Origin of the sequence: Parvibaculum sp. (genome assembly GCF_046297875.1) — a bacterium.
Classification (GTDB): Bacteria; Pseudomonadota; Alphaproteobacteria; order Parvibaculales; family Parvibaculaceae; genus Parvibaculum.
The window spans coordinates 1683946-1739107 of record NZ_JBKBHD010000001.1; the positions used below are offsets into that span (position 1 = coordinate 1683946).

Sequence of the window (55162 nt, forward strand, 5' to 3'; positions counted from 1 at the left end):
CTGCCGGGTATGGCGACCTCATGCTGCTCGGTCAGGTCTTCGAGCCGGAGGTGCTGGTCTGCACCCAATCGAAGGAACTGCGCGCCTATTGATCAGCGTTCCGTCAGCTTGAACTCGATGCGGCGGTTGCGGCGGTTATCGGCGGGGCTTGTGCCCTCCGTCAGCGGATGGAATTCGCCGAAGCCTGCCGCAACGAGCCTCTGTTCGGGAACGCCCTTGCTGGTCAGATAATTCACCACGGCAATGGCGCGGGCACTCGATAGATACCAGTTCGAGGGAAATTGCGGCGTTGCGATCGGGTAGCGGTCGGTGTGGCCGTCGACGCGCAGCACCCAGGGAATTTCGTCCGGGATTTCGGCTGAGATCTCGCGAACCGCGGTCGCGATCTTGTCGAGCTGCTGGCGGCCTTCCGGGTTCAGGTCCGCGGACCCGGATTCGAAGAAGACTTCCGACTGCATCACGAAACGGTCGCCGACGATTTCAATGTCCTGCCGGTCGCCGAGGATCGAGCGCAAGCGTCCGAAGAACTCGGAGCGATAGCGGGTCAGCTCCTGAACGCGCTGGGCGAGGGCGGCATTGAGTCTGCGGCCGAGATCGGCAATCTGCACCTGCTGTTCGCGATCGCGCTGTTCGGCGGCCTCAAGAGCCGCCTCCAGCGTCGCAAGCTGGCGTCGCAGGGCGGAAATCTGCTGGTTCAGGAGTTCGACCTGCGCCAGCGCCTCGCTCGATACCTGTTTCTCGTCTGCCAGCGCGCTTTCCAGCGCGGTGATGCGCGAGCCTGCGCCCGCGCTTTCATCGGCAAGCGCGGCAAGGCGGCTCTGTTCGGCGGAGGCTGCCGCAAGCGAATCCTGCAACGAAAGGATCGTCGACTGAAGATCCGCCTTCTCGCGGCGCTCCAGCGCGAGCTGGTTCACGAGTTCGGCAATCTGGCTTCTGAGACTGTCGAGAGCCGAATCCTTGTTGCTGACAAGCTGATTGAGGAAGAACTGGGTGATGACGAAAATCGTAAGCAGGAAGATCAGCACCAGCAGCAGGCTCGACATGGCGTCGACAAAGCCCGGCCAGTAGTCGCCGGTCGGCGCGCGTCCCCTTATGCGTCGTCCTCCATGCGCCATTGCGTCAGTCCCGTTCGCCGAGGCGGCGTGCGATTTCCTCAAGCACCGGCTTCAGGCTCTGCTGGTTTTCGGCAAGCTGACGGATGAGGCGCTGCTCGTTCTGCATCTGCTCGGTGAGTGCAGTGATCTGACCTGCGAGCGCCATCATTGAGGCGTTGGAGGGTTCGCCGCCGGAGGTCAGCGCCTGCTCGATATTGCGCAGGCGCCGCGCCGTTTCGCCCAGCATGCCGGGCGCCGCGGGATCGGTCTCGCCGGCAAGGCTCGTCACGGTCGAAAGCCACTCTTCCAGTTCGTTATAGAAGCGGTTCTGTGCCTGTCCTGCCTGGAGATCGAGAAAGCCGAGTACCAGCGATCCGGCAAGGCCGAACAGCGAGGAGGAGAAGGCCGTGCCCATGCCACGCAGAGGGCCGTCCAGGCCGGCCTTCAGGCTTGCCAGCACGGCGGCCGAATCGCTCGCCTGCATGTCAAGACTCTGAACGGTGCCTGCAACGGAGGCGATGGTGGTGAGAAGACCCCAGAAGGTGCCGAGGAGACCCAGAAAGATCAGCAGGCCGATGATGTAGCGCGAGATTTCGCGCTGCTCGTCAAGCCGGGAGCCGAGCGAGTCGAGGATCGAGCGCATGGAAAGGGCATTGAGCTGCATCCGGCCCTTGCGCTCACCGAGCATCGTCGCCATGGGTGCGAGCAAGCGTGGCGGCGGCGGCAGTGCAAGGCCTGGGTCGGCGCGGCGGAAATCATTGACCCAGCGCACTTCCGGGCCGAGCCAGAGCACCTGGCGCAGCGCATAGAGGATGCCGACGAACAGGACGAAGAGAATCAGCCCGTTCAGTCCCGGATTGGTGAGGAAGGCCGTTTCGATCTGGGGATAGAGAATGGTTGCGACAAAACAGACGATGATGATGAAAAGCATCATCCGCGTGAGGTAGGGGCGGGGCTGCGAGACGCCGATACCGTCCTTGTCAGTTTTTGCCATATGTCTCTCTCGCTTCTTTCGATGTCGTCCGGCGCTTAGCCGCCGGGAAGGGATATGTCGACCCGGTCCTGCGGGCCGCTGTCGGAGACGCCGCCCATGGCCCGCACGTGAATGCGCTCAGCAACGATACCGCGCTCGACCAGTTCATGGCGGACGGTGAGTGCGCGGCGCAGCGAGAGACGGCGCGAGTTGGATGACTTGTCATGTGGCGGGCCGGCATAGGCGCGCAGTTCGAGGCGTCCGCCCTTGCGCGCATACTCGGCCGAGAAACTGTCGAGCTGTTCGCGGGCCGTCTGGCCAAGCGTCGTTCCCGCACCTTCGAAAATAATTGTGAGCAGCGCCTGTCTCGGCGGCGGCAAAGGCGCTTCGGCTGCGGTGGCCCCGGTCGAACAGAGCAATAACGCCACAAGCAGCGAAGCGAAGGCCGTGAACGGGGCTGCGCCTGAGGCGGCGCGCGCTGTGTTCTCTCTGGAACTCGTCATTCCGGCATCCGTGAGGGACCATGCAGGCGGCGTTGCGGCACAGTCTATGTGTGTTCGCACCGGGGGAACAGGCCCTCGGACGATCATCGCTCTAGGGGCGGAATGGGGCGGAAATGGGGCTTGCCGCTCAGGCGGTCTTGCCGGCCTTCTTCAAAAGGTCGCCGAGCTGGCGGGAAATGATCTCGTTACCGGCAACGATGCCGCCGGTCGCCAGCATGGTGTCGCGCCCCGACATGTCGGAGACGAAGCCGCCTGCCTCGCGCACGAGCACGATGCCCGCCGCAATGTCCCAGGGGGCGAGATTGGCTTCCCAGTAAGCATCGAAGCGGCCCGCCGCGACAAAAGCGAGGTCGAGCGCGGCAGAGCCCATGCGGCGGACGCCCGCCACCTCGTTCATCACAGCGCCGAGCTCGGCCATGAACTTCGGGTGTTCGGGGCGGCCTATATGAGGAATGCCGGTTGCAACGACCGACTGTGCCAGTTCGCGGCGTACGGCCACACGGATACGGCGGTCGTTCAGGAACGCGCCCTGGCCCTTCTCGGCGATGAACATTTCATCCGTGATCGGGTTGTAGACGAGGCCGGCAACGAGCTGGCCTTCGCGTTCAAGCGCAATGGAAATTGCGAAGACGGGAATGCCGTGCAGGAAGTTTGTGGTCCCGTCCAGCGGGTCGATGATCCAGCGATGCGATTTGTCCGCACCTTCCACCACGCCGCCCTCTTCCATCAGGAAGCCATAGCCGGGGCGGCCCTTGGAGAGTTCCTCGAAGAGAACCTTCTCGGCCTTCTTGTCCGCGGCGGTGACGAAATTCGCAGGGCCCTTCAGGGAGACCTGAAGGTTCTCGACTTCGCCGAAATCGCGCTGCAGGCCGCGGGCTGCCTTGCGGGCAGCCGCGACCATGACGCTCATGGAGGGGGTGTGGCGGGACATCCTGGCTTTCCGGTCAGTCCGCGCGGCGGAGATAGGTGACTTCGTTCGTGTCGACGACGATCCGTTCGCCGGTCGTGATGAAAGGCGGCACCATCACGCGCACGCCGTTTTCGAGCATGGCGGGTTTGTAGGAGCTGGCGGCCGTCTGGCCCTTCACGGTCGGTTCGGTTTCGGTGATCTCGAGTACCACCTGATCGGGAAGCGAGATGCCGAGCGGCTTTCCTTCGTGGCTTTCCACCGTCACCTTCATGCCGTCCTGCAGGAAGGCGGCGCGGTCGCCGACCCAGTCGCGGGCAAGTTCGATCTGTTCGTAGGTTTCGTTGTCCATGAAGGTCAGCATCCCGTCATTCTCGTAGAGATACTGGTAGTCCTTCTGCTCGAGGCGAACGCGCTCGACGGTCTCGGCGGAGCGGAAACGTTCGTTGAGCTTGCGGCCATCGACGAGGTTCTTCAGTTCGACCTGGGCGAAGGCGCCGCCCTTGCCGGGCTTCACATGCTGCACCTTGACGGCTGCCCAGAGGCCACCTTCATGCTCGATGACGTTGCCGGGACGGATTTCATTGCCGTTGATCTTCATGGGACGCTCGAATTCTTGAAATGGGTTCGCGAGGCGCAAGGGCCGAAAGGCACCGCAGCCGGCGCTCTGATAGCATCTGGCACCCCGTATGGACAGGATATTTCGTTTGTTCAGGGCGCGGGAGAGCCCGAAGCGGCCTCGAGCTTCTTGATTTCGGCGGCGACCTTCGCACGGATTTCCGGGGTAATTTCCGGTTCCATGGCGTTTTTCAGGGTTTCGTCCGTCACGCCGCCCTCTTCGGCCAGCGTCTGCCAGAGCAGAGCCGCGGCTATGTCGCGGGTTACGCCCTGGCCGAGGAAGTAAAGACGGGCCAGCCGGTCCTGCGCCAGCGCATCGCCGCGCATCGCGGCTTCGGCGAACCATTTGGCGGCCAGCGTGTCGTTCTTCTCGACGCCTTCGCCTCCGAGATAGGCAAAGCCGAGCGCTGTCTGTGCGCCGGGCACGCCGCGTTCGCCTGCGGTGCGGAAGCGGGCGATGGCGCTCGAAAGATTCTTCTGTACGCCGATCCCGTCCTGAAGCATGAGGCCGAGCTGATAATTGGCCTGCGCATGACCCTGATCGGCAGCGAGGGTGAAGAGGCGTGCCGCCTCGCTATAGTTTTCCAGCTTGCCTCTGCCCGCGGCATAAAGGGTACCGAGATGATATTGCCCGTTGGCATTGCCTTTGGCGGCCGCCTTTTCGAACCAGTTCGCCGCCTGTACGAGGTCCTGCGCACCGCCTCGCCCGGAGGCGAACATGATGCCAAGCTCGGCCTGAGATGCGACATGGCCCTGCTCGGCGGCGGCGGTGAACAGGCGGCGTGCTTCTTCCGCCTTCGCGTTCGAAACGCCGCCATACTCATGCATCATGCCGAGCGCATATTGTGCGCTGGCATCACCCTGCTTGGCGGCAAGGCCGAACCAGCGCGCGGCTTCGTCGGTGTCGGGCGTCACGCCCTCGCCATTGTTGTAGATCGAGCCGAGCATGAGCTGGGCGGCAACATTGCCTTTTTCGGCCAATGGCTTCGCGATCAGCAGCGCATCGCTGAAGCGGCCCTCGCGATAGGCTTCCATCGCGGGCGTAAAGCTGTCTTCGGCCAGCGCAGGCGGCGTGCCGGCAAAAGACGCCACGAGAAACGCAACACATAGAAACAGGTGCCTCATCGGCCGGTACTTTCCTCGATCATGATCCGGTTCAACGCGCGAACTGCCGCTACCGGTCCGCCTTCATGGGACCAGACTCCCGACGATACGGCAAGAAAATCGGCCCCGGCGCGGACGAGCGGGGCGGCATTTTCCGGGGTGATGCCCCCGATCGCCACGCAGGGCAGTTCGAAAAGTTCGGACCACCAGCTGAGGATTTCGGGCTCGGCCTTACTTATAGGCTCTTTCGTGTCGGTTTTATAAAAGGCGCCAAAGGCAACATAATCCGCGCCTGCTTCGCCTGCCTCCATGGCAAGGTGGCGGGAGGCATGGCAGGTCACGCCGATGATGCGGTCGGGCCCGAGTAACTTTCTCGCCTGGGCATAGGCCATGTCGGTCTGGCCGATATGCGCGCCGTCGGCGCCGAGTTCGGCGGCAAGGTCAGGGCGATCGTTGATGAGAAAGGCGACATCGCGCGCCTGCGCCAGCGGCATCAGAGCCTCTGTTGCGCGGCGGACCGTGTCCGCTTCTGGCGGTGCCTCGTTCTCGCCTTTCAGGCGGAGCTGCAGGCAGGCGACATCGCCCGCATCGAGCGCGGCCTTCAGCGTGTCCGCAAAGGCCTTCGGCTCGAAGCGCGGCGGGGTGATTAGATAGAGGCGGCAGGATGGTTCTGACATGGCGCTGTTTTAGCCGTGCGCCCGGTCAAAGGCAAAGGAGCCGCAAAAGCAAAACGCCCCGCTCGTGGAGCGGGGCGTTTACCATCTTTGGATCGCCGGGGGTATCAGGCGGACTTTTCAAGACCGCTGTCCCATTTACCGAGGGCGGCGAGGCCGTTCATCTTCGCGCGATGCAGGAAGGCCTTTTGCGCGGCAGGCACGTTTTCCGCCTTGCCGCTCCAGGCCTTCTGCGGTGCGGCCTGAAGGGCGCGGCCATAGGAGAAGGACATCTTCCAGGGGAAGCCGCCGATCTTGTTCATCGCATCGAGATGCGCCGTCGCATCCTCGTCGGACTGGCCGCCCGAAAGGAAGACGATGCCGGGGATCGCGGCGGGAACCGTGCGCTTGAAGCAGGCGATGGTCTTTTCGGTCACTTCCTGGATGCCGGCCTGCTTCGGGCACTTCTTGCCCGAGACGATCATGTTAGGCTTCAGGATCGTGCCTTCAAGATTCACATTGTGGAGCGCGAGGCGGTTGAAGACGGCGCGCAGCGTCGCTTCCGTCACCTCGAAGCAACGGTCGGCGGTGTGGGCGCCGTCCATCAGCACTTCCGGTTCCACGATCGGCACGATCTTCGCTTGCTGGCAGAGCGCGGCATAGCGGGCCAGCGCCTCGGCATTCGCCTCGATGCAGGCATTGGTCGGGATGGTTTCGGAAATGTCGATCACCGCGCGCCACTTCGCGAAGCGGGCGCCGAGGTCGTAATATTCGGCCAGGCGATCGGCGAGGCCGTCGAGGCCTTCGGTGATGGTTTCGCCGGGGAAGCCCGCCATCGGCTTTGCGCCCGCGTCCACCTTGATGCCGGGGATCGAGCCCGCCTTCTTGATGAGGTCGACAAGCGGGGTGCCGTCCTTCGCCTTCTGGCGGATCGTCTCGTCATAGAGGATCACGCCCGAGATGTAGTTCTGCATTGCCTCTTCTGTGCGGAACAGCATTTCGCGGTAGTCGCGGCGGTTCTCTTCCGTCGAGGCGACGTTGATCGCATCGAAGCGCTTCTTGATCGTGCCCGAGCTTTCGTCAGCGGCGAGGATCCCCTTGCCCGGCGCAACCATGGCCTGCGCAATCGATTCGAGCGTCTCAGTCATTTTCTTTCCCTCTGGTCCTGTCCTGCCTCGAAGCCTGCCTTGCCTATCTGCGGCTCAGCGCGGCAACCCCCGGCAATTCGATGCCTTCCATCCATTCGAGGAAGGCTCCGCCTGCGGCGGAAACATAAGTGAAGTCGTCTGCGGCGCCCGCTTCGTTGAGCGCTGCCACCGTGTCGCCGCCGCCTGCAACGGAGACGAGTTCGCCCTGCTTGCTGCGCATGGCGACGATGCGCGCGGCTTCTACTGTGCCGCGGTCGAAGGGCGGCACCTCGAAAGCGCCGAGCGGGCCGTTCCAGACGACCGTCTTTGCCGTCTCGAATCGCGCAGCAAGGTGAGCGATCGTGTCCGGTCCCACATCGAGGATCATCATGTCGTCCGGCACCGCGTCCACGGGCACCGTCTTCGAGGCGGCACCTGCCTTGAATTCGGTGGCGACTACGACGTCCGTCGGCAGCACCACATCGCAATTTGCGGCGCGCGCATTTGCGAGGATATGACGTGCGGTGTCGAAGAGGTCGGGCTCGCAAAGCGATTTTCCGACCTTCTTGCCTTGTGCGGCAAGGAAGGTATTGGCCATGCCACCACCGATCACCAGTGCATCGACTTTCTTCACGAGATTGCCGAGCAGCGAAATCTTGGTGGAAACCTTTGCACCGCCGACAATGGCGACGACGGGGCGAGTGGGATTACCGAGTGCGGCGTCGAGTGCCGAAAGCTCCGCTTCCATCGCGCGGCCCGCATAGGACGGCAGGAAATGCGTTATGCCTTCCGTCGAGGCGTGTGCGCGATGTGCGCAGGAGAATGCGTCGTTGATATAGATGTTGCCTATCTTCGCGAGTTCGCCCGCAAAGGCCGGATCGTTATTTTCTTCGCCCGCATGGAAGCGGGTGTTTTCGAGCACCAGCACAGTGCCGGGCTTCATGGTATCCGCCGCCTTCGCCGCCGTCTCGCCGACGCAATCGCTCGCAAAGGCGACGTCGACACCCACGAAGGGCGCCAGTGCATCGGCCACGGGCTTCAGCGAATATTTCGCATCCGGCGCGCCTTTCGGGCGGCCGAAATGCGAAAGCACGATCACTTTCGCGCCGCGTCCGGCAAGTTCCTTCAGCGTAGACGCGACGCGCTCGATGCGCGTCGCGTCCGAAACCTTGCCATCCTGCATCGGCACGTTGAGGTCCGCGCGGACAAGAATCCGCAGGCCGTTGAGGCCCACGGCAGTGAAGAGATCGTCAAGCGTCTTGTGCGCGGACATGCTTTCACTCACTCCGCTCAGAGCAGCTTGCCCATCGCGACGGCCGTGTCGCTCATGCGGTTCGAGAAGCCCCACTCGTTGTCGTACCAGGAGAGTACGCGCACCAGCTTGCCGTCGATGACCTGTGTCTGCGTGAGGTCGAAGGTCGAGGAGGCGGGGTTGTGGTTGAAGTCGATCGAGACATTCGGCTCGTTCGTCGTCGCGAGGATGCCCTTGAGCGGTCCCTTCGCAGCTTCAACGATCGCGGCGTTCACTTCTTCCGCCGTCACCTTCTTCTTTGCGGTGAAGACGAGGTCGATGACCGAGACGTTCGGGGTCGGCACGCGGATCGAGGTACCGTCGAGCTTGCCCTTCAGTTCCGGTAGTACGAGACCGACGGCCTTGGCGGCGCCGGTCGAGGTCGGAATCATGGAGACGCCGGCGGCGCGGGCGCGGCGCGGGTCCTTATGCAGCGTGTCGACCGTGTTCTGGTCGCCCGTATAGGCGTGGATCGTCGTCATGTAGCCCTGCTCGATGCCGCAGGCCTTGTGCAGCACCTGCGCGACCGGCGCGAGGCAGTTCGTTGTGCACGAAGCGTTCGAGACGATCTTGTGGCTCTTCTTCAGATCCTTGTGGTTCACGCCGTAAACCACGGTGAGGTCAGCTTCTTCCCCCGGCGCCGAGATCAGCACCTTCTTCGCGCCCGCGGTGAGATGAGCCGCCGCCTTGTCGCGCGCAGTGAAGAGGCCCGTGCATTCAAGCGCGATGTCGACGCCGAGGTCCTTCCAGGGAAGCTTCGCGGGATCGCGCTCGGCGATCACCTTGATCGGGCCGCAGCCGAGATCCATCGACGATTTCGTCGTCTTGATCTTGCCGGGGAAGGGACCGTGAACGCTGTCATATTTCAGGAGGAGGGCGTTCGCGTCGACCGAGCCGAGATCGTTGATCGCAACAACTTCGATATCCTTGCGGCCGGATTCCGCGATGGCACGGAGCACCAGGCGTCCGATCCGACCGAATCCGTTAATCGCAACGCGCACTGCCATTTCTTTGTTCTCCTGAGCGTGGGTTAGGACTTGTCTGCGAGGCGGGCCTTCGCCGCGGCGGCAGCCGCCTCGGGGGTGATGTTGAAATGCTTGTAGAGGTCGGGCGCCGGCGCCGATGCGCCGAAGCCTTCCATGCCGATGAAATCGCCATCCGGGCCGATATAGCGGTCCCAGCCATAGCGCACCGCTGCCTCGATCGCGATCTTCACCGTGCCTTCGCCCAGCATGTCCTCGCGGAATTCGCGGGACTGCTGGTCGAAAAGATCGAGACAGGGCATCGAGACGACGCGCGCCGGAATTCCGTCATTTTCAAGAAGTGCCTGTGCGGCAAGCGCGATCTCGACTTCCGAGCCGGTCGCCAGCAGCGAAACTTGCGCCTTCGACGAAGCGGGCGAGAGTTCATAGGCGCCGCGGGCACACAGGTTTTTTTCCGAATATTCGGTACGAACGGCCGGCAGGTTCTGGCGCGAGAGCGCGAGAATGGAGGGAGTGCCTTTCTCTTCAAGCGCAAGCTGCCAGCATTCCAGAGTTTCGACGGCATCGGCCGGGCGGAACACATGAAGGTTCGGCATGGCGCGCAGGCTCGCCAGATGTTCGACCGGCTGATGCGTCGGCCCGTCTTCGCCAAGGCCGATACTGTCATGCGTCATGACATAGATGACGCGCTGGCCCATCAGCGCCGAGAGGCGGATCGAGGGGCGGCAATAATCGGTAAAGACGAGGAAGGTGCCCGAATAGGGAATGAAACCCTTGTGGAGCGCCATGCCGTTCATCGCAGCGGCCATTCCGTGCTCGCGGATGCCGTAATGGATAAAGGAGCCGGAGAAGTCATCCGCGGTCACGGCCTTCTGCTCCTTCGAGCGCGTATTGTTCGAGCCCGTGAGGTCGGCCGAGCCGCCTACCGTTTCCGGCAGCACGGCGTTGATGACGTTGAGCGCCTCTTCGGAAGATTTGCGCGTCGCCCATTTCGGCTTGTCGGCGACGAGCTTTTCCTTGTAGGCGGCAATGGCCTTTGCGAAGCCGCCGGGCAGGTCGCCCGAGATGCGGCGTTCGAAATCGGTTCGCTTGTCGGCGGGCAGGGCGGCAAGGCGCTCTTCCCAGGCCTGGCGGTCCTTTGCGTGACGAAGCCCGGCGATCCGCCAGGCGTCGAGCGTTGCGCTGGGAATGGTGAAGGGTTCGTCCGACCAGCCGAGCTTTTCGCGGGCGAGCTTGATCTCGTCGTCGCCGAGCGGTGAGCCATGCGAGGAGGACTTGCCCGCCTTGTTGGGCGAGCCATAGCCGATAACGGTGCGGCAGGCGATGAGACTCGGGCGGTCGGACTTCCGCGCCTTTTCGATGGCAGCCGCGATCTCGTCGGCATTGTGTCCATCGATGCGCGCGGCGTTCCAGCCCGCAGCCTCGAAGCGCTTCAGCGCGTCGCCCGATTCAGACAGCGACAGCGCGCCGTCGATGGTGATTTCATTGTCGTCATAGAGAACGATGAGCTTCGAAAGCTTCAGGTGCCCTGCAAGGCCAATCGCCTCGTGGCTCACGCCTTCCATGAGGTCGCCGTCCGAGGCAAGCACATATGTATAGTGATCGGAAATCTCGTCGCCGAATCGGGCGGCCATCATGCGTTCGGCAAGTGCCATGCCGACGGCGGTAGCAATGCCCTGGCCGAGCGGGCCGGTCGTGGTTTCGACACCCGCGGCATGGCCATATTCGGGGTGGCCGGCGGTGATCGAGCCGAGCTGGCGGAAATTCCGGATCTGCTCGATCGTCATGTCCTCATAGCCGAGCAGATAGTTCAGCGCATAAAGCAGCATCGAGCCATGGCCTGCGGAAAGCACGAAGCGGTCGCGGTCGGGCCAGTCGGGCTGGCGCGGATCGATCTTCAGGAATTTGGTGAAGAGGACGGTCGCAATGTCGGCCGCGCCCATCGGCATGCCGGGATGGCCGGAATTGGCCTTCTGGACGGCGTCCATCGCCAGCGCACGGATCGCATTGGCCATGGCCTCGTGCGAGGCGCCTCGTGTGGATTTCGACTTCTCGGCGTTGACGGATTTTTCAGTTGGCGTCATGTGTCACTCAAATTGCCCGGACCGGGCGCTGGGCGGGCAGGCGCTAGCGGCTTTCCGCACCGAGGCGAAAAGCCTCGCCATGGCTCAAATCGGGCCCTCCCGAGAGCGGCGCCACAATGACCACGGGGCTCCCATGAGTCAATGCCGGAATCCCCGCATTTGCGCCTGTTTCGCGCATGGGGTGCCGCGAATATGCAAGGTGGCCGAAGGCAGCCCGAAAGGGCCTTGTCCGGCGCGGCGTTGACCTTGTTTCGCCGCCCTGCCTATCTTGGCAGGAGAAATCTTCCGGTCGGATGGGCCGGAACGAGGAGCCCCGGACAGAAGCATGAGCAAACTCGATTCGGCGATGGGCCGCTTTAGTGGCGCGCTGGACAAGCTGGAAGCCGGCATCAACCGGCAGGTTCTGCGCGCACAGGCCGCAAAGCGCCTGCAGGAAGAGGCCGAAACGCTGAAGCAGGACCGGGCCGGTCTTGCCGAGGAGATCGACCAGCTCAAATCCGAGGCGCGGCGTCTTAACGAGTTGAACGAACGTGCCTCCGAGACGCTTGCCGATGCGATCGAGGGCATTCGCGAAGTGCTGGCGGAGGGTTAGGCGATGGGACAGGTCAAGGTTTCGATCAACGATCGCTCCTATACGGTCGCCTGCGGGGATGGCGAGGAAGCCCATGTCCGCGAGCTTGCCGGCCATATCAACAAGCATGTGACCGGCCTTGCCCAGGAAGTGGGCCAGGTGGGCGATGCGCGGCTGTTGCTCATGGCCGGGCTCATGATCGCGGACGAGCTGTCCGAGGCCCTGCAAAGGACCAAAATGCTCGAGCAGGAGCTCGAAAGCCTTTCGTCGCAGCGCGCGTCGGCGGCGGATCGGACCCGCGAGGCGGAAGATTCCCTTGCCGATGTGCTGGACGATGCGGCCCGGCGGATCGAGGATCTGGCGCGGCGGATCGAAGCCGCTTGAACCAAACCGTCCCGGAATTAATTTCACCCCGGCAGGCGTCAGGACGGTTAGGATGAAGCCGGGTACTGCCCTTCTCGTCAGGAACAATAACTCTCGGGGCCTTACGCTCCTCAAGGGAGCTGTCCCTGAGGGAGACCGTGGTCTCCTTCACACGGCGCCCACCTACGTTAGTAGGTCTCCGAGGAACGAGCTTCCGACGGTCGTGGTGGTCCCACTTTCAGGCTCTTGCCGAGGCACCGGCGCATGAGCGCCTCACCGAAGCATTTCGCCCGCGAAGCGGCGAAGCGCCGCCGAGACGCGGCCCATGCGGCGCTAGGCGCGTCGGCGCCTGCCTCCATTGCGGGCCACTTTCTTCAGACCATACCGCTTGGCGCGGCAAGCAACGTCGCCGGGTATGCCGCCATTGGCAGCGAGGCCGACCCATCGGAACTTCTCCGCCATCTCGATGCGGCGGGACATTTCTGTTCGCTGCCTGTCGTGGAAGCGCGCCAAGCGCCGCTTGTCTTCCGGCGCTGGCGGCCGGGCGACCTGCTTGAGCCGGGCGATCACGGCACGCGCGCGCCCTCGCCCGAGGCGCCGCTCTGCCGCCCGGAGATTGTGCTGGTGCCGCTCCTCGCCTTTGACGGTGCCGGGCGCCGGCTCGGCTATGGCGGCGGCTACTACGACCGGACACTGGCCGCACTCAGGGCGGATGGCGGCGCGGTTGTTGCCGTCGGGGTTGCCTTTTCGGCGCAGGAAGCCCAAGACCTACCCGAGGACGAATTCGATCAGCGGCTCGACTGGATTGTGACGGAGAAAGAGGCGCGGCGCTTCGGCGCGGCGCCCGGCAGGTGACCATGCGTTTATTGTTCATGGGCGATATTGTGGGCCGCAGCGGGCGTGACGCGCTGGTAGCCGAATTGCCTGCGCTACGCCGCGAACTCGGCCTCGATTTCGTCGTCATAAATGGTGAGAACGCGGCAGGCGGCTTCGGCATCACGGCGGCAATCTGCGACGACATTTTCGATGCCGGCGCCGATGTCATCACGCTCGGTAATCATTCATGGGACCAGCGAGAGGCGCTTGTGCATATCGAGCGTGAGCCGCGGCTCATCCGCCCTGCGAACTATCCGGCAGGAACCCCCGGCCGAGGCGCAACGCTGGTTGACGCGCAATCCGGTGCGCGGGTGCTCGTCGTCAATGCGCTTGGCCGCGTTTTCATGGAGGCGCTCGACTGTCCGTTCGAGGCGGTGGACAAGCAGATCTCTGCCTGCCCGCTTGGTGAGGCGGCGGATGCCATCATCATCGACATGCATGCCGAGGCGACGTCCGAGAAAATGGCGATGGGCCATTTCTGCGATGGGCGCGTATCGCTTGTCGTCGGAACCCACAGCCATGTGCCGACGGCGGATGCGCAGGTGCTGCCGGGTGGCACGGCCTATCAGACGGATGCCGGCATGTGCGGCGACTACAATTCCGTGATCGGCATGGAAAAGGACGAACCGCTCAACCGTTTCACGACGCGCATTCCGAGTGGCCGCTTCCAGCCTGCAATGGGGCCTGCAACGCTTTGCGGCGTCTTCGTGGAAACCGGGTCGGATGGCCTTGCCCGCCGCGTCGAGCCCGTGCGGGTCGGCGGCCGTCTCAAGCAGGTGCTGCCGGAGGTCTGAGGCCATGCGCATTGTCCTAGTTGGCAATTTCAATGAGCGGCGCGAAGGTGCAAATTTCTACGCAACGGTGCGCAAGCTCGCCAATGGCTTCACCCGCAACGGACATCAGGTAATGGCGTTCAGCGACCGGGATGTCGCGCGTGAGACCGGCAAATGGGGCATTTTCCGCGGCGGAGATGCGTTTGCGAATGAGCGCCTCATCAAGCTTTGCCGGAATGTCCGCCCCGAACTGCTTGTTCTCTTTCATGCCGACAAGATTGCCAACGAGACGGTGCGCGAGCTGCGCGCCATGATGCCGTCGTTGCGTGTCGCCGTCGTCAATATAGATGCGCTGTTTCTGCCTGAAAATGTCGAACGCATTCATCGCTTCGCGGAAGTGGCGGATACAACCTTCATCACCACGGCGGGCGAGCGTCTCGATGCTTTCGTTACACCGACACATTCGCTGACATTCATTCCAAATCCCGCCGATCCCTCCATCGAAAACCTGCAATGCTTTGCGCATAACGATCAGCCGAATGATCTTTTCTGCGCGGTGGGATCGGAAACGGCCTCGACACCGCGCGGAAAGCTGCTCAAGGAAATAGAGACATCGGTGCCGGAAGCGCGCTGCGCCTTTCATGGGTTCGAGGGGCGGCCGCAATTGAACGGCCTGGACTATTTCAACGGCATTGCATCTGCACGCATGGGGCTCAATCTCAACCGTGACGAGCGCTATCACCTCTATTCGTCGGATCGCTTCGCGCAATATGCGGGCAACGGTCTTCTCGTCTTCGTTGCACGCTCGACGGGCTATGACGAGATTTTTACGGATGAGGAATTCGCCTTCTACCGCGATATGCCTGAGCTTGCTGACAAGCTGCGCTACTTCCTCACGCATGATGGCGAGCGCCAGCGTATCGCGCGTAACGGTCATGAGCGCTATCACGCGCTGTTCGGCGAGCGGCTTGTCGCGCGCTATGTCGAGGATGTGATGTTCGGGCGGCCCTTCGAGGACGCCTATGCCTGGCCGACCGCCATTCACCGCTGACCGCCGAATGCAGAACCGCCCCGTCCCAAGCGCGGCCGAGGTGGGTGAGGCGGCGGGGACGAGGCGGTGTGCCTTCGCGGAACTGCGTCGGCGTGTTTCCCGGTGCGAGCTTGGGCGGGGCCGCAGCCGGGGTCTGCTGCATTTGCCGTTGGATGTTTTCACGGAGCACTGGGCAAACGCCCCGAATCCGCCGGCGAGGCCAGTCTCGGCCGGAAATCTTAAATACACTTTAAACTAGAATATACAATTATATCTCAACCATTGCGTGTATTTTGTTGTACTGCCGGGCGCTATGGATTTTGCCTTGGGCGGACCTTATAAAGGCGCCGAATTTCAGCGTCTTTTTGACAGGCTTTCGGAGGCGGAATGGCCGGCCATTCACAATTCAAGAACATCATGTATCGCAAGGGCGCGCAGGATAAGAAGCGCGCCAAGCTGTTCGCGAAGCTGGCCAAGGAAATCACGGTTGCGGCCAAGATGGGCCTGCCCGATCCCGAGTACAATCCGCGGTTGCGTGCCGCCATTCAGGCCGCCCGCGCCGAGAACATGCCCAAGGACAATATCGAACGGGCAATCAAGAAGAGCACGGATCAGGGCGGCGAGAACTATGAGGAAGTGCGCTATGAGGGCTTCGGTCCCGGCGGCATCGGCGTGATTGTCGAGACCCTGACCGACAACCGCAACCGCACGGCCGGCGAAGTGCGCGCCATCTTCTCGAAGAATGGCGGCAATCTCGGTGAAACGGGCTCCGTCTCCTTTATGTTCGACAGGCTTGGCCTCATCGAATATGGCGCCGATGTTGCGAGCGCCGATGACATGCTGGAAGCCGCCATCGATGCAGGCGCAGATGACTGCCAGTCGGGCGCGGAAACGCATGAGCTTTTCTGCGCTCCCGATGCGCTACATGAAGTGGCCTCGGCTCTTGAGGCGAAGTTCGGCGAGCCCAAGGCCGCGCGGATGGTCTGGAAACCGCAGAACACCATACCTCTCGATGACGAGAAGGCGGAGTCGGTCTTCAAGGTGCTCGAAGCGCTGGACGACAATGACGATGTGCAGCAGGTTTATGCGAACTTCGAGATGTCCGATTCGGTCATGGAGAAGATGTCCGCCTGATTTCCTCCGGCGAAACGTCCTCTTCTTGCCGCGGGCATGAACCGGACGGGTGCGCCTCTTGCCGCCCGGCTCCGCAACGGGGATTGCCCCTGCACATGGCGGCATCGCTCACATTTCTCGGCATCGATCCGGGCCTCACAGCTACGGGCTGGGGTGTGATCGCCATTGAGGGGTCGAAGCTCTCTCATGTGGCGAACGGCACCATCACCTCCAATGCACGGCTGACGCTTGCCGAGCGGCTGGTCGAAATCGAGGCAGGGCTTGTCCGGGTGGTCGGTGAATTTGTGCCTCATGCTGCCGCCGTCGAACAGGCTTTCGTCGCGCGCGATGCAGCGGCAGCACTGAAGCTCGGTCAGGCGCGCGCGGTGGCGCTGCTCGTCGCGGCGCGGGCGGGTCTCGTGGTCGCCGAATATGCCCCGAACCACGTGAAGAAATCGGTCGTCGGCGCCGGCCATGCCGACAAGGCGCAGATCCGCCTCATGGTCGAAATGCTGCTGCCCGGTTCCAGGCCCGGCAGCGAACATGCCGCCGACGCGCTAGCGATTGCCATTACGCATGCCCATTCAGGCGCCGCCAATCCGCGCCTTGCCGCCGCCATAGTGGGAGCGGCCAGATGATCGGCAAGCTCAGGGGCATGGTGGATTCGACCGGCGAGGACTGGGTGGTCGTCGATGTTGGCGGCGTCGGCTATCACGTTACCTGTTCGCGCCGCACCTTGCAGAACCTTCCCGCGCGCGGCGAGCCAGTTACGCTTTCCATCGAAACCAAGGTGAGCGAAGAAGCGATCCGTCTGATCGGCTTCGACAGCGATGTCGAACGCGACTGGTTCCGCTTGCTGCTTGGCGTTCAGGGCGTTGGCACGCGCGTCGCCCTTGGCGTGCTTGGTACGCTCGCGCCCGGTGATCTCGCCCGCGCCATCGCGCTCGACGACAGGAAAGCGGTATCGGCCGCGCCCGGCGTCGGCCCGAAAGTCGCTGCGCGCATCGTCGCCGAATTGAAGGACAAGGCGCCGGAAGGGGCATCGCTTGCGGCAACGCTCGCAGCGCCGGTAAATGGTGCAGCCGTCGCCGATGCTTCGGCGCCGATGCGCGATGCCGTATCCGCGCTGGTCAATCTCGGCTATCCGCAGGCGCAGGCGGCCGGCGCCATCGCCACGGCGGCGAAGGCGCTTGAAGATGCGGCGACAGCGGAACAGTTGATCCGCCGTGGCTTGAAGGAGCTGGCGCGATGACGGACAGGCTCATCGGCGCGGCGAGGCGCGAGGAAGACGAGCTGGAGCGATCGCTGCGTCCGCAGCTTCTCGCCGATTTCACGGGCCAGGCGCGGGCGCGTGAAAATCTCGCCGTTTTCATTGAGGCGGCGCGCGCGCGCGGCGAAGCGCTCGACCATGTGCTCTTCGCAGGCCCGCCCGGCCTCGGCAAGACGACGCTGGCGCAAATCGTCGCGCGCGAACTCGGCGTTAATTTCCGTTCAACATCCGGGCCGGTGATCTCGAAGGCGGGCGATCTTGCCGCCCTCCTCACCAATCTCGAACCGCACGACGTGCTCTTCATCGACGAAATCCATCGCCTTTCGCCGGCAGTCGAGGAAATCCTTTATCCGGCGATGGAGGATTTCCAGCTCGACCTCATCATTGGCGAAGGCCCCGGTGCGCGCTCGGTCCGCATCGAGCTTGCGCCCTTCACGCTTGTCGGCGCGACGACGCGCACGGGCCTTCTGACAACTCCATTGCGTGATCGTTTCGGCATTCCGGTACGGCTCAATTTCTACGAGATTTCCGAACTTGAAAGAATCGTGCAGCGTGGCGCCAGAGTCCTCGGCATTGCCATGACGGCAGATGGTGCGCATGAGATTGCGCGCCGTGCGCGCGGCACGCCGCGCGTGGCAGGCCGGCTCCTTCGCCGGGTCCGCGACTTTGCGGCTGTCGATGGCGTATCAACCATCGACGCCAGGGCGGCGGACCGGGCGCTGCAGCGGCTTGAAGTGGACGAACTCGGCCTCGATGCGCTCGACCACCGTTATCTGCGCTGCATAGCGGTCAGTTTTGCGGGCGGGCCGGTAGGCGTCGAAACCATTGCCGCCTCGCTCTCAGAGCCGCGCGATGCGATCGAGGAAATCATCGAGCCCTATCTCATCCAGCAGGGCCTCGTGAACCGGACGCCGCGGGGCCGGGTACTCACGGCGGCGGCCTTCGCCCATATCGGCATTCCCATGCCGTCCGCCCTGTCCGCGAACCAGCCGGGGCTGTTCGGCGGGGAGGAAGACGAATGAATCCGGTTTGGCCCGATCTCTCCGGCCGGATCGAAGGCCAGCTCCACAAGCTCCCCATTCGTGTCTATTACGAGGACACGGATTTCTCGGGCATCGTCTATCACGCGAATTACCTGAAATTTGCCGAGCGCGGCCGGTCCGATTTCCTGCGGCTGGCGGGCGTTCACCACACCGACCTCTTCGATGGCGATGACCCGATTGCCTTCGCCATTCACCGGATGGAAATAGATTTCCTTAAACCTGCACGGATCGACGACTGGCTCGAAGTGCATACCCGCTATGTCCGTGCGAGCGGTGCCCGGATCGAGGCCGAGCAGACGATCTGGCGCCTCGATGCCGAAGGCGCGCCGGAGGAAGAACTATGGCGGGCACAGGTTTTCGCGGCGGTGCTCGACAAGGCGGGGCGGCCTCGCCGGCTGCCGATATCGGTCCGCGATGCGCTGGCGCCGCTGGTTACGCCGAAGAGCGGCGGAGAGTGATTGGACACGGGGCATGTCACATTGTGTTCCGAAGGACACAATAACCGGCTAACCTCTTGAGGACACGTATCGAATCCGGCCTTGCGCCACGGTAATGACATAATTCAACGACTAACTTCGGCCTCAATTTGGGGGCACACATATAGCGTGGGGCGCATACGGGAAGAGCCGGTTGCGTGATTACCGCGCCTGTCATGTGCCGCTCCCTGCATTGAGTCCGAGAGCACGGAGAGGCACTGAATGGATCCCGTCGCCACCCAACAGGTGATCACCGAAACAATGGTCGATGCCGCTTCGATGGATTTCAGCCTTTGGGGGCTGTTCCTTCGTGCGGATATCGTCGTCAAGCTCGTGATGGTGGGGCTGATCTTTGCCTCGATCTGGTCATGGGCGATCATTTTCGACAAGTGGTGGCGCTATGGCCGCATCGAACGCCGCATCGACCAGTTCGAGCGTGTGTTCTGGTCGGGACGCTCGCTTGAGGATCTCTATCAGGAAACGGGGCACCGCCCGCAGAATCCGCTTTCCGCACTCTTCATCGCGGCGATGCGCGAATGGCGACGCTCTCAGGAGGCTGTAGCGAGTTCCTTTGTCGGCCTCAAGGAGCGTGTCGACAAGGTCATGCAGGTGACGATCAACCGCGAGATGGTGGCGCTGGAAAACCGGCTGCTGTTCCTTGCGACGGTCGGCTCCGTCTCGCCCTTCGTCGGCCTGTTCGGCACCGTCTGGGGCATCATGAATTCCTTCCAGTCGATCGCGGTGAGCCGCGACACGAATCTTGCGGTCGTTGCACCCGGTATCGCGGAAGCGCTGTTTGCGACGGGACTTGGCCTGATCGCCGCCATTCCGGCGGTCGTCGCCTATAACCGCTTCTCGCACCAGACCTCGAAAATCGCACAGCGGATGGAAAGCTTCGCGGATGAGTTCTCCGCGATCCTGTCCCGCCAGCTCGACGAGCGGGGGTAGTCATGGCGATGTCGGTCGGCAAGAAGGGTGGTGGACGCAGCCGTTTCGCGCGCGCGCCCATGTCGGAAATCAACGTCACACCTGTAGTCGATGTGATGCTGGTGCTGCTGATCGTGTTCATGGTTGCAGCGCCGATGCTCACTGTCGGCGTACCTGTCGACCTGCCGAAGACGCAGGCTGCGCCGATCCCTGGCGACACAGAGCCGCTCACCATAACGATCAATGGCGAAGGCCAGATTTTCGTTCAGGAAACGCCGACCGAAGCCGAAGCGCTCGTGCCTCAGCTTACCGCCATTGCGGAGGGCGGCTATGAGCAGCGCATATTCGTTCGGGCCGACAAGAATATCCCGTACGGACGGGTGATGGATGTGATGGGCCGGCTGAGTGCGGCCGGCTTCTCGAAAGTTGCCCTTGTAACCGAGACCGACACCTCGCCGCCGGCACCGGCTGGCGGGCGTCGAGCGAACTAAGCGGCGGTAATGCGCAATCCGTTGTTCCTTTCTCTCGCCGTTCATGCGGCGGTCGTATTGCTTGCGTTCGTGACGTTTCCGGGCCCCCGGGAACTTCCCGAACCGCCCATGCGCACGGTCCCGGTCGAGCTTGTCACAATTTCCGAGATGACGAACCTCGTCAGCCAGCGGAAGGTCGAAAGGCCGAAGCCGGTCGAGGAGCCTACGCCGCCGCGACCGCAGGTTGCCGAGAGGCCGACGCCGACGCCGCCTGCGCCCGCTCCCGCCGCGCCGCCTCCGCCGCAGGCCAAGCCCGAGCCTTCGCCCGAGAAGGTTGAAAAGAAGCCGGAACCGAAGCCCGTCGAGAAGGCGGTCGCGCGGCCGACACCGCCCAAGCCCGAACCGGAAAAGAAGTTCGATCCGAACCAGATCGCGCAGCTTCTCAACAAGGCGCCGGAGGTCGCGCCGAAGACTGAAGCGCGCGAGTCTGCCGATGTCGAACTCGATCTGCCCTATTCGGATGACCCTGCGCTGGCACTCAGCATGAGCGAAATCGAGGCTGTTCGTCAGAAGGTGCAGGAATGCTGGAACGTGCGCGATTTTGCGGGCAGTGCGGATGCGGACAAGCTGCGCGCCACGATCCGTTTCTCGCTCAATCAGGATGGGTCGCTCGCGGGCAATCCGTCAATCGCAAGCTCCAGCGGCGGACCGCTCTCGCGGCTTTTTGCCGATCGTGCAGTGCAGGCGGTGCAGAAATGCTCGCCCTACGATTTTCTGCCACGAAACAAGTATACAAACTGGCGCAACATGAGCCTCAATTTCAATCTGGCCGGGATGATCTAACTGGACAGAGCGGACCCAAAGGGCAGGAGAAGCCGAAATGGTTGAATTCCTCAATGTGACGACCCTTGACGTCGGGAAGGGCGGGCGAAGGCTCGCAATGGCCGCCGCCGCGTTCCTCGCCTTTGTGCTCGCCGCTTTGCCCGTTCGGGCCGAAGTGTCGATCGACATCAATCGAGGCAATGTCGATCCACTCCCCATCGCTATCACGGACTTCTTGGGCGGTGCGGGGCAGGAGGCGCAGATCGGAGCCGATATCACCTCTGTCATCAGTAACAATCTCGAGCGCTCGGGTCTTTTCCGCCCGATCCCGAAGGCAGCCTTCATCGAGAAGATTTCGGATATCAATGTGCAGCCGCGTTTCGGCGACTGGCGCATCATCAATTCTCAGGCGCTGGTCACAGGTCAGGCGCGGATGGAGGCCGACGGCCGGCTCCGTGTCGAGTTCCGCCTCTGGGACGTGCTCGGCGAGCGCCAGCTCACTGGGCTTCAGTTCTTCACCACGCCGGACAACTGGCGCCGCGTCGCGCATCTCGTGTCCGATGCCATCTACAAGCGCCTCACCGGCGAGGACGGCTATTTCGATACGCGCGTCGTCTATGTTTCGGAAACGGGCCCGAAGAATGCCCGCGTGAAGCGTCTCGCCATCATGGATCAGGACGGGCACAACCCGCGCATGCTGACCAATGGTGCCGAACTTGTTCTGACGCCGCGTTTCAGCCCGAATTCGCAGGAGATCACCTATCTCGCCTATCGCAACAACCAGCCGCGCGTCTATGTCCTGGATATCGAGACCGGCCAGCAGGAAGTCGTGGGCGAATTTCCGGGCATGACCTTCGCGCCGCGCTTTTCACCGGACGGTCAGAAGATCATCATGAGCCTGCAGCGGGGCGGCAACTCGGACATCTATACGATGGACCTCCGCAGCCGGCAGGTGACGCGCCTTACCAATACGGCCGCCATCGACACCGCGCCCAGCTATTCCCCGGACGGACGTCAGGTCACCTTCGAATCGGACCGTGGCGGTTCGCAGCAGATTTATGTGATGAATGCCGACGGCTCGAATCAGCGCCGGGTGAGCTTCGGGCAGGGCAGCTATGCGACCCCGGTCTGGTCGCCCCGCGGCGATCTCATTGCCTTCACCAAGATCACGGGCGGCCGCTTCGTCATCGGCGTCATGCGGCCGGACGGGACCGGCGAGCGCATCCTCACCGAGGGCTATCACAATGAAGGCCCGACCTGGGCGCCCAATGGCCGCGTTCTCATGTTCTTCCGCGAGACCCGCGGGGCGCAGGGCGGGCCGAGCCTCTGGTCGGTCGATGTGACCGGCTATAACGAACGCCCGGTGCCGGCCGCCACAATGGCATCGGACCCGGCCTGGTCGCCGCGCATCCAATAGGTTCATTCAGGTTCAATCGGGAGCGGTGTTCCGGCTACGGAATGCCGTTCACGTACGGACGTTGATGTAAAAATGTCACGTAGGGTTGACGGAAAAGTCGCGTAATATCCGATGGTTCTTGCCTGCAACTTGGAGCGTGTCTAATATTCTGTTGCGGTACAGCAACCCCAGCGTCGGCCAATTGCGGGCGACGTGTTCCGGTCCGGCTAAACATCGGTACGGGAAGGTTTTTCTAAGTGACCATGTCTTGGGGTAAAAGGGGCCGAGAGCCCGTTTTACTGCAAGATTTTGTCATGCAAGAGTGTCAAATCAATTGAGCGCTGAGGCGCCTTGGCCGCTTGAGATCAAAAGGAGATCACCCGAATGAAGTCCCCGAATGCTGGTCTGCGGTTCGCCGCTGTGGCCGCCGCTTTCCTGATGCTCGCCGCTTGCTCCTCGAACAAGGATGCCACCGGCGCCAGCACCGATTCCACCGCCGGTCAGATTCGCCCCGGCAGCGCTGAAGACCTCGCCCAGAACGTGGGCGATCGCGTCTTCTTCGAGACCGACCGCTCGTCGCTCAGCGATGAAGCCCGCGCGACGCTGCAGCGTCAGGCGGCCTGGATGGCGCAGCACGGCAACCTCACCTTCACGATCGAAGGTCATGCCGACGAACGCGGCACCCGCGAATACAACCTCGCGCTCGGTGGCCGTCGTGCCAACGCCGCGAAGGATTACCTGGTGAGCCTCGGCGTTGCCGCCAGCCGCCTCAACACCGTTTCCTACGGCAAGGAACGTCCGGTCTGCCTCGACTCGAGCGAGAGCTGCTGGTCCCAGAACCGCCGTGCGGTGACGGTCATCGTTTCGGGCGTCGGCAGCTGATTTCAGCTCTGACACTCCGATACGGATGAAATACGGAAACGCCCTTCCGCGTTGAGCGGAGGGGCGTTTTTTGTCGGCCCGGTCGCGGTGCCCGCGCCGCAATTTGGTCGCACTTGGCTATAAGATTATGTCTCGACATGACATTCGAACGGGAGGTTCGATTGCGTTTCAATCGTCGCCCCAGCAAGCAGGTTCTGGTTGCTGTTCTTCTTGCCGGTCTGCCGCTTGGCGCCATTGGTGCCGCTTATGCGCAGTCGGGCGATCTCGACATGCGCTCGGTCGGCAATCGTCTCGACCGGATCGAGAACGAGCTTTCCGATCTGCAGCGCCAGACCTTTAGCGGTGGCGGCTCCTCCTCCGGTGCGCCGCGCGCGCTCGACAGCGGTTCGTCCAGCGCCGATCTGCAGTCACGCGTCCTTGAACTCGAAGATCAGGTGCGCAGCCTGAATGGCCGTCTCGAAGAGGCGAACCATCGCGCGGATGAAACACGGCGGCAACTTGAGCTTTTCAAGGCTGATGTCGATCTGCGTTTCCAGGACATCGCTTCGGGCGGCGGTGGTTCCGGCGCCGCCATGAGCACAGTGCGCGCGGATGGCGATGGCGGCGCACCGGCGCCTGCCCCGGTCGTTGCAGAGGACGGCACGCCTGCGGCGCCGGCGGCCTCCATCCTTCCGAGCGGAACGCCGGAATCCCAGTATGATTTCGCGATCGACCTGATGAAGCGCGGGCAATACGATCAGGCGCGGCAGGCGTTCCAGGAATTCCTGCAGCTTCACCCCAATCACAACCTCGCGGGCAATTCGCAGTACTGGCTCGGCGAAACCTACTACGCGCAGAGCGATTTCAAGCGCGCGGGCGATGCCTTCCTGACCGGCTACACGACCTATGCGTCGAGCAACAAGGCGCCTGACAGCCTGCTCAAGCTCGGTATGAGCCTCGTCGCGCTGGGCAACAAGGATGCGGCCTGCACGGTCTGGGGCGAACTTGGTTCGCGTTTCCCTCAGGCGACACCCGCCATCGTTGCGCGTGCGCGCCTCGAAAGGCAGAAGGCTGGCTGCTGAACCGTCTCTGCAGCGAAGGGGAGGGGAGATGAGCGCGCAAGGCAAGACCGCGCGGCATACCGCCTCGCCAGTCACGTCTGCCGAATTTGCTGCGCGCCTTGCCGCCCTTGCACCTTCGAAGCATCTTGCAGTCGCCTTTTCCGGCGGGCCGGATTCTCTCGCGCTGCTCATCCTCGTCGCCAAATGGGCGAAGCGCCGCAAGGGCGTTTCGCTTCACGCCTTTACTGTGGATCATGGGCTGCGCGCCGCTTCCGCCGCCGAGGCGAAGCGCGCATCGGCAATGGCGAAGGAACTGGGGATTTCCCATCGCATTCTCCGCTGGAAGGGCGAGAAGCCCGCAAGCGGCATTCAGGCGGCGGCGCGCGAGGCGCGTTACCGGATTCTTCTCGACGCTTGCCGCGCCGCGGGTGTGCCCGATCTTCTGGTTGCCCATCACCTTGAAGATCAGGCCGAAACCTTCCTGCTCCGGCTTGCGCGCGGCAGCGGCGTCGACGGGCTTGCGGCGATGGCGGCGGAAAGACCGCTTATGGAGAGCGCCCCGGCAGTCCGGTTGCTTCGCCCGCTGCTCGATCTGCCGCGCGATAGGCTCCTTGCCACGGTGCGGCGCTCCGGCTTTGCGCCGATCGAAGACCCGAGCAACGAGAACGAGGCTTTCGACCGTGTGAAGGCGCGCAAGGCCCTTGCCGCGCTCGCGCCGCTCGGGCTCGATGCCGCCCGGCTTGCGCGCACGGCGGAGCAGATGGCGCGCGCACGTTCGGCGCTTGAAGCCGCGACGGCGGCGCTGCTAGCGGAACATGCCGAGCTTTCCTCATTTGGCCATGTCGAGGCCGGGTGCACGGCGTTGCTGGCCGCACCTCGGGACATCGGTCTCCGCGCGCTTGCCACCATCATCCGCGCCGTGGGTGGGCACGACTACGCGCCGCGCCTCGATGCGCTGGAAGGTGTCTACAATGCTCTCGAGGAGGGAACGCTTGGCGGCGGGCGCACCCTTTCAGGTGTCAAGCTGGCGGCCCCGGCGGGGCGGCTTGTCGCGACGCGCGAGCTGGCTGCGGCTGCCAGGGCCGAATCGCTTGAATTGGGGCCCGGAGCGCGCGTTCACTGGGATGGCCGTTTCCATGTGGTTCTGGCGAAGGCGCCGCGCGGTCAGCGATTTGCCGTGCGTGCGCTCGGGCAGGCGGGGCTCGTGCAGCTTGCCGCGCATGACATCGTTTTCCCTAAAGTGCCGAAAACGGCGCTTTTTGCGCTTCCCGGCCTCTGGCGGGAGGGAAGACTGGTGGCGGCGCCTCATTTGGGGACGCTCGACCCCAAAATCGTCTGCCATGCGTCGCTCCGCCGCGGGGCCGGCTTCTGGCCACGCGGAAGCGCCGGGAATGCCTGAAAGATTGCAGGTTCTGCCACCGCTGGCACTTGGTAAACCTTTCTATGGTCACTATGTTCTTCTAGATTAGAAACGCTCAAGATATGCGGGGCCGGTTGGCACAGCCCCTGCAGAGCGGTCGTGTCCCGCTGGTGGATCCCGGTCGTCAGGTAAAAAAGGTAGAAACCTTGTCCAATTTCAAGAATTTCGCTGTCTGGGTGCTTGGCGCGCTGCTGCTCATCGCGCTGTTCAATCTCTTTCAAGGGCCCGCGCCGAGAGAAGGCGCAGGCTCCGAGATCAGCTATTCGCGATTCCTCACCGATGTTTCCTCAGGCAGCGTCAGCGAAGTCGTCATCCAGGGCGAGAAAGTCACCGGCACCTACACGAATGGCGGAAAGTTCGCGACCATCGCGCCGCAGGACCCGCAGCTCGTCGAAACGCTGAAGGCCAACAATGTCAGCATCGCGGCGAAGCCGTCGGACGACAATTCTCCGTCGCTGCTCGGGATTCTCGTTTCGTGGTTCCCGATGCTGCTGCTGATCGCGGTGTGGATTTTCTTCATGCGCCAGATGCAGGGCGGCGGCGGCAAGGCGATGGGCTTTGGCAAGTCCAAGGCGAAGCTGCTGACCGAGCGGCACGGCCGCGTGATGTTCGACGACGTGGCGGGCATCGACGAAGCGAAGGACGACCTCACCGAGATCGTGGACTTCCTGCGCGATCCGGCCAAGTTCCAGCGCCTTGGCGGGCGTATCCCGAAGGGCGTTCTGCTCGTCGGTCCTCCCGGCACCGGCAAGACGCTGCTCGCGCGCGCCATCGCGGGCGAGGCCAATGTTCCCTTCTTCACGATTTCCGGTTCCGACTTTGTCGAAATGTTCGTCGGCGTCGGCGCGAGCCGTGTGCGCGACATGTTCGAGCAGGCGAAGAAGAACGCGCCCTGCATCATCTTCATCGACGAAATCGATGCGGTGGGCCGTCATCGTGGCGCCGGCCTCGGCGGCGGCAATGACGAGCGCGAGCAGACGCTGAACCAGTTGCTCGTCGAGATGGACGGCTTCGAGCCGAATGAGGGCATCATCCTCATCGCGGCGACGAACCGGCCCGACGTGCTCGACCCCGCGCTCCTGCGTCCGGGCCGCTTCGACCGCCAGGTCGTGGTGCCGAACCCGGATGTCGTCGGCCGCGAGAAGATCCTCAAGGTCCACATGAAGAAGGTGCCGCTGGCGCCGGATGTCGATGCGCGCACCATCGCGCGGGGCACGCCGGGCTTCTCGGGCGCCGATCTTGCGAACCTCGTCAATGAGGCTGCGCTCATGGCCGCCCGCCGCGGCAAGCGTCTCGTTACCATGGCCGAGTTCGAGGATGCCAAGGACAAGGTGATGATGGGCGCCGAACGCCGCTCCATGGTCATGTCCGAAGAAGAAAAGCGCCTGACCGCCTATCACGAAGGCGGCCATGCGCTTGTTGCGCTTCACATGCCAGCCTCCGATCCGATCCACAAGGCGACGATCATTCCGCGCGGCCGCGCGCTCGGCATGGTGATGCGCCTGCCGGAGCGCGACCAGCTGTCGGTGACGCGGGCGAAGCTCAAGGCGGACCTCGCAGTGGCGATGGGTGGCCGTCTAGCCGAGGAAATCATCTTCGGTCACGACAAGGTGACGTCCGGTGCATCATCCGATATTTCAATGGCGACCAAGATGGCGAAGGCCATGGTCACGCGCTGGGGCATGAGCGACAAGCTCGGCCCACTGGCTTATGCCGAAAACGAGGAAGAAGTGTTCCTCGGTCACTCGGTGGCGCGGCAGCAGAACATGTCCGAAGAGACGCAGCGTGTGATCGACGCGGAAGTCCGCCGCATCGTGGAAGAAGGCTACGAGACGGCGCGGAAAGTTCTGACAGATCACATCGACGATCTGCACACGATCGCCAAGGGCTTGCTCGAATACGAAACCTTGTCCGGCGAGGAAATCCAGAATCTCCTCAAAGGCGAACCGCCTGTGCGCGATCGCGGCGATACGCCGAAGGCTGCCGAAGGGCCGATTTCGTCGGTGCCGGTGACCGGTACGACGCCAAGCGGCGATGGCCCGATGGGTGTGCCGCCAGCCCCGCAGGGAACGTGAAGCCCCTCAGGGAATGAAATCGAAAGGGAGGCTTCGGCCTCCCTTTTTTGCTGTCATCGCCTTGATTGTGCCGTGGCACCGTCGTGAAATCCGGTGAAGCGGATATCAGGGGAGACATAAGATGAAGTTCGGACCGGGACTGGCTATGGCGGCGGCTCTTGCGCTTTCCGCCTGTGGCGATGAAGGGACAAACGGCGAGCCCGGCACTGCGCATGAACCGTCGCGCTACGATGCGCTCAGCATCACCTATGGCTGCGAAGGCGGCGTTCAGGTGCAGGCGATCTATTTCAACTTCGAGGATGGCAATGCGCTCGCTGCCTTGTCATATGACGGCACACTGGCGCCCATGCGCATCATGCCGTCCGCCTCCGGTGCAAAATACACCTCCCTCAACGAGGCGCTTGGCTGGCGCTGGCACACCAAGGGCAATGAAGCGGCGTTGAGTTACATGGCGCCCGACCACACAGCCGAAGAAGTGCTGCTTCTGCGCGATTGCCGGAATGTCCTTCTCCGCGACTAGCGGGCAGATGGAGAAATAAAAAGGGAGGCTCGTGAGAGCCTCCCTTTCCCTGTCCGGCGTCTCCCGATGCCGTCAGTGCTGCTTCTCCGGCAGCTTTAGAACAAGCCCGTCAAGCGCGGGGGTCAACGATATCTGGCAGGCGAGGCGGCTCGTCTCGCGCACATCCTCGGCGAATTCGAGCATGCTCTTTTCAAGCCCATCCTGCGCCGGGCCCGTCTTGCCGATCCATTCATCGTCGACATAGACATGGCAGGTGGCGCAGGCAGCGGCGCCGCCGCAATCTCCGTCGATGCCGGGTACGGCATTCTTCACCGCCGCTTCCATCGCGGAAATGCCGGCTTCTGCTTCAACGGAATAAACCTTTCCGCTGGCTTCGATGTAGTTGACCTTGGTCATCCTTCTTCCTTCTTCTTGTTTTTCTTTTCGCCGTTCAGCGGGCGTGAAGCTTCACCGGCAGCGAAGCGTAGCCGCGCACGAAATTGGAACGGACGCGGACCGGTTCGTCCATCACTTCAACGCGCGAGAAGCGCTTCATGATCTCTTCCCAGAGAATCTTCAGCTGCATCTCGGCAAGCCTGTTGCCAACGCAGCGATGCACACCGAAGCCGAAGGAAAGATGCTGGCGCGGGCGCTCACGGTCGATGATGAATTCGTCCGGCCGGTCGATTGCCGTCTCGTCTCGATTGCCGGAGACGTACCACATCACGACTTTGTCGCCCTTGCGGATGGTCTTGCCGCCGATTTCGGCATCGGCAATCGCGGTGCGGCGCATATGGGCAAGCGGCGTCTGCCAGCGGATGATCTCGGGCACCATGCTGTCGATAAGTGCCGGATTGGCATAGAGCTTTTCGCGTTCCTTCGGGTTCCGGTCGAGCGCCAGAACGCCGCCGGTCATCGAATTGCGCGTCGTGTCATTGCCGCCGACGATCAGCAGAAGCACATTGCCGAGATAGTTCTGCGGGGTCATGTCGCGGGTGGCGGGCGAATGCGCGAGCATGGAAACGAGGTCCATGCCGGGATTCCTCATGCGCTCGTTCCAGAGGCCCTGGAAAGTTGCGGCGCATTCCATGATCTCGTTGGTGCGCTGCTCCCAGCTGTCGACGATGCCGCTGCCGGGCTCGGCCGTCGTCACGTCAGACCAGCGGGTCAGCTTCGAGCGTTCCTCGAAGGGGAAGTCGAAAAGCGTCGCCAGCATCTGCGTCGTGAGTTCGATCGAAACGGCGGGCACCCAGTCGAATTCCTCACCCACTGGGAGGCTGTCGAGCGTGCGGCATATGCGCTCGCGGATCACGCCTTCGAGATTTGCGAGGTTCGCCGGCGCGACGATGGGGCTCACGGCCTTGCGCTGTTCGTCATGCCGGGGCGGGTCCATGGCAATGAAGTTCGGCAGGTCGATCGACCCTTCGCTGCTGCTCTTCTGAATGCCGTCCTCGATGATGATGCCGCCGAGACTGGCCTCCGAGGAGAACACCTGGTGGTTCGTATCCACCGCCATGATGTCCTTGTACTTTGTGATCGACCAATAGGGGCCATAGGCGCTTTCGGCGCAGTAGTGCACGGGGTCTTCGCGGCGCAGGCGGCGGAAATAGTCGCCTTCGATGTTGCGTTCGAAAAGCTCGGCGCGGCTGACATCGAGCCGGTCGAGCGGCAGGCTGTCCGCTTCCGTGGCGGACGTTGCGGTTGCAAGCGCGGTCATGATCTCTCCTCCCTCATGGCCATATTGAGTAATATATCAATAGCTATTGAGCCCAGAGTCAATATGGGTTGAAATCGCCTATCGATGCCGGGTATTCACCGCCGTCCGGTGCTAGGCTCAATGCCGGATTTCCGCCGGTTTCCATTGCAAGAGGCCATTTTGTCCATTTCTGTCCGCACCGCCCGAACGAGGCTCAGCCCGGAGGCCCGAAAGGCCCAGCTGCTCGAATGTGCATTGTCAGCCTTTGCCGAACATGGCGTGGCGCGGGCAACGCATTCCCATGTCGCCGAGCGGGCAGGCGTTTCCATACCTGCGGTCCATTCCTATTTCCGCACGCGCGACGATCTTGTCGCCGCCGTGTTGGGAGAAGTCGAGACATATCTCCTCGATGTTGTGTCGGATTCGCTTGGCGGGCCAAAAGATGTCCGCGAGGCGCTGATACTGCTTGCAACTCGCTTTGCGCGGGCCGCCCGCGAGAAGCCGGACGTGATTAAGGTCTGGCTCGACTGGAGCACCGGCGTGCGCGCCGATGTCTGGCCGCACTACATGGCTGTGCTCGACCAGCTTCATGAAATCGCCCAGAAGGTCTTTGCGCGCGGCAAGAAGGAAGGCGTTCTGCCTGCCAGCCTCAATGTGAAGGCTGCAGCCCGGATCTATATTGGCGGTGGGCACACGGTCGCGCTGATGCAGTTTTCCGGCGCAGGCAGGCGCGATCTGGAAACGCTGATCGACCAGCTTGTCACGAGCGTTATGGGCGTCGGCATGGATGCAACGCAGGGCTGAAGCCTTCGCGGGCTGATCCTGGCCGTGCTAGAATTTGCTCATGTTCCAGCGCCCGCTCATTTTCGGCATCGTCAACATCACGCCGGATTCCTTCTCCGACGGCGGAAGATATTTCGCTGCCGACGCCGCCGTTGCTCATGCGAAGCGGCTTGCCTCGGAAGGCGCCGATGTTATCGATCTCGGCCCTGCCTCGTCGAACCCCGACGCCGCGCCGGTATCGGCGGAGGAGGAAATCTGCCGTCTCGCCCCCGTCATGGAGGCGCTGGCGGGAGAGGGCATCGCGCTCTCGGTCGACAGCTTCCGGCCGCAGACACAGGCCTTTGCGCTGTCGCGGGGCGCTTCCTGGCTGAACGATATTCGCGGCTTCGCGGAACCCTCCTTCCATCCGGCGCTGGCGGCGTCGGATGCGCGCCTCGTCCTGATGCACTCGATCCAGCGCGAGGGCAATGCCGACCGGCGCGAGACGCCGGAAGGCGATATCGTCGATCAGATATGCCGCTTCTTCGAGGCGCGGATTACGGCGCTTGTGGCGGCGGGGGTGGCGCGCGGCAGGCTCGTTCTCGACCCCGGCATGGGGTTTTTTCTCGGGCCCAGGCCAGAAACCTCCTTCGAGGTGCTCGCCCGGATCGGCGAGATCGAGGCCCGGTTCGGCCTGCCGGTGTTCGTTTCCGTGTCGCGAAAGTCATTTCTGCGGGCGGTCACGGGCCGGGCACCCGGCGAGGCGGGGGCGGCGACGCTTGCGGCGGAGCTTCTCGCCGTCCAGCGCGGTGCCCGCCTCATCCGCACCCATGAACCGGGGCCGCTTGCCGACGCGCTGGCCGTCTTGGCCCGTTTCGGCACGAAGTCCCTTGGTTAATGAAAGATTTAGCAAGAAAACTTTAACTGCAATTGGCGCATAGAATCCTATATTCGCCACAGATCAATCGTTAGATGTGGATGTGTCGCTTGGGGTGCATGCAGGGGCCGTGGGGGCTTTTATTGCAGGCCGTGAATGAGACACAGACCGAGAAAAGGCGCGAGGACCGTAAATCTCATGGCCCGCAAATATTTTGGCACCGACGGTATCCGCGGGACTGCCAATTCAGGACATATGACCGCGGAAACGGCGCTGCGCGTCGGCATGGCAGCCGGCCGCGTCTTCCGTCGCGGCGAGCATCGCCACCGCGTGGTGATCGGCAAGGATACGCGCCTGTCGGGCTATATGCTTGAGCCCGCGCTCACGGCCGGTTTCACGTCGATGGGCATGGATGTCTTCCTGTTCGGCCCGCTGCCGACGCCCGCCGTCGCCATGCTCACCCGTTCGCTGCGCGCCGATCTCGGCGTGATGATCTCTGCCTCGCATAATTCCTTCGAGGATAACGGCATCAAGCTATTCGGCCCGGACGGCTTCAAGCTCTCCGACGAGGTCGAGCTAGCGATCGAGCATCACATGGACAATGGCCTTGCGGACAATCTCGCAGGCTCGCGCGCGCTTGGCCGCGCAAAGCGCATCGAGGATGCGCAGGCGCGCTATATCGAACATGTGAAACATTCCTTGTCCAAGCAGCAGACGCTTGAGGGCTTGCGCATCGTCGTCGATTGCGCGAACGGCGCCGCCTACAAGGTCGCGCCCGCCGTGCTTTGGGAACTGGGTGCCGAAGTCGTCACGGTCGGCACGGACCCCAACGGCTTCAACATCAATGAGGAATGCGGTTCGACCGCGCCGGAGCGCATGTGCGCCACTGTGCGCGAACGCCGCGCCGATATCGGCATCGCGCTCGATGGAGATGCCGACCGCGTCATCATAGCAGACGAGCGCGGCAAGATCGTCGATGGCGACCAGATCATGGGGCTCGTCGCCCGCCACTGGAAGGAAATGGGTGCGCTGTCGGCGCCGGGTATCGTCGCGACCGTCATGTCCAATCTCGGGCTGGAACGCTACCTCAAATCGCTTGATCTCCACCTCATCCGCACCCAGGTCGGCGACCGCTATGTTGTCGAGTACATGCGCCAGCACGGCTATAATGTCGGTGGCGAGCAGTCCGGCCATATCGTGCTCAAGGATTTCTCGACCACGGGCGACGGGCTCATCGCCGCGCTGCAGGTGCTTTCGGTGATGAAGGCGGAAGACCGCCCGGTGAGCGAACTCACCCATGTCTTCGATCCGCTGCCGCAGCTTCTCAAGAATGTCCGCTTCAAGCGCGGCGAGCCGCTGAAGGACAAGGATGTGCAGGAAGCGATCCGCGAGGGCGAAAGCCGTCTCGGCGCGGGCGGGCGTCTCGTCATCCGCAAGTCCGGCACAGAGCCGCTCATCCGCGTGATGGCAGAGGGCGACGACGAAAAGCTCGTTACCTCGGTCGTCAACGACATCGCCGCCGTGATCGAGCATAATGCAGCCTGATTTCGGGCAGCATTTGCATCAGGCATATTCATGACTTCTTCTCTCCAAGGCCGCGTTCTCATCGTGGCGGGCTCGGATTCTGGCGGCGGCGCCGGTATCCAGGCCGACATCAAATCCGTCACTGCGATGGGCGGCTTCGCCATGACGGCCGTCACCGCCATCACCGTACAGAACACGCTCGGCGTCAGCGCCATTCACGAGGTGCCGCTCGATATCGTTGTGGGTCAGATGCGCGCCGTGCTCGACGACCTTGGCGCAGATGCCGTCAAGACCGGCATGCTGCATAGCGCTGCCATCGTGGAAGCGGTCGCGGAGGAAGTGTCCCGTGGCGAGGCGCTGCTGCCGCTCGTCGTCGATCCCGTCATGGTCGCAAAAGGCGGCGCATCGCTGCTTGAGGATTCCGCCGTTTCCGCTATCCGCGAAGTGCTGATCCCGCTTGCCGCTCTCGTCACGCCAAATGTACCGGAGGCAGAAGTCCTTACGGGCCGCAAGATCGTCGATGTCGAAGGACAGAAGGCGGCGGCGGATGCGCTGCTCGGCCTTGGCGCGGAAGCGGTGCTGCTCAAGGGTGGGCATCTCGCAGGCGATATCATCTTCGATGTGCTGGCGACGCAGGAGACGATGCAGGTCTTTTCCTCGCCCCGGATCGACACGCGCCATACGCATGGGACCGGTTGTACGTTGGCCTCCGCCATCGCGGCGCACATCGCGCAAGGGCTCGATCTCACCGCTGCCGTCGCCACGGCACGAGACTATGTGCATGAGGCGATCCGCACCGCGCCCGGCTTCGGCAAGGGGCATGGGCCGCTGAATTTTCTTGCGGCCTTCGACGAAGACGAGGACTGATCTTCAGGCCGGAACGGCGATCCCGATATGGGCTTCCGAGAGCAGCGCTGCCACGACATCAAGGCCTCGCTTCAGTTCCTCGCGTTTCTGCGGCTGGCCGATGGCGAGGCGGATATGGCGCGAGGCGCGGTCCATGCGTCCGACCATGAAATCCTCGCCCGCCGCAATGGCGATACCGCGCGCCCGCGCTGCTTCGGCAAAGGCATGGGCCCGCCATTCCTGTGGCAGTTCGAGCCAGACATAGAGAGAGGCTGGATGAGCGGTGAGCCCATGTCCTGCAAGGATCTTTTCGGTCAGCGAATGGCGCTCGCGCATCTCGCGCATGATATTGCCGCAGATTGCCGCCGCATCGCCGCTCACGATGAGCTGCGCCGCAAGTTCGGCCATGAGCGGCGGTACGGTCTGTCCCTGGCCATGCAGGATCGCGCGGGCGCGCTCCAGCAATGCGCGTGGCGGTACGAGAAATCCCACGCGGAGGCCACAGCCCGCCGATTTCGCGAGGCTTGTCGCGTACCATGTCCGTTCCGGCGCAAAATGGGCAAGCGGCAGAGGCCGGTCTTCCACCAGCATCCCGTAAATGTCGTCCTCAATGATCGTGAAATCGTGCCGCTCGGCAATCGCAGCAATCTCGCGCCGCCGCGTCTCGGACATGATGGCGCTGGTCGGGTTTTGCAGTGTTGGTACGACGAAGAGCGCGGCGGGTTTCAACTCTCGCGCCGCACGGTCGAGCGCGTCTGGCACAAGCCCCTCATCGTCTAAATCGACCGGCGCGACGCGGCGTCCCATCAGTCCCGCCTGGTTCACCATCGCGTGATAGGTGAGGGCTTCGGTCAGGATGATATCGCCCGGTTGGGTCGCGCAGAGGATCGCCGTCAGGATCGCCTGCTGCACGCCCGAACAAACCAGCACGTCATCCGCCAGCGGAGCGAAGGGCCCGAGTGCAAGCCAGGAGGCGGCTGCGGCGCGTTCCGTCTGTCCGCCGCCGGGCCGGATGTAATTGTTGAAGGGCGAGGCGCCAGGACGGGCCGGCAGTTCCGCGAGGATGGCGCTCATGGCAGCCCCCATGATTTCCGTCTGGCCGGCGGGCGGGGCATAGGCGGCCTTCATTGCCACTTGCGTTGCATCCGGCAGCGTCAGGAAACTCGCCGAGCCGACTCCCGTATTGCCGCGCTCATGTCCGCCATGACCGCGCACATAGGTGCCGCGGCCAACCTCGCCCGACACCTCGCCGCGCATTGCCGCCAGCGCATAGGCGCGCGAAACCGTGCCCACCGTCACGCCCAGCGCATAAGCGAGATCGCGCAGCGGCGGGAGCTTCGTTCCGGGCGGCGCCTTCCCTGTCTTCACGGCGTCGCGCAACGCATCGGCGATGGCGCGGTAGCGTGGGCCGGGGCGGGCGGCAATGTCGCTCTGGTCGAACGGGAAAATTGTCATGGTTACAATATACACATTGAATCTATTTTTGTAGTCAATCATGTTTCAGAAATAGGTACAATAAGAGAAAATTGGCCGGTATCTATGCCTGTTCTCTGAATTGTACCGATACAATTTTATTGGAGATGAAAATGAAAGCAGCGCTCTATCAGGTCGATGCATTCGCGGATTGCGTTTTCGGGGGCAATCCCGCTGCCGTCGTTCCGCTTGAAAGCTGGCCGGCAGATGCGGTGATGCAGGCGATTGCCGCCGAGAACAATCTCGCGGAAACAGCCTTCATCGTGCCGGAAGGCGAGGGCTACCGGCTGCGCTGGTTCACGCCCGCCGTCGAGGTCGATCTTTGCGGCCATGCGACGCTCGCCACGGCGCATGTGTTGTTCGCCCATCTTGGTCATGCGAGGCCGGAAATCCGTTTCGAGACGCGCAGCGGCACGCTCGTCGTGGAGCGCGACGGCGATCTGCTGGCAATGGATTTTCCTGCCGCGAAACCTAAGCCTTATCCCGCGCCCGACACCATTGCCGAGGCTCTGGGGGGCAAGCCGGTCGTCTGGATGAAGACGACGAACCTAATGGCCGTGTTCGGCACGGAGGCGGAAGTCGCGGGTCTTGCTCCCGATTTTCGCGCGCTTGGCCGGCTGCTCGCGCCGATGAATGCCGGCCTCATCGCCACGGCGCCCGGCAGCGGCGGCATCGATTTCGTCTCGCGCTTCTTCGCGCCGGTGCATGGTATCGACGAAGACCCCGTCACGGGCTCCGCCCATTGCACCTTGGTTCCCTATTGGGCGAAGAAGCTCGGCAAGAACGATCTCGTCGCGCGACAGATTTCGAAGCGTGGCGGCACGCTCTGGTGCAGCGATGCGGGCGAGCGCGTCGTCATGCGCGGGCGCTGTGCCGACTACATGAAGGCCGAAATTTCATTCTGAGTCAGACCTCATGGCAGGTTCGTCATGTTCACCGAAATCCTTTTGTTCGGCGCGCTCTTCATCGCAACGATGAGTTTCACTCCGGGTCCGGCCAATCTCAGCCTGTTGTCGGTCGGCGCTTCGGTCGGGCTCGGGCGCGCGCTGCCCTATCTCTTTGGCATCTGGGCGGGCGGCTTTTTCGTGATCGTTGCAGGTGCGCTCGGTCTCGGTGCCCTGTTCGTTGCCTGGCCGCAGGCCTATCTTGCGCTCAAGTTTTTCGGCTTCGCCTACATCTGCTGGCTCGGCTGGAAGCTCGCCCGGGCGGGCTTCGGCGGCGGTGCACTCGATGTTGCGCCATCCTTCTGGGCCGGGCTGCTGCTCCACCCCGTCAATCCGAAAGCCTATGTGCAGAACGTGATGGTCTTCACGGCTTTTGTCGCGCCCGCCGCGCCCGCCGCGCCCTACGCGCCGCAGGCGGTGGCGCTGGTATGCGTCTCGATGGCGGCGATGATGGCGGCAACCTCGCTCTGGGGCCTTGGCGGCGATGTAATCCGCCGCATCGTGCGTGAGCCACGCATCATGAGGGCGATCGCCGTCATCGCTTCGGCGCTCATGGTCGCAAGCGTCGGCGCGGCGGTTTCTCTCTGACCTGCAGCCGATTCCCGATGAGGCCACATTTGCTGAAATGCTGTTTGCGCGGAATTTCGCGGCTTCCCGCCTTATTTCGGGCCGCGATTTTCCGTCGCGGGGGTGTCATTTGACTTGGGGTTTGGAGAGGCATATACGCAGCGGCGGGACACCCCTCCCCACCGAGGGGCAGCTATCTGAAAGGGTAGGTTGCAAATGACCGCCATCGAGCGTCCGGCTGTGCGTCCGGCCAATCCGCACTTCTCCTCCGGCCCCTGCGCCAAGCGCCCCGGCTGGTCCGTCAAAAATCTCGAACAGGCTCTCGTCGGCCGCAGCCACCGGTCGAAACCCGGCAAGGCGCGCATCGTCGAGACGATCGACAAGACCCGAGCCATTCTCGGTGTGCCTGCGGATTACCGCATCGGCATCGTACCCGCGTCTGATACCGGCGCCGTCGAAATGGCGCTCTGGTCGCTGCTTGGCGCGCGCGGCGTCGACATGCTCGCCTGGGAAAGCTTCGGCGAAGGCTGGGTCACGGATGTCGTGAAGCAGCTCAAGCTCAAGGATGCACGCGTTCTGAAAGCGCCTTACGGGCAACTTCCGAACCTTGCGGATGTCAATTTCGACAATGACGTCGTCTTTACCTGGAACGGCACCACCTCCGGCGTGCGCGTGCCGAATGGCAACTGGATCGCGGATGACCGCAAGGGCCTGACGATCTGCGACGCGACATCCGCCGCCTTCGCGCAGGATCTGCCCTGGGCCAAGCTCGACGTCGTCACCTATTCCTGGCAGAAGGTGCTGGGCGGCGAAGCCGCGCATGGCATCCTGATCCTCAGTCCCCGCGCCGTCGAACGGCTCGAGAGCTACACGCCCGCCTGGCCCATGCCCAAGATCTTCCGCATGACCAAGGGCGGCAAGCTCATCGAAGGTATCTTCAAGGGCGAGACGATCAACACGCCGTCCATGATCTGCGTCGAGGACTATCTTGATGCGCTGAACTGGGCGGACTCGATCGGCGGGTTGAAGTCACTCATCGGCCGCGCGGACGCCAATGCCGCCGTGATCGCCGAATGGGCGGGCCGTACGCCTTGGGCCGAGTTCCTTGCCGAGAATGTCGACACCCGTTCCAACACCTCCGTCTGCCTCAAGATCGTGGATCTGCGCGTCACGGCGCTCGACGAGGAAGCGCAGATCGCCTTTGCGAAGAAGATCGCCGATCTTCTCGACAAGGAAGGTGTCGCCAACGACATCGCAGGCTATCGCGATGCGCCGGCGGGTCTTCGCATCTGGGCAGGCGCTACGGTCGAAACTTCCGACATGCGCGCGCTGATGCCCTGGCTCGACTGGGCCTTCGCGCAAGCCATCGCCTCGCTCGAAACGGCGGCCTGAGGGCCGCAGGCGGCCATATTTCTGCCCGCCCCCTCACCCTCCCCACGCCTGATGGCGAGGAGCAAAGCTCCGAGCCGGGTGAGGGGGAGGGCGTTCACAAGATCAAATTCAGGGAGCTTTCCCATGCCAAAGGTTCTGATTTCCGACAGCCTGTCCCCCGCCGCCGTACAGATCTTCAAGGATCGCGGTATCGAGGTAGATGTGAAGACCGGCCTCGACCGCGACCAGCTTATCGAGATCATCGGCGAATATGACGGTCTCGCCATTCGCTCGGCCACCAAGGTAACGCCGCCGGTTCTCGCTGCGGCGAAGAAGCTGAAAGTCGTCGGGCGCGCCGGCATCGGCGTCGACAATGTCGACCTTCCGGCTGCGACTGCCGCCGGCGTCATCGTCATGAACACGCCGTTCGGCAATTCGATCACCACCGCCGAACATGCGATCTCCATGATGCTCTCGCTCGCCCGCGACATTCCGCAGGCCAATGCCTCGACCCATGCGGGCAAGTGGGAAAAATCGAAATTCATGGGCGTCGAAGTGACGGGCAAGACGCTCGGCGTCATCGGCTGCGGCAATATCGGCTCCATCGTCGCCGATCGCGGCCTCGGGCTCCGCATGAAGGTCATCGCCTTCGACCCGTTCCTCACGCCGGAGCGCGCTCAGGATCTGGGCGTCGAGAAGGTCGATCTCGACGAATTGCTGAAGCGCGCGGATTTCATTACGCTGCACACGCCGCTCACCGACAAGACCCGCAATATCCTAAACGCGGAAAACCTTGCGAAGTGCAAGAAGGGCGTGCGCATCATCAATTGCGCGCGTGGTGGGTTGATCGTGGAAGCCGATCTCAAGGCCGCCATCGAGAGCGGCCATGTGGCTGGCGCCGCGCTCGACGTTTTCGAGGAAGAGCCTGCGAAATCGAACCCGCTTTTTGGCATGGAGCAGGTCATCTGCACGCCGCATCTCGGCGCCTCGACCAACGAGGCGCAGGAAAATGTCGCGCTGCAGGTTGCAGAGCAGATGGCTGACTATCTTCTCACCGGCGCCATCACCAACTCCATCAACGTGCCTTCCGTTTCCGCAGAAGAAGCGCCGAAGCTGACGCCCTTCCTCACGCTTGCGCAGCAGCTCGGTTCCTTCGCCGGCCAGCTCACCGAGACAGGCATTTCCGCCGTCACCATCGAATATGCGGGCGAAGTCGCAGAGATGAACACGCGTGTGCTTACCAATGCCGCGCTGACGGGCCTTCTCAAGCCGCAGCTCGAAGACGTGAACATGGTCTCGGCGCCCGTCATCGCCAAGGATCGCGATATCAAGGTCACGGAAGTCCGGCTGGAGCAGCAGGGCGCCTATGAAACCTATATCCGCCTCATCGTGAAGACGGAACGGCAGGAGCGCGCAGTGGCAGGCACCGTCTTCTCCGGCGGCCTGCCGCGCATCATCCAGGTGAAGGGCGTGAACATGGAAGCGACGCTTGGCCGCCACATGCTCTATGTCACGAATATCGACAAGCCCGGCTTCATCGGTGCGCTTGGCTCGCTGCTCGGCAAGGCGGACATCAACATCGCCAATTTCAATCTCGGCCGCGAGAAGGCCGGCGGCGACGCGATCTGTCTGATCGAGGTCGATGCGGATGTGCCGGCGAACATACTCGCGGAAATTCAGGCCCTACCGCATGTCGTGCAGGTGAAGGCCCTGAGCTTCTGAGCCTTTTTGGTTGCGAAATCCGGTATGGCGGGCGATGTGCCCGCCATATTCATTTTGGACCGGGTAATTCTTTCTTAACCATCAAAGTCCGAGACTTGCCCCCGGGGTCGACGTGAATTGCCGGGGGGCAAGATGGATTATCAGGGGCATGGTTTCCGCGACCCGAGGCTTGCGTATCTTTTCGACTATTGGCGCTCAAAAAAGGGTGAGCGCATTGCCGCGTCCCGCACAGATCTGCTGCCGTCCGAGATAAAGCATTTCCTGCCGATCATGAATCTGATCGACGTGCGGCGCGATCCGCTACGATTTCGTCACCGGCTTGTCGGAACGGAAATTGTCGACCGGCTGGGCCGCGATGTGACAGGCGAGCTTGTGTCGGCCGAACTTTACGGGCCCGCCTATGAAAGGGTGTTTGAAGGCCTCAAAGCGGTGGCCGAAGAAGTGAGGCCCTATCGCCGTCTCACACGACTGTCCTGGTACGATCGCAGCTGGCTCTCGGTGGAGTCCCTCGAACTGCCGCTCATCGACAGCGGCGGTGAGGTCAACATGATCCTGCGCGCCGCCAGCCATTTCAGCGCCGCACAACATGACGGCCGGGATTGCGAGGTCTGGCCGCTCGCAGCGTGATCCCGCTAGTCCGGCTTGTTGCAGTCTGGAATCCGCAAGCCTTCCGGCAGGATGGTCGTGGCGTCGCCGCAGGCCGTCGCGAGCTGCTCGTTGGTCAGTCCGTGAACCCGCGTGAAATTCGCGCCACGGAAATCTCCGCCCGAAATGTCCACGCGGCCCAGATAGGCATGATCGAAGCGGGCGCCGCGCGCATCGACATTCTTCAGCGACAAGCCATTCACATATTCGAGGATGCGCAGGTTCGCGCCGCGCAGATCCGCGCCGGTGAAATCGGCGTTATGGACGCGCACGGCATCGAGCCGTGTGTTGCGGAGAACGGCATTGCGGAAACTTGCCCTTGTCAGCTCCGAACCTGCGAGATTTGAACCGCTGAGGTCCGCGCCGTCGAGTTTCGCACGGGTGAGATGGATACCCGTCATGTCGGAGCCGCGCAACTTGGCGCCCGTCAGGTCGGTTCGCTGAAAGGCGGCGAGGCGTAGGAAGGAGCCGTCCAGATTTGCGCCGCGCAGATTGCAGCCTTCGCAATTGATGATGATCTTGAACTGCTTTTCGGCAATTTCCGCGACAAGGGCATCGACTTCCGGCGTGGATTGCACCTCGGCTTTCGCGGCGAATGCAACAAGCGAAACAAGCGCGGCGGCCAGCAATACGCGCGGCAGCAAGAAAAGTCTGGTCATCCTGTCCTACTCGAACCTCGTCGTGATGGGCGTGCCGCGTTTCAGCGTTTTCGTCACTGGCGTCTTTTCGATGATATCGCGGATGCGCCCCATCTGCTCTTCCGTCAGCTTTTCGCTGAAGCCTATCACACGTTCGATCTTCTCATTGCCATCCTTGTCGCGGGAAAAGGTCAGGTCCGCCGTGATGGTGCCGAGCGTCCAGCCCTTGCGATCGGCATATAGCCGCAGCGTCGCCGAGGAGCAGGCGGCAAGTGAGGCAAGCAGCAATTCGTAAGGTGCGGGGCCCCGGTCGGTGCCATGATTGTTCAGCGGTTCGTCCGCCGTCAGCCGGTGCTGGCGCGCCTCGATTTCCTGATAGACGCCTTCATGGCTCACAAGATGCACATGCGTCGCCATGATTACCTCTCCGGCAGCGGAATGAATTCGCTCTCGCCGGGCACGGGCTTGAAGTGGCCTTGCGCCCAGTCCTCCTTCGCCTGTTCGATGCGCTCGCGGCTCGACGAAACGAAATTCCACCAGATATGGCGCGGGCCTTCCAGCGCCGCGCCGCCGAGCAGCATCATGCGCGCTTTTTCGGCGGCCCTTATGGTAATGCGGTCGCCTGGCCGAAAGATCAGAAGCTGCGGACCGGTAAATGTCTGGCCTGCGATTTCCACCGCACCTTCGGCGACATAGATTGCGCGTTCCTCATAATCGGGGTCGAGCGGTGCGCTCACGCCCGCCTCAAGCGCGAGATCGGCATAAAACCAGTCCGACAGCGTTTTCACAGGCGATCGCTTGCCGAAAACATCGCCTGCGATCACGCGCGCCGTCATGCCGCCGTCTGCCACCACCGGCAGGTTCGACTCCGGATAGTGCTGGAAGCCGGGATCGGTTTCCTCCAGCGCCTTGGGAAGCGCAATCCAGCTTTGCATACCGAAGACGCGCTGGCCGTTTTTCCGTTGCGTGTCGGGCGAGCGTTCGGAATGGGCGATGCCGCGCCCCGCCGTCATCAGATTCATCGCGCCCGGCAGAATTTCGAGCGCATTGCCCTCGCTGTCGCGATGCATGATCGCGCCATCGAAAAGATAGGTGACTGTCGCAAGGCCGATATGCGGATGCGGCCGCACATCCATGCCGATGCCGGGCTGCATGGCGGCTGGGCCCATCTGGTCGAGAAAGATGAAGGGCCCCACCATCTGGCGCCGCGCCTGCGGCAGCGCGCGCCGGACCTCGAAATTGCCGATATCGCGGGCACGCGGCACGATGGCGAAATCGAGCGCATCGCAGGACTTCCGGTCCCCCGGCTCGGGTTCCTTGTCTGGCATCCAGCTCATGGGACCTCCATATTTGGGTGAGGACAAGGATAGCGGCGGCAGGCCCCAAAGTCCCTTCCCTTCGCGGCGTTGATCGGATAGACAATGCCAAAGCCCCCGGCCGAAAGGCCAAGGGGGCTTTCGGCTTGTCTGGGGCCTGCTCGCGGGCTGGCTCCTTTCGGGCGCTCACTTCCTAAGGCATTGAATAATATGGCAAATGTGGCGGTAGTCGGCTCCCAGTGGGGAGACGAGGGCAAGGGCAAGATCGTGGACTGGCTGTCGGAGCGCGCCGATGTCGTGGTGCGTTTCCAGGGCGGGCACAATGCGGGCCATACGCTGGTGATCGACGGTGTCACCTACAAGCTCTCGCTGCTTCCGTCGGGCATCGTCAGGCCGGGCAAGCTTTCCATTCTCGGCAATGGCGTGGTGCTCGATCCCTGGGCCTTTGCCAAGGAAGTGGACGAGATCGCGGGCAAGGGCGTGAAGGTCACGCCGGAGAACCTGAAGATCGCCGAAAACGCCACGCTGATCCTTCCCGTGCACCGCGAACTCGACGAGATGCGCGAAAGCGCCAATTCCGGCGTCAAGATCGGCACGACAAAGCGCGGCATCGGCCCGGCCTATGAAGACAAGGCAGGCCGCCGCGCCGTCCGCGTGATCGACCTTGCCGATCCTGCCTCGCTCGCCGTGAAGGTGGAAGGGCTGCTCGCGCATCACAATGCGCTGCGCCGCGGCAACCGTCTCGATGAATTCGAGGCGGCGCCGATCGTTCAGGCGCTGCTCGAGATTGCGCCGCGCATCCTGCCGTTTGCGGCGCCCGTCTGGCGCGTGCTTGATGAGGCGAAGCGCGAGGGCCAGCGCATCCTCTTTGAAGGCGCGCAGGGCACCATGCTCGACATCGATCACGGCACCTATCCCTTCGTCACCTCGTCCAACACGGTGGCGGGGCAGGCGGCAGGCGGCTCCGGCGTCGGCCCCGGTGCCATCGGCTATGTGCTCGGCATCACCAAGGCCTATACGACGCGTGTCGGCGAAGGCCCGTTCCCTACGGAACTCACCGATGAAGTCGGCCAGCGGCTCGGCGAGCGCGGCCATGAATTCGGTACCGTCACGGGCCGCAAGCGCCGTTGCGGCTGGTTCGATGCCGTGATGGTGCGGCAGGCGATCCGCACTGGCGGTATCACCGGCATTGCGCTGACGAAGCTCGACGTGCTCGACGGCTTCGACGAGATCAGGGTCTGCGTCGCCTATGAGATGGATGGGAAGCGGCTCGATTATTTCCCCGCCGGCAAGGAAGCGCAGGCCAAGGTCACGCCCGTCTATGAAACGCTCGAGGGCTGGCAAGACAGCACACAGGGCGCGCGTTCCTGGGCGCAGCTTCCGGCGGCGGCCGTCAAATATGTCCGCTATGTGGAAGAGCTGATCGAGGCGCCGGTAGCGCTTCTTTCTACCTCGCCCGACCGCGAAGATACGATCCTGATGACGGACCCTTTCGCGGATTGATCGTCAGGCGGCCGTAAAAGCAAAAAGGCGCCGGAATTTCCGGCGCCTTTCTTTCTTGCGTGAGGCGAAACTTACATCGCCGCCTGCAGCAGCGCGACGAAGACCATGCCATAGCCGATGACGCCGCCAAGCCAGGCAATGGTGCGGATGCCGCCTGCCGTCAGGCCCGCCACATAGATGATCGCATAGAGCACGCGGGCGACGATGAAGATCTGTGCGCCGAGAACGCTGAGCGACGAGCTGCCGCCGATCATGACGAGCGGAATCGCGAAGCAGGCATAGATCAGCAGGTTTTCGAGATGGTTGAGATAGGCGCGCCGCGCGCGTCCGCCCCAGCCGGTCGTAGTTGCGGGCTGATCGCGATTGCCGATGCCCCAGGGCATGCCCATGGCCTTCACATTGGCATTGGCCGACATCACGATCAGAATGAATAGAAGCAGGCCGCCCCAGACGAGCGACCAAAGTTCCACCGACATGGGTTTCCTCCCCGGTTGGTTGCCACCGGTGAAAGCCTACGCCCGATTCGGGCCTCCCGCACCCTGAACTTCATCCGTAGGCTGATTCGTTTCACGCTGACGCAAGCGGGCGAATCGTTTCATTTCATTCCATCAGCACGGTGAGAAGCGCCTTGTCGAAGAGTGGCACCATGCACAGCACGATGCCGATGGTCGCAACCTGCCAGATGAAGGTGCGTATCCAGGGAAGGCCCGCGGCATAGGCGGGGAGATAGGCGAGACGGGCCCAGAAATAGACCTGGGCACCGATCTCGCTCCACTGGTTCGATCGTTCCGTGGCGTAAACCGCCAAGACAACGGCGGCGAAGATCGGGAAGGTTTCGAGGAAGTTCCGGAGCGCGCGTTCCATGCGGCCTGCGAGGCCGGTGGCCGGTCGGTGCTCGTCCCGCGCGCCCACCGTATAGGCGTTTCCTACCTGCGCCTTGAAGGCAAAGCTCTGCGCGCCGACCTGCACGAGGCCGAGCACGGCGGCCCAGAACAGAATGGCGATTTCGACGGTCATGGGCTCCCCCTTTGCTGTTTCGCTTAAGTCTAGCCGATCTTTCCTTTACCTGCGCGCCCGCCGGAGTCACACTCACTGCAACCGAGGGGGGCCGGCGGCAGCCGGCTGAGATGAGCCTGACACCGGTCCACCACCCTTAGAACCTGATCCGGGTCATGCCGGCGAAGGGACGGGATATCAGTTGCTATTTGCGCCCGCTCTCCGCCGTCCATGCCCCGCCATTGCGGGAGGAATGGATGGTTTTCTGGCGATATCTTGCTGTTTTCCTCGGCCTGCTGCTGATGGGCGGCGAGCTTTACCGCAGCTGGGGCATGGGCAGGCCGCTCGTTTTCGTGCTCGACGATTTTTGCATCGGCATTCCTCTCGTCGTTACCGGGTTGCTGATGGCGAAGGACACATTTGCGCGCCGCGCCGCCTTTGCGGGCGCCTGGGGCGCGACGGCCGGCATGCTTTATCCGAGCTTTTTCGGCAAGCTGATCGAGCCGACACCGGAGGGTGTCGCCACAACCAACATCCCCTTCGATCTATTGACCGCGATCATCGGCATCATCTTTGCGCTGTCGCTTGCCGGTCTCATCGCCAGCGTGGCGCTGAAGCAGCGCCACGCACCCTGAAGCACAGGCCAAGGCAAAGGAGCGAAGCCATGTATCCCTCACTCTTTCTCGCCCAGCTCATCGGGCCGACACTGCTCGTGATCGGTCTCGGGATGATCGTCAGCCGCGATGCCTACCGCACGATGGCGCAGGAATTTCTCGGCAGCCGCGCCCTCATCTATATCGCCGGCATTCTTGCCTTCGTGCCGGGCCTCGCCATTGTGCTGACGCATAGTGTCTGGGTGGCGGGCTGGCCCGTCATCATCACGCTGTTCGGCTGGCTTGCGCTTCTCGGCGGCATATTCCGCCTCATCTTCCCCCAGGAAGTGACTCGAATCGGCAGCCGCATCATCGCCATGCCTTCTGCGCTCACCGTGGGCGGCGTTGTCGTCCTGGCGCTTGGCGCCGTTCTCTCCTTCTTTGGCTATCTCGCCTGAACAAAGGTATCGACATGAATATCCACGCCCCCAAGGATGCGTTGCCCGATGTCACCGCCGGGCCGCTTCCCGCGAGCACAAAGGTCTTCACCTCGCCTGAAGGCTTTCCCGAATTGAAGGTACCGTTCCGCGAAATAGCGTTGCATCCTTCGGCGAAGGAGCCGCCGGTGCGCGTCTACGACACGTCAGGGCCCTACACCGATCCGACGGCGACAATCGACGTCGAGAAGGGGCTTCCCCGTCACCGCGACGCCTGGATCGAGGCGCGCGGCGGGACGGAGCTTTATGACGGGCGCGAGGTAAAGCCCGAAGACAATGGCAATGTCGGCGAGAAACATCTCGCCCGTGCTTTCCCGGTCGTGAACCGCCCGCGCCGCGGGCTGCCGCGCCGTCCGGTCACACAGTATGAATTTGCCAAGGCCGGCATCGTCACCGCCGAAATGGCCTTCATCGCCGAGCGCGAGAATATGGGCCGGAAGCGCGCGCTCGAAAATGCCGCGCACAAGATCGCCGAGGGCGAAAGCTTCGGCGCCGAAATCCCGGAATTCATCACGCCGGAATTCGTGCGCGACGAAGTCGCCGCCGGCCGCGCCATCATCCCGGCCAATATCAATCACCCGGAACTCGAGCCGATGATCATCGGCCGCAATTTTCTCGTGAAGATCAATGCGAATATCGGTAATTCCGCCGTCGCCTCCTCGGTCGCCGAGGAAGTCGACAAGATGGTCTGGGCGATCCGGTGGGGCGCGGACAATGTCATGGACCTGTCGACGGGCCGCAACATCCATAACACGCGCGAATGGATCATTCGCAATTCTCCGGTGCCGATCGGCACCGTGCCGATCTATCAGGCGCTCGAAAAGGTCGATGGCATTGCCGAAAACCTCACCTGGGAAGTCTATCGCGACACGCTGATCGAGCAGGCGGAGCAGGGCGTCGACTATTTCACGATCCATGCGGGCGTGCGTCTCGCCTATGTGCCGCTCACCGCAAAGCGCGTTACGGGCATCGTCAGCCGTGGCGGCTCCATCATGGCGAAGTGGTGCCTTGCGCATCACAAGGAAAGTTTCCTCTACACGCATTTCGAGGAAATCTGCGACATCATGCGCCAGTATGACGTCTCCTTCTCGCTGGGCGACGGGCTGCGCCCCGGCTCGATTGCGGATGCGAATGACGAGGCGCAGTTCGCCGAGCTCGAAACGCTGGGGGAGCTCACGCAGATCGCCTGGAAGAAGGGCTGCCAGGTGATGATCGAGGGGCCGGGTCATGTGCCGATGCACAAGATCAAGGTCAATATGGACAAGCAGTTGAAGCATTGCGGCGGCGCGCCCTTCTATACGCTCGGGCCGCTCACCACCGACATCGCGCCGGGCTACGATCACATCACGTCCGGCATCGGCGCCGCCATGATTGGCTGGTTCGGCACGGCGATGCTCTGCTACGTCACGCCGAAGGAACATCTGGGCCTCCCCGACCGTCAGGACGTGAAGGAAGGCGTCATCACCTACAAGATCGCGGCCCACGCCGCCGACCTCGCAAAAGGTCACCCGGCGGCACAGCTCCGCGATGATGCGCTCAGCCGCGCGCGGTTCGAGTTCCGCTGGGAAGACCAGTTCAACCTGGCGCTCGATCCCGAACGCGCCAAGGAGTTCCACGACCGCACACTGCCGAAGGAGGCGCACAAGGTCGCACACTTCTGCTCCATGTGCGGGCCGAAATTCTGCTCGATGAAGATCACGCAGGAAGTCCGCGACTATGCCGAAAGCGGCATGGCCGAAATGGCGTCGGAGTTCCGCAATTCCGGCGGCGAGATATATTTGGAAGAAGCGGATGCTGCGGTGAAGGCAGCAAACAAGGCGCTGGGCGGCAACGCGGCGGAGTAGAAGCCGCGTGGCCTTCCGGCGAAACATGCGCGGCGAGAAGCTGCCCGATGTTCTCGTGCCGGGTCTCGATGTCGTGTTCACGGGCACGGCGCCTTCACGCGGTTCTCGCCGGCGATCGACGTCCGCTTTACCTACAAGGGGGTGGACGTCGTCGACACGCTTGAGCGTGTCGCCCGGGAGGTCGGCTACCCGAAGACGATGCGTCTGGACAATGACCCGGAGTTCATCTCTCGCGAACTCGATCTGTGGGCCTTCATGCGTGGCGTCACGCTCGACTTCTCGCGGCCAGGAAAACCGACGGATAATGCCTTCATTGAAAGCCTCAACGGCAAGTTCCGCGCGGAGTGCCTGAACGCCAACTGGTTCCTGAGCCTCGACGAAGCACGATCAAAATGCGAGGCTTGGCGTAGAGACTACAACGAGGTCCGACCGCACAGCGCGATCGGAAACGAAGTACCGATCAGGCTTCATCTTCCGGCCGGCAACCCCGGCCAGCCTGCCGTCAGATGAAGCCGGAATTTACCAGCCCAGCCGGTCCAAGGTTGGGGGCAAGTTCAATCATTCAAAGGACTCTGCTTCCAACTGGATGAAGGTTGGGGCTCAGGTCAAAGGGATTTGAGAATCCTTGGGGAGAAGTTGCTAAACGGAAGTCCAACAAGGCAACGCCAGAGAGAACCGAGCGAGCAAAAGTGTTGTACGAGTCTCTCTTGCGTGTAAATGTTCCTTCACCATTGCCAGCCGTCTAGCTGCTTACTTCCCCTGCACCCCGCGAATGAGCCGCCCCGGCAATTCCCCCGTCGGCTCGTCATTCTCCGCCACGACGACCCCCGAAAGCACCGTCGCGCGGTAGCCCTTCGCGCCCTGCCAGAGGCGCCGGCCGCCCGCCGGCAGGTCGAAGCGCATTTCAGGATGCGTGAAGGAGAGGTTTTCGAAGTCGATCACGTTCACATCGGCCTTCATGCCGGGCGCAAGCACGCCCCGGTCGTAAAGCCCATATTGCTCCGCCGTGTCCTTCGTCTGGATGCGGATGATGTCCTCGATGGGCAGCCTCGCTCCTCTTGTCCGGTCGCGCGCCCAATGCGTCAGCATGAAGGTCGGCGTGCCGCCGTCGCAGATCGCGCCGACATGGGCGCCGCCATCGGCCAGGCTGAGGCCGGTCTGCGGGTGGCGCAGCGTTTCCTCGATCGCCGTGTAGTCATTGGTCGAATAGCCGAACAGCGGAAAATAAAGCATCGCCTGCCCGTCATTCACCATCATCGCGTCATAGGCGAGTTCGGTGGGCGTCTTGCCCTCGCGTTGCGCCACGGCGGCCACGCTGTCATCCGGCGAAGGCTCGTAATTCTCGCGCTCGCCCATCGGATACATCTTGTGGAAGGACGTCGTGATGAAAGTGCCGAAAGCGCCGAGCTTGTCGACATTCTTCCCGCCGGTGATTTCCGCCCGCACCTTCGGGTCCTTCAGCTTCTCGATCCGCTCGGCGAAAGGCATCTGCGCGTAAGGGCGGTATTCCGGGAAGCCGATAAAGGGATGAACGGATGTCTGCCAGCCCATCAGCAGGCCGACCGGCCGTCCCGAATGCTGGCCGCGAATATTGGTCACGCCTTCGGCGCGCGCCCTGTCCAGATGCGCCAGCATCTTCTTGTAAAGATCCGGCGCTTCGTCGATCTGCTGCACCTGGAAGGTGACCATGCGGCCGGTCTCCTTCGCCATTTTCAGCATCCAGTCGAATTCCTGTTCCATCTCGCGATGCGTCGCCGCGATCTGGAAGACGCCGGACCCATGTTCCTTCAGCGCATCGGCAATGCCGAAAAGCTCGTCATTCGCCGCCAGCGTGCCGGGCACCGGGTCGCCCTTCAGCGTGTTGTGGAGGTCGGTCCGCGAGGTCGAGAAGCCGAGCGCGCCTGCCTGCATCGCCTCATAGGTCAGGTCGCGCATCTTCGCGATGTCCTCGGGCGTCGCTGGCTCATTGCCGACGCCGCGGCTCCCCATGACATAGACGCGCAGTGCGCAATGCGGCATCTGCGTACCGATATCGGTGGCGAAGCGGCGCTTGTCCAGCGCATCGAGAAACTCGGGGAAGCTCTCCCATTCCCATTTGATGCCTTCATGCATCGCCGCGCCCGGAATGTCCTCCACCGCTTCCATGAGGTCGATGAGTTCGCCCCGCGCTTCGGGCTTCACCGGCGCAAAGCCGACGCCGCAATTGCCCATCACGACGGTCGTCACGCCATGCTGCGAGGAGGGCGTGAGCCAGGGGTCCCAGGTCGCCTGCGCGTCGTAATGCGTGTGAATGTCGACAAAACCCGGCGTGACGAGAAGGCCCTTCGCGTCGATCTCGCGCCGGCCCTTGCCGTCCACGCGGCCGACGGCGCTGATCCTGCCACCGTCGATCGCTACATCGCCGGCAAAGGGCTTTGTCCCCGTTCCATCGACGATCGTGCCGCCGCGGATTACGAGATCATGCTCAGCCATGACGATTTCTCCCTGAATTTCCTGTCTTTTGCGGCAGTTTGCCCGGAGCCTGTCCCAAGGGCAAGGCAAGCCGCGGTTCCCTTGCTGACAGGCCTTTCCGGGGGGATTAAGCTGACCTACATCATGGTCAAATCCATGCCCCAGGGAGGCCGCTCATGTTCAATCTGCGCAAAAAGACCGAAATGCCCGCGCCGCAAGAGGCTCTGCCCGGACGCGATTTCGAGATCCCGACCGCGAGCCGCCATTTCGTGAACAGCGCCGACCTCAAGGGGCCTTACCCGGAAGGGACGGAGCTTGCCTATTTCGGGCTCGGCTGCTTCTGGGGCGCGGAGCGCAAATTCTGGCAGGTGCCGGGCGTCCATGTCACGGCGGTCGGCTATGCAGCAGGCTTCACGCCGAACCCGACCTATGAGGAAGTCTGCTCGGGCCGCACCGGGCACAATGAAGTCGTGCTCGTCGTCTACGACCCGAAGAAAGTATCCTACGAGACGCTGCTCAAGACCTTCTGGGAAAATCACAACCCGACACAGGGCATGCGTCAGGGGAATGATATCGGCACGCAATACCGCTCCGGCATCTATGTGACGAGCGAGAGCCAGCGCATGGCCGCCGAGGCGTCGCGCGCGGCTTACGCGGCCGAGCTTTCAAAGCGCGGCTTCCCTCACATCACCACCGAAATCCTCGACGCACCGGAATTCTATTTCGCCGAGGACTACCACCAGCAATATCTGGCGAAGAACCCCAACGGCTATTGCGGCCTCGGGGGTTTGGGCATTTCCTGTCCGATCGGAACGGGTGTCGCCGCTCAGTAAAGCGCGCCGAAGATGCTCGCGTGATCGTCGGTCCAGAGCGGTGTCCTGTCCGTGCGGCGCGCGGGATTCCAATTTCCGCTCGCGGCGAGAGCGGTGAGCGCCGCTTCGTCTCGTGACAGCGCCACCCAGTGGGACGCAAGCGCCAGCACTTCGCCTTCGCGCCGCGGGCCGGGATCGAAATTCTGTTCAAGCGACTTGAAGCCGGCCTTTTCCGCTGCGCGCGCAACGACAGGCGCGAGGTCGAGATGGCGGTTCGAGACGTTGACGAGCAGAAGCCCGTCGTCTGCCAGCGCGCGGCCATATGTCTCGAAGGCTTCGCGGGTGATGAGGTGGATTGGCACGGCGTTCGACGAGAATGCGTCCATCACGATGAAATCGAATGCACCTTCCGGCTCACGCGAAAGCATAAGCCGCCCGTCGCCCGTCACAATGCGCGCTTGCGGCGTGCAGCTTGCGAGGGAGTGGAAGAAGCGCCGGTCCTGCGCCACGCGCACGACAAGCGGATCGATCTCGAAATAGGTCCAGCTTTGTCCTTCGCGCGCGTGGCAGCCCATATTCCCGATGCCGAGGCCGAGTACGCCGATCCGTTCGAAGCGGTGTCCCAGGGCCGCCATCGCCTGACCGAGCGGTCCGCGCGCATGATAATAGGTGGCGGGCTCGGGCCGCTCGCGGAAGCGGTCCTGCCGCTCGAAGCCGTGTGCCGTCGTACCCATCAGAAAATGAAAACCTTGATTGGCCCGGTCCGTTTCCACCGCGTAATGGCCGAAGAAGCTCCGCCCGTTCCAGACGGCTGTGCCATTGCCCGCATCGCCGCTGGCGGGGCCCATGAACCAGCCGCCGAGGAAAAGCGCAGCAAGCAGCAGCGGGAAGCGCGCGGCAAGTGCGAAGGCGAAGGCGGCGGCGGCGAGAATGGCGACGAATAGAAATGCGACACCGACCGGACCGAGGCCGGCGGGCGACGGCAAGACGAATACGACAGCGATCGCGAGCAGCGCGGCGCCAAACGCCAAGCTGAGCTTCCGGCGGCCCGCTTTGCTTGTCATCGCTTTTGTCGCCCGTCCCGGCAGGGCGAAGCAGGCAAGCGCGATCAGCAGCGGATATTCGAGCGGTGTCGACAGCAGCATGGGCGGCAGAAAGGCTGTCGCCGCGGTGCCGGTGACGCCGCCTGCCGCGAGAATGAGGAAGAACTCCGTCGCGCGCGCCGGCGCCGGGCGCTTCGCATAAAGTGTTGCATGGCAGGCGAGCGCCATCGCGGCGAAGCCCGCAAGATGCGCTGCCATCGGCCAGGCGAAACCGGCTTGTGAAAACCAGATCGAGACGACGAAGAAGGCAAGCGCCGGACCGGCCGCGAGCCCGGCCTGTTCCGCGCGGGAGGGAAGCCCCGCAAATGCTGCGATATAGGTCGCGAGGTAGAGCCCGAGCGGCAACACCCAGAGCAGCGGGAAAGCGGCGACATCGGTTGTGATATGCGCAGTCACGGCGGCAAGCAATGCAGTGGGCAGCGCGGCGCAAAGGAACCAGCCCGCGCGCTCGCGCCACTTGCCCGCGCTCGCGGCAAATTCCGGTTTTTCAAGGGCGGTTGCGCGCGGACGCATGAGCGCCGTCAGTCCGGCGGCAAGCGTGCCGGCCATCACGAGCCCATAAAGCGCGCTCCAGACGAGCGCCTGCGTGGCGAGCGAGGCAAGGGGTTCGATCAGGAAGGGATAGGCGGCCAGCGCGCCGAGCGAGCCTGCGTTGCTTGCTGCGTATAGCCGGTAAGGATTTTCCGCCTGCGGATGATCCTGCGTCGCGAACCAGTGCTGCAGCAGCGGCGCCGTTGCCGAAAGCGCGGCAAAGGGCAGGCCGAGATGGACGAGAAGGGCTGCAAGGATCGCGAGCGCGGGCGAGCCGTCCGGCGCAATCGAAAAATCGGGCGAAAGGCCCGGAGGCAGGAAAAAGAATGCGGCGAGCGCCAGCATGAGAAGATGAAAGGAAATCTGGCCCGTGAGCGGCAGCCGCGTCCGCAGCAGGTGGGCATAGGCATAGCCTGCGAGCAGCGCCGCCTGAAAGAAGACGATCGCCGTCAGCCAGACGCCTGCAGCGCCACCCGCATGGGGCAGCAGCGCGCGGCCGAAGAAGGGCTGGATCCAGAAGACGAGCAGCGCCGATCCTGCAAGCACGCCCGCATATAGCGCGATCGCAGGCCGGTCTCCAGGGCGGAATCGTGCTCCCGCCGCAAGTGCTGCAAGCCTTTGCATGGCCGGTCCTCCGGCCTGATGGTCGGCGGATCATGGTTAAGTCCGGGTTAATTCATGCGGACGGTGTCCCGCGATCAGTCCGGTAGCGGGCTGCCATTCGCGTTCTGGCCGGGCAGCGCCCTCCCGTCGATGAAGATCGAGAATTTGCGCAAGGGCTCGATCTGCGCGAAGCAAGTATTCATCATCACGAGAATGGGAACCGCAAGTACCGCCCCGATGACGCCCCACATCCAGCCCCAGAAGATGATGGAGAGGAAGACAACGGCTGCGTTCAGCGTGTGGCGGCGCCCGAGGATCGAGGGCGTGACGAATTGCGACTCGATCAAGTTCCAGCCGAAATAGATAGCCGGTGCGAGGAGTGCCCTGCCGGGATCGTCGAAGGCGATGAAGCCGACAAGGCCGGTCAATGCCATGCCGGCGGCCGCGCCCGCATAGGGCACGAAATTGAGCAGCGCCCCTGCAACCCCCCAGAGCGCGGCATTGGGCAGTCCGATCGCCCAGAGCGAGAGCCCTATCGCCAGGCCCAGCCCTGCATTGATGAGCGAGATGGAAAGAAGATAGGTCGAGATCTCTCGCTCCATGCTGCGCAATATGCGCCGCGCCTTCTCCTTGTCGGTCAGGCTCCTTGCCGAGCGGATCACACGGTCGCGCAGCAATTCGCCCGTCGCCAGCAGGAAATAAATCAGCACGATGAAAATGAGGAAGGACGCACCCTTCTGTCCTGCCGCCTCCATCGCCCGGTCGATCAGGCTTTGCTCGCGCATGACAATGGACTGCCTCTGGTTGCGGTCGCGCGTGAGCTCTTCCATCTGCTCGCCTGCGCGGCGCATCGCTTCGACCGGCTCGACGATGTCGCCCGATTTCTGCTTGAGTTCCGCAACCGTGGCGGGGATGCGGCCCGCCCACTCTGCCGCGGGCTCGGCAAGAGCCCAAACCGCGGCGGCGAGCGCGCCGACAATTGCCAGCACGATCAGCGCGGCAGAGAGAGCATCCGGCAGAACGCGAAAGGGAACCGTGCGCATCAGCGGCATCAGGATGAAGCTCGCAACGAGCGCCGCCGTGATCGGCGCAACGAGATTTTGCGCCAGATAGGCCGTGTAGAGGATGGCGAGCACGGACAGCACGGCGAGCGAGGTTTCCGCGCGCATAGCCGCGGCGCGGATGCCACCCCTTACCCGCCCGGTAGCCGGATCGTTCGTCATGCCGCATCTCCGTGCCAGAGAAGCGGCCGCGAAAAGAGGGCCGCGCAAGCTCAACGGCTCACACGGGCAAAGGTTCCCGGCGGTATCCTCAGAAATCCGCCAGCGCGTCCCGCCTTGCGTCTGCCTGGTCGCGCATGGCGTTTTTCATCGCCTTTTGCAGCTTCTCGAAGGCGCGCACCTCGATCTGGCGCACGCGCTCGCGGGAAATGCCATATTCCTGGCTGAGATCTTCCAGCGTCGCA

Annotated in this window: 57 protein-coding genes, 1 other RNA gene, 1 pseudogene and 1 riboswitch (2 of these 60 running past the window's edge); of the genes and pseudogenes, 36 read left to right on the top strand and 23 right to left on the bottom strand. The window is 63.0% G+C overall.

All coding sequences use genetic code 11. The features are described from left to right. A protein-coding gene (locus ACK4FH_RS08185; protein WP_409812553.1) for a hypothetical protein crosses the window boundary here: on the top strand, positions 1 to 92 show its 3' end. 1003 nt of this gene lie to the left of the window's left edge; only the last 92 of its 1095 coding nucleotides appear in the window; the start codon falls outside the window, past its left edge; its stop codon occupies positions 90 to 92. On the opposite strand, the gene ACK4FH_RS08190 is transcribed toward ACK4FH_RS08185, so the two are convergent. From ACK4FH_RS08190 to tkt, 11 genes are all read right to left on the bottom strand, one after another. Continuing rightward, entirely contained in the window at positions 93 to 1115 is a 1023-nt protein-coding gene (locus tag ACK4FH_RS08190) for a peptidoglycan -binding protein (protein ID WP_409812555.1), read from the bottom strand. It abuts the gene before it with no gap. Positions 1116 to 1119: 4 nt separating this feature from the next. After that, positions 1120 to 2088: a flagellar motor protein MotA gene (locus ACK4FH_RS08195; protein ID WP_409812556.1), complete on the bottom strand. Its 969-nt coding sequence runs from the start codon at positions 2086 to 2088 to the stop codon at positions 1120 to 1122. A 35-nt stretch (positions 2089 to 2123) separates the two neighbouring features. Then, positions 2124 to 2570 carry an OmpA family protein gene (locus ACK4FH_RS08200; protein WP_409812558.1) on the bottom strand — a complete coding sequence of 149 codons (447 nt, stop codon included), beginning with the start codon at positions 2568 to 2570 and terminating at the stop codon, positions 2124 to 2126. 127 nt (positions 2571 to 2697) lie between these two features. Next, positions 2698 to 3501, bottom strand: a complete 804-nt coding sequence (locus ACK4FH_RS08205; protein ID WP_409812560.1) for an inositol monophosphatase family protein — start codon at positions 3499 to 3501, stop codon at positions 2698 to 2700. Between the two features lie 13 nt (positions 3502 to 3514). Beyond that, positions 3515 to 4078, bottom strand: coding sequence for an elongation factor P (gene efp / locus ACK4FH_RS08210; RefSeq protein ID WP_409812562.1), 564 nt, complete (start codon positions 4076 to 4078; stop codon positions 3515 to 3517). Positions 4079 to 4188: 110 nt separating this feature from the next. After that, on the bottom strand, positions 4189 to 5220 hold the full coding sequence (locus tag ACK4FH_RS08215; protein ID WP_409812564.1) for a tetratricopeptide repeat protein: 1032 nt from the start codon (positions 5218 to 5220) through the stop codon (positions 4189 to 4191). Beyond that, positions 5217 to 5876, bottom strand: a complete 660-nt coding sequence (gene thiE / locus ACK4FH_RS08220; protein WP_409812565.1) for a thiamine phosphate synthase — start codon at positions 5874 to 5876, stop codon at positions 5217 to 5219. The genes ACK4FH_RS08215 and thiE overlap by 4 nt, the downstream gene beginning before the upstream one ends. Before the next feature lie 104 nt (positions 5877 to 5980). Beyond that, on the bottom strand, positions 5981 to 7000 hold the full coding sequence (locus ACK4FH_RS08225) for a class I fructose-bisphosphate aldolase (protein ID WP_409812567.1): 1020 nt from the start codon (positions 6998 to 7000) through the stop codon (positions 5981 to 5983). A 43-nt stretch (positions 7001 to 7043) separates the two neighbouring features. Next, a complete protein-coding gene (locus ACK4FH_RS08230; RefSeq protein ID WP_409812569.1) occupies positions 7044 to 8252 on the bottom strand; it encodes a phosphoglycerate kinase in 1209 nt (402 codons plus the stop codon). Between the two features lie 17 nt (positions 8253 to 8269). Beyond that, on the bottom strand, positions 8270 to 9277 hold the full coding sequence (gene gap, locus ACK4FH_RS08235) for a type I glyceraldehyde-3-phosphate dehydrogenase (protein WP_409812571.1): 1008 nt from the start codon (positions 9275 to 9277) through the stop codon (positions 8270 to 8272). Positions 9278 to 9300: 23 nt separating this feature from the next. Then, positions 9301 to 11337 (bottom strand): transketolase, encoded by a 2037-nt coding sequence (gene tkt, locus ACK4FH_RS08240; RefSeq protein WP_409812573.1) that lies wholly within the window; start codon positions 11335 to 11337, stop codon positions 9301 to 9303. 325 nt (positions 11338 to 11662) lie between these two features. Here tkt and ACK4FH_RS08245 point away from each other — a divergent pair, with 325 nt between their 5' ends. From ACK4FH_RS08245 to ACK4FH_RS08340, 20 genes are all read left to right on the top strand, one after another. After that, positions 11663 to 11929 carry a DUF4164 family protein gene (locus ACK4FH_RS08245; protein WP_409812575.1) on the top strand — a complete coding sequence of 89 codons (267 nt, stop codon included), beginning with the start codon at positions 11663 to 11665 and terminating at the stop codon, positions 11927 to 11929. 3 nt (positions 11930 to 11932) lie between these two features. Further along, positions 11933 to 12292, top strand: coding sequence for a cell division protein ZapA (locus ACK4FH_RS08250; protein WP_409812577.1), 360 nt, complete (start codon positions 11933 to 11935; stop codon positions 12290 to 12292). Positions 12293 to 12351: 59 nt separating this feature from the next. Beyond that, positions 12352 to 12508, top strand: a non-coding RNA gene (gene ssrS / locus ACK4FH_RS08255) — 6S RNA. Positions 12509 to 12535: 27 nt separating this feature from the next. After that, positions 12536 to 13126 carry a 5-formyltetrahydrofolate cyclo-ligase gene (locus tag ACK4FH_RS08260; protein ID WP_409812579.1) on the top strand — a complete coding sequence of 197 codons (591 nt, stop codon included), beginning with the start codon at positions 12536 to 12538 and terminating at the stop codon, positions 13124 to 13126. 2 nt (positions 13127 to 13128) lie between these two features. Then, positions 13129 to 13941 (top strand): YmdB family metallophosphoesterase, encoded by an 813-nt coding sequence (locus tag ACK4FH_RS08265; protein WP_409812581.1) that lies wholly within the window; start codon positions 13129 to 13131, stop codon positions 13939 to 13941. 4 nt (positions 13942 to 13945) lie between these two features. Further along, positions 13946 to 14971 carry a glycosyltransferase gene (locus tag ACK4FH_RS08270; protein ID WP_409812583.1) on the top strand — a complete coding sequence of 342 codons (1026 nt, stop codon included), beginning with the start codon at positions 13946 to 13948 and terminating at the stop codon, positions 14969 to 14971. A 366-nt stretch (positions 14972 to 15337) separates the two neighbouring features. Beyond that, complete coding sequence (locus ACK4FH_RS08275; protein ID WP_409812585.1) at positions 15338 to 16084, top strand: YebC/PmpR family DNA-binding transcriptional regulator; 747 nt, start codon at positions 15338 to 15340, stop codon at positions 16082 to 16084. A 95-nt stretch (positions 16085 to 16179) separates the two neighbouring features. Beyond that, positions 16180 to 16701, top strand: a complete 522-nt coding sequence (gene ruvC / locus ACK4FH_RS08280; protein ID WP_409812587.1) for a crossover junction endodeoxyribonuclease RuvC — start codon at positions 16180 to 16182, stop codon at positions 16699 to 16701. Beyond that, the gene (gene ruvA, locus ACK4FH_RS08285; protein ID WP_409812589.1) at positions 16698 to 17315 is read left to right on the top strand and encodes a Holliday junction branch migration protein RuvA; all 618 of its coding nucleotides are present in this window, start codon (positions 16698 to 16700) and stop codon (positions 17313 to 17315) included. Before ruvC ends, ruvA begins: the two co-directional genes overlap by 4 nt. Then, positions 17312 to 18355 carry a Holliday junction branch migration DNA helicase RuvB gene (gene ruvB, locus ACK4FH_RS08290; protein WP_409812590.1) on the top strand — a complete coding sequence of 348 codons (1044 nt, stop codon included), beginning with the start codon at positions 17312 to 17314 and terminating at the stop codon, positions 18353 to 18355. The genes ruvA and ruvB overlap by 4 nt, the downstream gene beginning before the upstream one ends. Continuing rightward, positions 18352 to 18834: a tol-pal system-associated acyl-CoA thioesterase gene (ybgC, locus tag ACK4FH_RS08295; RefSeq protein WP_409812592.1), complete on the top strand. Its 483-nt coding sequence runs from the start codon at positions 18352 to 18354 to the stop codon at positions 18832 to 18834. Before ruvB ends, ybgC begins: the two co-directional genes overlap by 4 nt. A gap of 240 nt (positions 18835 to 19074) precedes the next feature. Further along, positions 19075 to 19800 carry a protein TolQ gene (gene tolQ, locus ACK4FH_RS08300; RefSeq protein WP_409812593.1) on the top strand — a complete coding sequence of 242 codons (726 nt, stop codon included), beginning with the start codon at positions 19075 to 19077 and terminating at the stop codon, positions 19798 to 19800. A 2-nt stretch (positions 19801 to 19802) separates the two neighbouring features. Then, positions 19803 to 20270, top strand: coding sequence for a protein TolR (gene tolR / locus ACK4FH_RS08305; RefSeq protein ID WP_409812595.1), 468 nt, complete (start codon positions 19803 to 19805; stop codon positions 20268 to 20270). Between the two features lie 108 nt (positions 20271 to 20378). Further along, entirely contained in the window at positions 20379 to 21092 is a 714-nt protein-coding gene (locus ACK4FH_RS08310; protein WP_409812596.1) for a hypothetical protein, read from the top strand. Positions 21093 to 21189: 97 nt separating this feature from the next. Next, a complete protein-coding gene (tolB, locus tag ACK4FH_RS08315; protein ID WP_409815211.1) occupies positions 21190 to 22488 on the top strand; it encodes a Tol-Pal system beta propeller repeat protein TolB in 1299 nt (432 codons plus the stop codon). A 363-nt stretch (positions 22489 to 22851) separates the two neighbouring features. Further along, positions 22852 to 23349 carry a peptidoglycan-associated lipoprotein Pal gene (pal, locus tag ACK4FH_RS08320; protein ID WP_409812597.1) on the top strand — a complete coding sequence of 166 codons (498 nt, stop codon included), beginning with the start codon at positions 22852 to 22854 and terminating at the stop codon, positions 23347 to 23349. A gap of 161 nt (positions 23350 to 23510) precedes the next feature. Then, positions 23511 to 24410: a tol-pal system protein YbgF gene (gene ybgF / locus ACK4FH_RS08325; protein WP_409812599.1), complete on the top strand. Its 900-nt coding sequence runs from the start codon at positions 23511 to 23513 to the stop codon at positions 24408 to 24410. A 28-nt stretch (positions 24411 to 24438) separates the two neighbouring features. After that, positions 24439 to 25788: a tRNA lysidine(34) synthetase TilS gene (gene tilS, locus ACK4FH_RS08330; RefSeq protein WP_409812601.1), complete on the top strand. Its 1350-nt coding sequence runs from the start codon at positions 24439 to 24441 to the stop codon at positions 25786 to 25788. A gap of 167 nt (positions 25789 to 25955) precedes the next feature. Continuing rightward, the gene (gene ftsH, locus ACK4FH_RS08335; RefSeq protein WP_409812603.1) at positions 25956 to 27884 is read left to right on the top strand and encodes an ATP-dependent zinc metalloprotease FtsH; all 1929 of its coding nucleotides are present in this window, start codon (positions 25956 to 25958) and stop codon (positions 27882 to 27884) included. Between the two features lie 121 nt (positions 27885 to 28005). Continuing rightward, the gene (locus ACK4FH_RS08340) at positions 28006 to 28404 is read left to right on the top strand and encodes an MliC family protein (RefSeq protein ID WP_409812605.1); all 399 of its coding nucleotides are present in this window, start codon (positions 28006 to 28008) and stop codon (positions 28402 to 28404) included. A gap of 72 nt (positions 28405 to 28476) precedes the next feature. Here ACK4FH_RS08340 and ACK4FH_RS08345 read toward each other — a convergent pair whose 3' ends face one another. Both ACK4FH_RS08345 and ACK4FH_RS08350 read right to left on the bottom strand, forming a co-directional pair. Then, positions 28477 to 28800 carry a 2Fe-2S iron-sulfur cluster-binding protein gene (locus tag ACK4FH_RS08345; protein ID WP_409812607.1) on the bottom strand — a complete coding sequence of 108 codons (324 nt, stop codon included), beginning with the start codon at positions 28798 to 28800 and terminating at the stop codon, positions 28477 to 28479. Positions 28801 to 28834: 34 nt separating this feature from the next. Next, entirely contained in the window at positions 28835 to 30100 is a 1266-nt protein-coding gene (locus ACK4FH_RS08350) for a cytochrome P450 (RefSeq protein WP_409812609.1), read from the bottom strand. 159 nt (positions 30101 to 30259) lie between these two features. Between ACK4FH_RS08350 and ACK4FH_RS08355 the strand changes: the two genes are divergently transcribed. The 4 genes from ACK4FH_RS08355 to thiD all read left to right on the top strand — a co-directional run bounded on the left by ACK4FH_RS08355 (position 30260) and on the right by thiD (position 34109). Continuing rightward, complete coding sequence (locus ACK4FH_RS08355) at positions 30260 to 30883, top strand: TetR/AcrR family transcriptional regulator (RefSeq protein ID WP_409812611.1); 624 nt, start codon at positions 30260 to 30262, stop codon at positions 30881 to 30883. 40 nt (positions 30884 to 30923) lie between these two features. Beyond that, complete coding sequence (gene folP / locus ACK4FH_RS08360) at positions 30924 to 31739, top strand: dihydropteroate synthase (RefSeq protein ID WP_409812612.1); 816 nt, start codon at positions 30924 to 30926, stop codon at positions 31737 to 31739. 177 nt (positions 31740 to 31916) lie between these two features. Beyond that, positions 31917 to 33263, top strand: coding sequence for a phosphoglucosamine mutase (gene glmM / locus ACK4FH_RS08365; protein ID WP_409812614.1), 1347 nt, complete (start codon positions 31917 to 31919; stop codon positions 33261 to 33263). 30 nt (positions 33264 to 33293) lie between these two features. Beyond that, entirely contained in the window at positions 33294 to 34109 is an 816-nt protein-coding gene (gene thiD, locus ACK4FH_RS08370; RefSeq protein WP_409812616.1) for a bifunctional hydroxymethylpyrimidine kinase/phosphomethylpyrimidine kinase, read from the top strand. 3 nt (positions 34110 to 34112) lie between these two features. Here the strand turns inward: thiD and ACK4FH_RS08375 are convergent, their stop codons facing one another. After that, positions 34113 to 35543, bottom strand: coding sequence for a PLP-dependent aminotransferase family protein (locus tag ACK4FH_RS08375; RefSeq protein WP_409812618.1), 1431 nt, complete (start codon positions 35541 to 35543; stop codon positions 34113 to 34115). Positions 35544 to 35674: 131 nt separating this feature from the next. Here ACK4FH_RS08375 and ACK4FH_RS08380 point away from each other — a divergent pair, with 131 nt between their 5' ends. The 5 genes from ACK4FH_RS08380 (at position 35675) to ACK4FH_RS08400 (ending at position 40792) form a co-directional block, all read left to right on the top strand. Continuing rightward, positions 35675 to 36466: a PhzF family phenazine biosynthesis protein gene (locus ACK4FH_RS08380; protein ID WP_409812620.1), complete on the top strand. Its 792-nt coding sequence runs from the start codon at positions 35675 to 35677 to the stop codon at positions 36464 to 36466. Positions 36467 to 36490: 24 nt separating this feature from the next. Beyond that, complete coding sequence (locus ACK4FH_RS08385; protein ID WP_409812622.1) at positions 36491 to 37093, top strand: LysE family translocator; 603 nt, start codon at positions 36491 to 36493, stop codon at positions 37091 to 37093. 195 nt (positions 37094 to 37288) lie between these two features. Continuing rightward, entirely contained in the window at positions 37289 to 38464 is a 1176-nt protein-coding gene (locus ACK4FH_RS08390; RefSeq protein WP_409812623.1) for a phosphoserine transaminase, read from the top strand. A 123-nt stretch (positions 38465 to 38587) separates the two neighbouring features. Beyond that, on the top strand, positions 38588 to 40165 hold the full coding sequence (serA, locus tag ACK4FH_RS08395; RefSeq protein WP_409812624.1) for a phosphoglycerate dehydrogenase: 1578 nt from the start codon (positions 38588 to 38590) through the stop codon (positions 40163 to 40165). Positions 40166 to 40297: 132 nt separating this feature from the next. Continuing rightward, entirely contained in the window at positions 40298 to 40792 is a 495-nt protein-coding gene (locus ACK4FH_RS08400) for a PAS domain-containing protein (RefSeq protein WP_409812626.1), read from the top strand. 5 nt (positions 40793 to 40797) lie between these two features. Here ACK4FH_RS08400 and ACK4FH_RS08405 read toward each other — a convergent pair whose 3' ends face one another. The 3 genes from ACK4FH_RS08405 to ACK4FH_RS08415 are packed head-to-tail and all read right to left on the bottom strand — an operon-like array spanning position 40798 to position 42785. Beyond that, on the bottom strand, positions 40798 to 41469 hold the full coding sequence (locus tag ACK4FH_RS08405) for a pentapeptide repeat-containing protein (RefSeq protein ID WP_409812627.1): 672 nt from the start codon (positions 41467 to 41469) through the stop codon (positions 40798 to 40800). Between the two features lie 6 nt (positions 41470 to 41475). Then, a complete protein-coding gene (locus ACK4FH_RS08410) occupies positions 41476 to 41865 on the bottom strand; it encodes an OsmC family protein (protein ID WP_409812629.1) in 390 nt (129 codons plus the stop codon). Between the two features lie 2 nt (positions 41866 to 41867). After that, positions 41868 to 42785: a pirin family protein gene (locus ACK4FH_RS08415; protein WP_409812631.1), complete on the bottom strand. Its 918-nt coding sequence runs from the start codon at positions 42783 to 42785 to the stop codon at positions 41868 to 41870. A gap of 189 nt (positions 42786 to 42974) precedes the next feature. Between ACK4FH_RS08415 and ACK4FH_RS08420 the strand changes: the two genes are divergently transcribed. Then, the gene (locus ACK4FH_RS08420) at positions 42975 to 44267 is read left to right on the top strand and encodes an adenylosuccinate synthase (protein ID WP_409812632.1); all 1293 of its coding nucleotides are present in this window, start codon (positions 42975 to 42977) and stop codon (positions 44265 to 44267) included. A gap of 71 nt (positions 44268 to 44338) precedes the next feature. Here the strand turns inward: ACK4FH_RS08420 and ACK4FH_RS08425 are convergent, their stop codons facing one another. After that, positions 44339 to 44743 carry an MAPEG family protein gene (locus ACK4FH_RS08425; protein WP_409812634.1) on the bottom strand — a complete coding sequence of 135 codons (405 nt, stop codon included), beginning with the start codon at positions 44741 to 44743 and terminating at the stop codon, positions 44339 to 44341. A 124-nt stretch (positions 44744 to 44867) separates the two neighbouring features. Then, complete coding sequence (locus tag ACK4FH_RS08430) at positions 44868 to 45284, bottom strand: MAPEG family protein (protein WP_409812636.1); 417 nt, start codon at positions 45282 to 45284, stop codon at positions 44868 to 44870. Positions 45285 to 45358: 74 nt separating this feature from the next. Further along, a riboswitch (TPP riboswitch) is annotated at positions 45359 to 45471 on the top strand. A 49-nt stretch (positions 45472 to 45520) separates the two neighbouring features. On the opposite strand from ACK4FH_RS08430, the gene ACK4FH_RS08435 reads away from it, so the two are divergent. The 4 genes and pseudogenes from ACK4FH_RS08435 to ACK4FH_RS08450 all read left to right on the top strand — a co-directional run. Continuing rightward, positions 45521 to 45898 carry a hypothetical protein gene (locus ACK4FH_RS08435; protein WP_409812638.1) on the top strand — a complete coding sequence of 126 codons (378 nt, stop codon included), beginning with the start codon at positions 45521 to 45523 and terminating at the stop codon, positions 45896 to 45898. A 29-nt stretch (positions 45899 to 45927) separates the two neighbouring features. After that, positions 45928 to 46314: a hypothetical protein gene (locus ACK4FH_RS08440; RefSeq protein ID WP_409812640.1), complete on the top strand. Its 387-nt coding sequence runs from the start codon at positions 45928 to 45930 to the stop codon at positions 46312 to 46314. Between the two features lie 14 nt (positions 46315 to 46328). Further along, positions 46329 to 48197 carry a phosphomethylpyrimidine synthase ThiC gene (gene thiC, locus ACK4FH_RS08445; protein ID WP_409812642.1) on the top strand — a complete coding sequence of 623 codons (1869 nt, stop codon included), beginning with the start codon at positions 46329 to 46331 and terminating at the stop codon, positions 48195 to 48197. A 93-nt stretch (positions 48198 to 48290) separates the two neighbouring features. Beyond that, positions 48291 to 48707 (top strand): annotated as a pseudogene (locus ACK4FH_RS08450) (integrase core domain-containing protein); the annotation flags it as partial. 240 nt (positions 48708 to 48947) lie between these two features. Here ACK4FH_RS08450 and ACK4FH_RS08455 read toward each other — a convergent pair. After that, positions 48948 to 50669 carry an N-acyl-D-amino-acid deacylase family protein gene (locus ACK4FH_RS08455; protein ID WP_409812644.1) on the bottom strand — a complete coding sequence of 574 codons (1722 nt, stop codon included), beginning with the start codon at positions 50667 to 50669 and terminating at the stop codon, positions 48948 to 48950. Between the two features lie 155 nt (positions 50670 to 50824). On the opposite strand from ACK4FH_RS08455, the gene msrA reads away from it, so the two are divergent. After that, entirely contained in the window at positions 50825 to 51481 is a 657-nt protein-coding gene (gene msrA / locus ACK4FH_RS08460; RefSeq protein ID WP_409812646.1) for a peptide-methionine (S)-S-oxide reductase MsrA, read from the top strand. Here the strand turns inward: msrA and ACK4FH_RS08465 are convergent. From ACK4FH_RS08465 to rpoH, 3 genes are all read right to left on the bottom strand, one after another. Continuing rightward, on the bottom strand, positions 51475 to 53718 hold the full coding sequence (locus ACK4FH_RS08465; RefSeq protein ID WP_409812648.1) for a spermidine synthase: 2244 nt from the start codon (positions 53716 to 53718) through the stop codon (positions 51475 to 51477). The two genes, msrA and ACK4FH_RS08465, sit on opposite strands and share 7 nt — an antisense overlap. Before the next feature lie 74 nt (positions 53719 to 53792). After that, the gene (locus ACK4FH_RS08470) at positions 53793 to 54920 is read right to left on the bottom strand and encodes an AI-2E family transporter (protein WP_409812650.1); all 1128 of its coding nucleotides are present in this window, start codon (positions 54918 to 54920) and stop codon (positions 53793 to 53795) included. Between the two features lie 88 nt (positions 54921 to 55008). Further along, a protein-coding gene (rpoH, locus tag ACK4FH_RS08475; RefSeq protein WP_409812652.1) for an RNA polymerase sigma factor RpoH crosses the window boundary here: on the bottom strand, positions 55009 to 55162 show its 3' end. 764 nt of this gene lie beyond the right edge of the window; 154 of the gene's 918 nt are visible here — the last part of the coding sequence; the start codon falls outside the window, past its right edge; the stop codon is at positions 55009 to 55011.

Coding starts and splice junctions, on each gene's coding strand:
- ACK4FH_RS08190 (WP_409812555.1), bottom strand. CDS start 1,115: ATGGCGCATGGAGGACGACGCATAAGGGGACGCGCGCCGACCGGCGAC.
- ACK4FH_RS08195 (WP_409812556.1), bottom strand. CDS start 2,088: ATGGCAAAAACTGACAAGGACGGTATCGGCGTCTCGCAGCCCCGCCCC.
- ACK4FH_RS08200 (WP_409812558.1), bottom strand. CDS start 2,570: ATGACGAGTTCCAGAGAGAACACAGCGCGCGCCGCCTCAGGCGCAGCC.
- ACK4FH_RS08205 (WP_409812560.1), bottom strand. CDS start 3,501: ATGTCCCGCCACACCCCCTCCATGAGCGTCATGGTCGCGGCTGCCCGC.
- efp (WP_409812562.1), bottom strand. CDS start 4,078: ATGAAGATCAACGGCAATGAAATCCGTCCCGGCAACGTCATCGAGCAT.
- ACK4FH_RS08215 (WP_409812564.1), bottom strand. CDS start 5,220: ATGAGGCACCTGTTTCTATGTGTTGCGTTTCTCGTGGCGTCTTTTGCC.
- thiE (WP_409812565.1), bottom strand. CDS start 5,876: ATGTCAGAACCATCCTGCCGCCTCTATCTAATCACCCCGCCGCGCTTC.
- ACK4FH_RS08225 (WP_409812567.1), bottom strand. CDS start 7,000: ATGACTGAGACGCTCGAATCGATTGCGCAGGCCATGGTTGCGCCGGGC.
- ACK4FH_RS08230 (WP_409812569.1), bottom strand. CDS start 8,252: ATGTCCGCGCACAAGACGCTTGACGATCTCTTCACTGCCGTGGGCCTC.
- gap (WP_409812571.1), bottom strand. CDS start 9,277: ATGGCAGTGCGCGTTGCGATTAACGGATTCGGTCGGATCGGACGCCTG.
- tkt (WP_409812573.1), bottom strand. CDS start 11,337: ATGACGCCAACTGAAAAATCCGTCAACGCCGAGAAGTCGAAATCCACA.
- ACK4FH_RS08245 (WP_409812575.1), top strand. CDS start 11,663: ATGAGCAAACTCGATTCGGCGATGGGCCGCTTTAGTGGCGCGCTGGAC.
- ACK4FH_RS08250 (WP_409812577.1), top strand. CDS start 11,933: ATGGGACAGGTCAAGGTTTCGATCAACGATCGCTCCTATACGGTCGCC.
- ACK4FH_RS08260 (WP_409812579.1), top strand. CDS start 12,536: ATGAGCGCCTCACCGAAGCATTTCGCCCGCGAAGCGGCGAAGCGCCGC.
- ACK4FH_RS08265 (WP_409812581.1), top strand. CDS start 13,129: ATGCGTTTATTGTTCATGGGCGATATTGTGGGCCGCAGCGGGCGTGAC.
- ACK4FH_RS08270 (WP_409812583.1), top strand. CDS start 13,946: ATGCGCATTGTCCTAGTTGGCAATTTCAATGAGCGGCGCGAAGGTGCA.
- ACK4FH_RS08275 (WP_409812585.1), top strand. CDS start 15,338: ATGGCCGGCCATTCACAATTCAAGAACATCATGTATCGCAAGGGCGCG.
- ruvC (WP_409812587.1), top strand. CDS start 16,180: ATGGCGGCATCGCTCACATTTCTCGGCATCGATCCGGGCCTCACAGCT.
- ruvA (WP_409812589.1), top strand. CDS start 16,698: ATGATCGGCAAGCTCAGGGGCATGGTGGATTCGACCGGCGAGGACTGG.
- ruvB (WP_409812590.1), top strand. CDS start 17,312: ATGACGGACAGGCTCATCGGCGCGGCGAGGCGCGAGGAAGACGAGCTG.
- ybgC (WP_409812592.1), top strand. CDS start 18,352: ATGAATCCGGTTTGGCCCGATCTCTCCGGCCGGATCGAAGGCCAGCTC.
- tolQ (WP_409812593.1), top strand. CDS start 19,075: ATGGATCCCGTCGCCACCCAACAGGTGATCACCGAAACAATGGTCGAT.
- tolR (WP_409812595.1), top strand. CDS start 19,803: ATGGCGATGTCGGTCGGCAAGAAGGGTGGTGGACGCAGCCGTTTCGCG.
- ACK4FH_RS08310 (WP_409812596.1), top strand. CDS start 20,379: ATGCGCACGGTCCCGGTCGAGCTTGTCACAATTTCCGAGATGACGAAC.
- tolB (WP_409815211.1), top strand. CDS start 21,190: ATGGCCGCCGCCGCGTTCCTCGCCTTTGTGCTCGCCGCTTTGCCCGTT.
- pal (WP_409812597.1), top strand. CDS start 22,852: ATGAAGTCCCCGAATGCTGGTCTGCGGTTCGCCGCTGTGGCCGCCGCT.
- tilS (WP_409812601.1), top strand. CDS start 24,439: ATGAGCGCGCAAGGCAAGACCGCGCGGCATACCGCCTCGCCAGTCACG.
- ACK4FH_RS08340 (WP_409812605.1), top strand. CDS start 28,006: ATGAAGTTCGGACCGGGACTGGCTATGGCGGCGGCTCTTGCGCTTTCC.
- ACK4FH_RS08345 (WP_409812607.1), bottom strand. CDS start 28,800: ATGACCAAGGTCAACTACATCGAAGCCAGCGGAAAGGTTTATTCCGTT.
- ACK4FH_RS08350 (WP_409812609.1), bottom strand. CDS start 30,100: ATGACCGCGCTTGCAACCGCAACGTCCGCCACGGAAGCGGACAGCCTG.
- folP (WP_409812612.1), top strand. CDS start 30,924: ATGTTCCAGCGCCCGCTCATTTTCGGCATCGTCAACATCACGCCGGAT.
- glmM (WP_409812614.1), top strand. CDS start 31,917: ATGGCCCGCAAATATTTTGGCACCGACGGTATCCGCGGGACTGCCAAT.
- thiD (WP_409812616.1), top strand. CDS start 33,294: ATGACTTCTTCTCTCCAAGGCCGCGTTCTCATCGTGGCGGGCTCGGAT.
- ACK4FH_RS08375 (WP_409812618.1), bottom strand. CDS start 35,543: ATGACAATTTTCCCGTTCGACCAGAGCGACATTGCCGCCCGCCCCGGC.
- ACK4FH_RS08380 (WP_409812620.1), top strand. CDS start 35,675: ATGAAAGCAGCGCTCTATCAGGTCGATGCATTCGCGGATTGCGTTTTC.
- ACK4FH_RS08385 (WP_409812622.1), top strand. CDS start 36,491: ATGTTCACCGAAATCCTTTTGTTCGGCGCGCTCTTCATCGCAACGATG.
- ACK4FH_RS08390 (WP_409812623.1), top strand. CDS start 37,289: ATGACCGCCATCGAGCGTCCGGCTGTGCGTCCGGCCAATCCGCACTTC.
- serA (WP_409812624.1), top strand. CDS start 38,588: ATGCCAAAGGTTCTGATTTCCGACAGCCTGTCCCCCGCCGCCGTACAG.
- ACK4FH_RS08400 (WP_409812626.1), top strand. CDS start 40,298: ATGGATTATCAGGGGCATGGTTTCCGCGACCCGAGGCTTGCGTATCTT.
- ACK4FH_RS08405 (WP_409812627.1), bottom strand. CDS start 41,469: ATGACCAGACTTTTCTTGCTGCCGCGCGTATTGCTGGCCGCCGCGCTT.
- ACK4FH_RS08410 (WP_409812629.1), bottom strand. CDS start 41,865: ATGGCGACGCATGTGCATCTTGTGAGCCATGAAGGCGTCTATCAGGAA.
- ACK4FH_RS08415 (WP_409812631.1), bottom strand. CDS start 42,785: ATGAGCTGGATGCCAGACAAGGAACCCGAGCCGGGGGACCGGAAGTCC.
- ACK4FH_RS08420 (WP_409812632.1), top strand. CDS start 42,975: ATGGCAAATGTGGCGGTAGTCGGCTCCCAGTGGGGAGACGAGGGCAAG.
- ACK4FH_RS08425 (WP_409812634.1), bottom strand. CDS start 44,743: ATGTCGGTGGAACTTTGGTCGCTCGTCTGGGGCGGCCTGCTTCTATTC.
- ACK4FH_RS08430 (WP_409812636.1), bottom strand. CDS start 45,284: ATGACCGTCGAAATCGCCATTCTGTTCTGGGCCGCCGTGCTCGGCCTC.
- ACK4FH_RS08435 (WP_409812638.1), top strand. CDS start 45,521: ATGGTTTTCTGGCGATATCTTGCTGTTTTCCTCGGCCTGCTGCTGATG.
- ACK4FH_RS08440 (WP_409812640.1), top strand. CDS start 45,928: ATGTATCCCTCACTCTTTCTCGCCCAGCTCATCGGGCCGACACTGCTC.
- thiC (WP_409812642.1), top strand. CDS start 46,329: ATGAATATCCACGCCCCCAAGGATGCGTTGCCCGATGTCACCGCCGGG.
- ACK4FH_RS08455 (WP_409812644.1), bottom strand. CDS start 50,669: ATGGCTGAGCATGATCTCGTAATCCGCGGCGGCACGATCGTCGATGGA.
- msrA (WP_409812646.1), top strand. CDS start 50,825: ATGTTCAATCTGCGCAAAAAGACCGAAATGCCCGCGCCGCAAGAGGCT.
- ACK4FH_RS08465 (WP_409812648.1), bottom strand. CDS start 53,718: ATGCAAAGGCTTGCAGCACTTGCGGCGGGAGCACGATTCCGCCCTGGA.
- ACK4FH_RS08470 (WP_409812650.1), bottom strand. CDS start 54,920: ATGACGAACGATCCGGCTACCGGGCGGGTAAGGGGTGGCATCCGCGCC.